Source organism: Virgisporangium ochraceum, from assembly GCF_016863655.1.
Lineage (GTDB): Bacteria > Actinomycetota > Actinomycetes > Mycobacteriales > Micromonosporaceae > Virgisporangium > Virgisporangium ochraceum.
This window is the reverse complement of the sequence record NZ_BOPH01000036.1, coordinates 1-57,671: the sequence shown is the minus strand read 5'-3', so window position 1 is coordinate 57,671 and position 57,671 is coordinate 1. Positions and strand designations below refer to the sequence as shown.

49 protein-coding genes and 1 pseudogene (1 of these 50 running past the window's edge) are annotated in these 57,671 nt (G+C 72.2%); 34 read left to right on the top strand and 16 right to left on the bottom strand.

The window, feature by feature from the left end:
• The 4 genes from Voc01_RS15125 to Voc01_RS15110 form a co-directional block, all read left to right on the top strand.
• A protein-coding gene (locus Voc01_RS15125) for a glycoside hydrolase family 3 N-terminal domain-containing protein (RefSeq protein ID WP_203928042.1) crosses the window boundary here: on the top strand, positions 1–1,125 show its end. The gene continues 1,230 nt to the left of window position 1, outside the view; only the last 1,125 of its 2,355 coding nucleotides appear in the window; its start codon lies off the left edge, out of view; its stop codon occupies positions 1,123–1,125.
• 117 nt (positions 1,126–1,242) lie between these two features.
• Positions 1,243–1,860, top strand: a complete 618-nt coding sequence (locus Voc01_RS15120) for a winged helix-turn-helix domain-containing protein (protein ID WP_203928041.1) — start codon at positions 1,243–1,245, stop codon at positions 1,858–1,860.
• Entirely contained in the window at positions 1,857–3,068 is a 1,212-nt protein-coding gene (locus Voc01_RS15115) for an MFS transporter (RefSeq protein ID WP_203928040.1), read from the top strand. The genes Voc01_RS15120 and Voc01_RS15115 overlap by 4 nt, the downstream gene beginning before the upstream one ends.
• A 54-nt stretch (positions 3,069–3,122) precedes the next feature.
• Positions 3,123–4,028 carry an alpha/beta hydrolase gene (locus Voc01_RS15110; protein WP_203928039.1) on the top strand — a complete coding sequence of 302 codons (906 nt, stop codon included), beginning with the start codon at positions 3,123–3,125 and terminating at the stop codon, positions 4,026–4,028.
• Here Voc01_RS15110 and soxR read toward each other — a convergent pair.
• Positions 4,000–4,455: a redox-sensitive transcriptional activator SoxR gene (soxR, locus tag Voc01_RS15105; RefSeq protein ID WP_275423720.1), complete on the bottom strand. Its 456-nt coding sequence runs from the start codon at positions 4,453–4,455 to the stop codon at positions 4,000–4,002. The two genes, Voc01_RS15110 and soxR, sit on opposite strands and share 29 nt — an antisense overlap.
• Before the next feature lie 52 nt (positions 4,456–4,507).
• On the opposite strand from soxR, the gene Voc01_RS15100 reads away from it, so the two are divergent.
• The 3 genes from Voc01_RS15100 to Voc01_RS15090 all read left to right on the top strand — a co-directional run bounded on the left by Voc01_RS15100 (position 4,508) and on the right by Voc01_RS15090 (position 6,973).
• On the top strand, positions 4,508–5,308 hold the full coding sequence (locus Voc01_RS15100) for an SDR family oxidoreductase (protein ID WP_203928037.1): 801 nt from the start codon (positions 4,508–4,510) through the stop codon (positions 5,306–5,308).
• A gap of 84 nt (positions 5,309–5,392) precedes the next feature.
• The gene (locus tag Voc01_RS15095) at positions 5,393–6,337 is read left to right on the top strand and encodes a GlxA family transcriptional regulator (RefSeq protein ID WP_239160207.1); all 945 of its coding nucleotides are present in this window, start codon (positions 5,393–5,395) and stop codon (positions 6,335–6,337) included.
• 9 nt (positions 6,338–6,346) lie between these two features.
• Positions 6,347–6,973, top strand: coding sequence for a DJ-1/PfpI family protein (locus Voc01_RS15090; protein WP_203928036.1), 627 nt, complete (start codon positions 6,347–6,349; stop codon positions 6,971–6,973).
• Positions 6,974–6,979: 6 nt separating this feature from the next.
• Here Voc01_RS15090 and Voc01_RS15085 read toward each other — a convergent pair whose 3' ends face one another.
• Together Voc01_RS15085 and Voc01_RS15080 are read right to left on the bottom strand one after the other, a co-directional pair.
• Positions 6,980–8,224 (bottom strand): hypothetical protein, encoded by a 1,245-nt coding sequence (locus Voc01_RS15085; protein ID WP_203928035.1) that lies wholly within the window; start codon positions 8,222–8,224, stop codon positions 6,980–6,982.
• The gene (locus Voc01_RS15080) at positions 8,221–8,727 is read right to left on the bottom strand and encodes a SigE family RNA polymerase sigma factor (protein ID WP_203928034.1); all 507 of its coding nucleotides are present in this window, start codon (positions 8,725–8,727) and stop codon (positions 8,221–8,223) included. Before Voc01_RS15080 ends, Voc01_RS15085 begins: the two co-directional genes overlap by 4 nt.
• 150 nt (positions 8,728–8,877) lie before the next feature.
• Here Voc01_RS15080 and Voc01_RS15075 point away from each other — a divergent pair, with 150 nt between their 5' ends.
• Both Voc01_RS15075 and Voc01_RS15070 read left to right on the top strand, forming a co-directional pair.
• On the top strand, positions 8,878–9,357 hold the full coding sequence (locus Voc01_RS15075) for a SigE family RNA polymerase sigma factor (protein WP_203928033.1): 480 nt from the start codon (positions 8,878–8,880) through the stop codon (positions 9,355–9,357).
• Complete coding sequence (locus tag Voc01_RS15070; RefSeq protein WP_203928032.1) at positions 9,354–10,517, top strand: hypothetical protein; 1,164 nt, start codon at positions 9,354–9,356, stop codon at positions 10,515–10,517. The genes Voc01_RS15075 and Voc01_RS15070 overlap by 4 nt, the downstream gene beginning before the upstream one ends.
• Here the strand turns inward: Voc01_RS15070 and helR are convergent.
• Positions 10,514–12,637 (bottom strand): RNA polymerase recycling motor ATPase HelR, encoded by a 2,124-nt coding sequence (gene helR / locus Voc01_RS15065; RefSeq protein WP_203928065.1) that lies wholly within the window; start codon positions 12,635–12,637, stop codon positions 10,514–10,516. The genes Voc01_RS15070 and helR overlap by 4 nt on opposite strands.
• A 160-nt stretch (positions 12,638–12,797) precedes the next feature.
• Positions 12,798–14,207, bottom strand: coding sequence for a MocR-like pyridoxine biosynthesis transcription factor PdxR (pdxR, locus tag Voc01_RS15060; RefSeq protein ID WP_203928031.1), 1,410 nt, complete (start codon positions 14,205–14,207; stop codon positions 12,798–12,800).
• Positions 14,208–15,044: 837 nt separating this feature from the next.
• Between pdxR and Voc01_RS15055 the strand changes: the two genes are divergently transcribed.
• The 7 genes from Voc01_RS15055 (at position 15,045) to Voc01_RS15025 (ending at position 21,606) form a co-directional block, all read left to right on the top strand.
• A complete protein-coding gene (locus tag Voc01_RS15055; protein ID WP_239160206.1) occupies positions 15,045–15,551 on the top strand; it encodes a sigma-70 family RNA polymerase sigma factor in 507 nt (168 codons plus the stop codon).
• Positions 15,535–16,602 (top strand): hypothetical protein, encoded by a 1,068-nt coding sequence (locus tag Voc01_RS15050; RefSeq protein ID WP_203928029.1) that lies wholly within the window; start codon positions 15,535–15,537, stop codon positions 16,600–16,602. The genes Voc01_RS15055 and Voc01_RS15050 overlap by 17 nt, the downstream gene beginning before the upstream one ends.
• The gene (locus Voc01_RS15045) at positions 16,599–17,555 is read left to right on the top strand and encodes an ABC transporter ATP-binding protein (RefSeq protein WP_203928028.1); all 957 of its coding nucleotides are present in this window, start codon (positions 16,599–16,601) and stop codon (positions 17,553–17,555) included. Before Voc01_RS15050 ends, Voc01_RS15045 begins: the two co-directional genes overlap by 4 nt.
• Positions 17,552–18,391: an ABC transporter permease subunit gene (locus tag Voc01_RS15040; protein WP_203928027.1), complete on the top strand. Its 840-nt coding sequence runs from the start codon at positions 17,552–17,554 to the stop codon at positions 18,389–18,391. The genes Voc01_RS15045 and Voc01_RS15040 overlap by 4 nt, the downstream gene beginning before the upstream one ends.
• Positions 18,392–18,511: 120 nt before the next feature.
• Entirely contained in the window at positions 18,512–20,473 is a 1,962-nt protein-coding gene (locus tag Voc01_RS15035; protein WP_203928026.1) for an elongation factor G, read from the top strand.
• Between the two features lie 58 nt (positions 20,474–20,531).
• Positions 20,532–21,257, top strand: a complete 726-nt coding sequence (locus Voc01_RS15030) for a hypothetical protein (RefSeq protein ID WP_203928025.1) — start codon at positions 20,532–20,534, stop codon at positions 21,255–21,257.
• Positions 21,258–21,267: 10 nt separating this feature from the next.
• Positions 21,268–21,606: a hypothetical protein gene (locus tag Voc01_RS15025; protein ID WP_203928024.1), complete on the top strand. Its 339-nt coding sequence runs from the start codon at positions 21,268–21,270 to the stop codon at positions 21,604–21,606.
• Here the strand turns inward: Voc01_RS15025 and Voc01_RS15020 are convergent.
• The 3 genes from Voc01_RS15020 to Voc01_RS15010 form a co-directional block, all read right to left on the bottom strand.
• Positions 21,588–23,528 (bottom strand): hypothetical protein, encoded by a 1,941-nt coding sequence (locus tag Voc01_RS15020; RefSeq protein WP_203928023.1) that lies wholly within the window; start codon positions 23,526–23,528, stop codon positions 21,588–21,590. The genes Voc01_RS15025 and Voc01_RS15020 overlap by 19 nt on opposite strands.
• Before the next feature lie 85 nt (positions 23,529–23,613).
• Positions 23,614–24,591, bottom strand: a complete 978-nt coding sequence (locus Voc01_RS15015; RefSeq protein ID WP_203928022.1) for a hypothetical protein — start codon at positions 24,589–24,591, stop codon at positions 23,614–23,616.
• Positions 24,592–24,626: 35 nt separating this feature from the next.
• Positions 24,627–25,019, bottom strand: coding sequence for an SRPBCC family protein (locus tag Voc01_RS15010; RefSeq protein ID WP_203928021.1), 393 nt, complete (start codon positions 25,017–25,019; stop codon positions 24,627–24,629).
• Positions 25,020–25,244: 225 nt separating this feature from the next.
• Here Voc01_RS15010 and Voc01_RS15005 point away from each other — a divergent pair, with 225 nt between their 5' ends.
• Positions 25,245–26,720 (top strand): methionine--tRNA ligase, encoded by a 1,476-nt coding sequence (locus Voc01_RS15005; RefSeq protein ID WP_203928020.1) that lies wholly within the window; start codon positions 25,245–25,247, stop codon positions 26,718–26,720.
• Here Voc01_RS15005 and Voc01_RS15000 read toward each other — a convergent pair.
• Together Voc01_RS15000 and Voc01_RS14995 are read right to left on the bottom strand one after the other, a co-directional pair.
• Entirely contained in the window at positions 26,692–27,075 is a 384-nt protein-coding gene (locus Voc01_RS15000; RefSeq protein WP_203928019.1) for a VOC family protein, read from the bottom strand. The two genes, Voc01_RS15005 and Voc01_RS15000, sit on opposite strands and share 29 nt — an antisense overlap.
• 22 nt (positions 27,076–27,097) lie before the next feature.
• On the bottom strand, positions 27,098–27,589 hold the full coding sequence (locus Voc01_RS14995; RefSeq protein WP_203928018.1) for a metallophosphoesterase family protein: 492 nt from the start codon (positions 27,587–27,589) through the stop codon (positions 27,098–27,100).
• Between the two features lie 531 nt (positions 27,590–28,120).
• On the opposite strand from Voc01_RS14995, the pseudogene Voc01_RS54640 reads away from it, so the two are divergent.
• Positions 28,121–28,252: pseudogene (locus tag Voc01_RS54640) on the top strand (LLM class flavin-dependent oxidoreductase); the annotation flags it as partial.
• A gap of 339 nt (positions 28,253–28,591) precedes the next feature.
• On the opposite strand, the gene Voc01_RS14985 reads toward Voc01_RS54640, so the two are convergent.
• The gene (locus Voc01_RS14985) at positions 28,592–29,062 is read right to left on the bottom strand and encodes an Lrp/AsnC family transcriptional regulator (RefSeq protein WP_203928017.1); all 471 of its coding nucleotides are present in this window, start codon (positions 29,060–29,062) and stop codon (positions 28,592–28,594) included.
• A 70-nt stretch (positions 29,063–29,132) separates the two neighbouring features.
• Here Voc01_RS14985 and Voc01_RS14980 point away from each other — a divergent pair, with 70 nt between their 5' ends.
• The 8 genes from Voc01_RS14980 to Voc01_RS14945 all read left to right on the top strand — a co-directional run bounded on the left by Voc01_RS14980 (position 29,133) and on the right by Voc01_RS14945 (position 37,163).
• Positions 29,133–30,089, top strand: coding sequence for a DMT family transporter (locus tag Voc01_RS14980; protein WP_203928016.1), 957 nt, complete (start codon positions 29,133–29,135; stop codon positions 30,087–30,089).
• A 24-nt stretch (positions 30,090–30,113) separates the two neighbouring features.
• Entirely contained in the window at positions 30,114–30,710 is a 597-nt protein-coding gene (locus Voc01_RS14975) for a uridine kinase family protein (protein ID WP_239160205.1), read from the top strand.
• A gap of 140 nt (positions 30,711–30,850) precedes the next feature.
• Entirely contained in the window at positions 30,851–31,765 is a 915-nt protein-coding gene (locus Voc01_RS14970) for a terpene synthase family protein (RefSeq protein ID WP_239160204.1), read from the top strand.
• Complete coding sequence (locus tag Voc01_RS14965) at positions 31,762–33,318, top strand: prenyltransferase/squalene oxidase repeat-containing protein (protein WP_203928015.1); 1,557 nt, start codon at positions 31,762–31,764, stop codon at positions 33,316–33,318. Before Voc01_RS14970 ends, Voc01_RS14965 begins: the two co-directional genes overlap by 4 nt.
• Positions 33,319–33,496: 178 nt before the next feature.
• Positions 33,497–35,767, top strand: coding sequence for a sensor histidine kinase (locus Voc01_RS14960; protein ID WP_203928014.1), 2,271 nt, complete (start codon positions 33,497–33,499; stop codon positions 35,765–35,767).
• A 23-nt stretch (positions 35,768–35,790) separates the two neighbouring features.
• Entirely contained in the window at positions 35,791–36,216 is a 426-nt protein-coding gene (locus Voc01_RS14955) for a roadblock/LC7 domain-containing protein (protein ID WP_203928013.1), read from the top strand.
• The gene (locus Voc01_RS14950) at positions 36,209–36,586 is read left to right on the top strand and encodes a DUF742 domain-containing protein (RefSeq protein ID WP_203928012.1); all 378 of its coding nucleotides are present in this window, start codon (positions 36,209–36,211) and stop codon (positions 36,584–36,586) included. The genes Voc01_RS14955 and Voc01_RS14950 overlap by 8 nt, the downstream gene beginning before the upstream one ends.
• Positions 36,567–37,163: a GTP-binding protein gene (locus Voc01_RS14945; protein WP_203928011.1), complete on the top strand. Its 597-nt coding sequence runs from the start codon at positions 36,567–36,569 to the stop codon at positions 37,161–37,163. The genes Voc01_RS14950 and Voc01_RS14945 overlap by 20 nt, the downstream gene beginning before the upstream one ends.
• A gap of 37 nt (positions 37,164–37,200) precedes the next feature.
• Here Voc01_RS14945 and Voc01_RS14940 read toward each other — a convergent pair whose 3' ends face one another.
• Both Voc01_RS14940 and Voc01_RS14935 read right to left on the bottom strand, forming a co-directional pair.
• Positions 37,201–38,091 (bottom strand): hypothetical protein, encoded by an 891-nt coding sequence (locus Voc01_RS14940; RefSeq protein ID WP_203928010.1) that lies wholly within the window; start codon positions 38,089–38,091, stop codon positions 37,201–37,203.
• The gene (locus Voc01_RS14935) at positions 38,091–38,606 is read right to left on the bottom strand and encodes a SigE family RNA polymerase sigma factor (RefSeq protein WP_239160203.1); all 516 of its coding nucleotides are present in this window, start codon (positions 38,604–38,606) and stop codon (positions 38,091–38,093) included. The genes Voc01_RS14940 and Voc01_RS14935 overlap by 1 nt, the downstream gene beginning before the upstream one ends.
• Before the next feature lie 94 nt (positions 38,607–38,700).
• Here Voc01_RS14935 and Voc01_RS14930 point away from each other — a divergent pair, with 94 nt between their 5' ends.
• Positions 38,701–39,804 (top strand): nucleoside/nucleotide kinase family protein, encoded by a 1,104-nt coding sequence (locus Voc01_RS14930; RefSeq protein WP_203928008.1) that lies wholly within the window; start codon positions 38,701–38,703, stop codon positions 39,802–39,804.
• Here Voc01_RS14930 and Voc01_RS14925 read toward each other — a convergent pair.
• Together Voc01_RS14925 and Voc01_RS14920 are read right to left on the bottom strand one after the other, a co-directional pair.
• Positions 39,786–40,466 (bottom strand): SDR family NAD(P)-dependent oxidoreductase, encoded by a 681-nt coding sequence (locus tag Voc01_RS14925; RefSeq protein ID WP_203928007.1) that lies wholly within the window; start codon positions 40,464–40,466, stop codon positions 39,786–39,788. The genes Voc01_RS14930 and Voc01_RS14925 overlap by 19 nt on opposite strands.
• Positions 40,467–40,517: 51 nt before the next feature.
• Entirely contained in the window at positions 40,518–41,147 is a 630-nt protein-coding gene (locus Voc01_RS14920) for an NAD(P)-dependent oxidoreductase (protein ID WP_203928006.1), read from the bottom strand.
• A 214-nt stretch (positions 41,148–41,361) separates the two neighbouring features.
• On the opposite strand from Voc01_RS14920, the gene Voc01_RS14915 reads away from it, so the two are divergent.
• The 7 genes from Voc01_RS14915 (at position 41,362) to brxL (ending at position 56,876) form a co-directional block, all read left to right on the top strand.
• Positions 41,362–43,929 carry a tetratricopeptide repeat protein gene (locus Voc01_RS14915; protein ID WP_203928005.1) on the top strand — a complete coding sequence of 856 codons (2,568 nt, stop codon included), beginning with the start codon at positions 41,362–41,364 and terminating at the stop codon, positions 43,927–43,929.
• 132 nt (positions 43,930–44,061) lie between these two features.
• The gene (locus tag Voc01_RS14910) at positions 44,062–44,688 is read left to right on the top strand and encodes a DUF1819 family protein (RefSeq protein WP_203928004.1); all 627 of its coding nucleotides are present in this window, start codon (positions 44,062–44,064) and stop codon (positions 44,686–44,688) included.
• A complete protein-coding gene (locus tag Voc01_RS14905; protein ID WP_239160202.1) occupies positions 44,685–45,281 on the top strand; it encodes a DUF1788 domain-containing protein in 597 nt (198 codons plus the stop codon). Before Voc01_RS14910 ends, Voc01_RS14905 begins: the two co-directional genes overlap by 4 nt.
• Positions 45,282–45,286: 5 nt before the next feature.
• On the top strand, positions 45,287–48,751 hold the full coding sequence (gene brxC / locus Voc01_RS14900; RefSeq protein WP_203928003.1) for a BREX system P-loop protein BrxC: 3,465 nt from the start codon (positions 45,287–45,289) through the stop codon (positions 48,749–48,751).
• The gene (gene pglX / locus Voc01_RS14895; protein ID WP_203928002.1) at positions 48,751–52,287 is read left to right on the top strand and encodes a BREX-1 system adenine-specific DNA-methyltransferase PglX; all 3,537 of its coding nucleotides are present in this window, start codon (positions 48,751–48,753) and stop codon (positions 52,285–52,287) included. The genes brxC and pglX overlap by 1 nt, the downstream gene beginning before the upstream one ends.
• Positions 52,280–54,778 (top strand): BREX-1 system phosphatase PglZ type A, encoded by a 2,499-nt coding sequence (gene pglZ, locus Voc01_RS14890; RefSeq protein ID WP_203928001.1) that lies wholly within the window; start codon positions 52,280–52,282, stop codon positions 54,776–54,778. The genes pglX and pglZ overlap by 8 nt, the downstream gene beginning before the upstream one ends.
• A gap of 16 nt (positions 54,779–54,794) precedes the next feature.
• Complete coding sequence (gene brxL / locus Voc01_RS14885; protein WP_203928000.1) at positions 54,795–56,876, top strand: BREX system Lon protease-like protein BrxL; 2,082 nt, start codon at positions 54,795–54,797, stop codon at positions 56,874–56,876.
• Between the two features lie 626 nt (positions 56,877–57,502).
• Here brxL and Voc01_RS14880 read toward each other — a convergent pair.
• Positions 57,503–57,658 carry a tetratricopeptide repeat protein gene (locus Voc01_RS14880; RefSeq protein WP_275423721.1) on the bottom strand — a complete coding sequence of 52 codons (156 nt, stop codon included), beginning with the start codon at positions 57,656–57,658 and terminating at the stop codon, positions 57,503–57,505.
• Positions 57,659–57,671 lie beyond the last annotated feature (13 nt).

Below are 57,671 nucleotides of genomic sequence, written 5' to 3'. Positions count from 1 at the left end.
AACGACGGAACGCTTCCGCTGCCGGCCGACGGCGCGAGGACGATCGCGGTGATCGGTCCGAACGCCGACGACGCGCAGACCCAGCTCGGCGACTGGGCCGGCTCGTCGGGACAGGCCGACTGGCTCACCGACGGCCAGCCGCGCGAGATGATCGAGACGGTGCTCGACGGGTTCCGCGCCCTCGTCCCTCCATCGTGGACCGTCCACCATGAACGCGGCGCCGACATCCTCACGGTGGGTACCGACCCGGAGGGGACGCATTTCCCCGACGGACAGCCGCGGCCCGAGGTCGTGATCCCGTCGCCGCCGTCCGCCGAGCTGATCGCCGCCGCGGTCGGTGCCGCGTCGGCGGCCGACTACGTGGTCGCCGTCGTCGGTGACCGGATCGAGCTGATCGGCGAGGGCCGCTCGACGGCGACGCTGGAGCTCGTCGGCGGCCAGATCGCGCTGCTCGACGCGCTCGCGGCGACGGGCACGCCGCTCGTCGTGGTGGTCATCGCGTCGAAGCCGTTGGTGCTGCCGCCGTCGGCCATGAACGCGGCCGCGATCGTCTACGCGTTCAACCCCGGTATGCGGGGCGGCCGCGCGGTCGCGGAACTGGCGCTGGGCCTCATCGAGCCGGCCGGCCGGTTGCCGATCTCGTTCGCGCGCCACGCCGGGCAGCTGCCGGTCTACTACAACCAGATTCCCGGCCAGCACGGCACCCGCTACGCCGACCTGACCCAGACCCCGGCGTTCGCCTTCGGCGACGGCCTGTCGTACACGACCGTCGGGTACAGCGACCTGCGGGTGACCACGCCGGTCGTCTCGCCCGACGGCACGGTGCGGGCGTCGGTGACCGTGGCGAACACCGGCGACCGGCCGGCCATCGAGACCGTGCAGGTCTACCTCCGCGACGTGGTGACGTCGGTGACGTGGGCCGAGAAGGAGCTGAAGGCCTACCGCCAGGTGACCGTCGACCCCGGCGCGACGGTGACCGTGCCGATCGAGCTCCCGGCCTCAGAGTGCACGCTCGTCGACGCCCAGGGTCGGCGGATCGTCGAGCCGGGCGACTTCGACCTCCTGGTCGGCCCGTCCTCCCGGGACGAGGTCCTGCTGACCGCCCGCTTCACGGTCACCACGTAGCCTTCCCCCGCGCCGATCGCGGCGAGATCGGCGGCGGTGCGGCTCGCGGGAGCGCGTTGTCGCGCCATTCTAAAGATGTCTTTCTAAAGGGTCCTTTAGGATGCTAGCTTCGCCTGCATGGCGGAGGACGCATCGAAGGTGAACGTTGTCAGTGAGCCGGAGCGGGTGCGGGCGCTCGCCCATCCCATCCGGTTAGCCCTGCTCGACGTCCTCGAACGGGGCGGGGAGCGCACGGCCACGCAGTGCGCCGAGGCGATCGGCGAGAGCGTGGCCAGCTGCTCGTTCCACCTGCGGATCCTGGCCAAGTACGGGTTCATCGAGGCCGGCGAGCGGCGCGGCCGCGAGAAACCGTGGCGGTCGGTCGGCCGCAGCCGCACGGCCTCCCCGGACTACGACGACCCCGCCTCGGTGCGCGCGGTCGGCGCCCTCGCCGAGCTGACCCTGCTGCGCGAGACCGAGCGGATCAGCGCCTTCCTGGCGAACCTCCACCGGCTGCCACCGGAGTACCGGGACGTGGTCGGCCTGGTCAAGTCGACGTTCTGGGCGACGCCCGCCGAGCTGGCGGAGCTCGCCCACGACCTGCAGACCCTGATCGGCCGGTTCAGCGACCGGTGGGAGCGGCCCGACCTGCGTCCCGACGGAGCCCGCCTCGCGACCCTGTTCGCCGCGCTCAACCCCGAGATCCAGGACGCGCTCAACCCCGAGATCCAGGACCCCGGGATGGAGGAGTCGTGAGGGCGGCCCTGCGGGCGCCCGGCTTCGGGGGGCTCGTCCTCGTCTGGACCATCATCAACCTCGCCGACAGCATGCTGTTCCTCACGCTGGCGATCTGGGTCAAGGACCTCACCGGGTCCGACGGCGCGGCCGGCGCCACGCTCGCGGCACTCGCCGTTCCGGCGCTGTTCGCCCCGCTCATCGGTCACCTCGTCGACCGCTTCCCGCGCCGCCGGCTGGTCTCCATCGCCGCGCTGGCCGCGGCCGCGAGCGTCCTCGTTCTGACCACCACCGACGAGCTGTGGGTGATCTACGCGGTGACCATGGTCTACGCGGCGGTCGGGTACCTGCTCTCCGCGGCGCAGGCCGGGCTGGTCCGCGACCTGCTCCCCGACGAGCACCTCGCCCCGGCCAACGGCCTGCTGACCACGGTCGACCAGGGGCTCCGGCTGATCACGCCGATGGCCGGCGCCGGCCTGTACGTCACGGTCGGCATGGACGCGGTGATCGCTACGACGGCGGCGTTGTTCGTGGTCGCGGCCGTCGGGATGACGGCCGTCCGGGTGACCGAGACAGCGCCGGCCACCGAGCGGGAGCCGTTCCTCCGCGAGGTGACCGCGGGCTTCCGCCACCTGTTCGGCACGCCCGTCCTCGGCGGGATGACGGTGGCGCTGGCCGTGGCGATCGGCGTCACCGGCCTCACCAACACGACGAACTTCGCCGCGATCGAGGTGGGCCTCGGCAGCGGGCCGGCCATGCTCGCCGTGCTGGCCAGCGTGCAGGGCGCCGGAGCCGTCGTGGGCGGGCTCACCGCGGGCCCGCTGGTCGCGCGATGGGACGAGCGGCGCACGGCCACGGTCGGGCTGGTGCTGCTCGGGCTGGGCATCGCCCCGACGATGGGCACGAGCCTCGCCCTCATCGTCGTCGGGCTGCTCGGGTGCGGGATCGGCGTGTCCTTGACGGTCGTCTCGTTCGTCACGCTGCGGCAGCGCCGCACGCCGCCGACCCTGCAGGGCCGGGCGGCCGCGGCGTCGAACATGGCCTTCAACGTGCCGCAGCTGTCCGCGGCCCTGGCGGCGACGGGCCTGATCCTCGTCGTCGACTACCGGGTGCTGATCGGGGTCACCGTCGCGGTGATCCTGGTCGCGGCCGCCGGGATCGGCCTGCTCCGGACCCGGCAACCGGAGGACGGGGCCGCACCGGCGCCGGCCGGTACGGTCGGCGGATGATCGGCGTCCCTGTGCCCGACCCGAAAGGTCGACCACCGCTGTCATGCTGACCCCATGCCAACGCGGGTGATCACCGACGTCGCCTACGCCGAGCCGGTCGGCCGGGCCCACCTGCTCGACCTGTACCTCCCCGACGGCGGGGACGACCCCGACGGCCCCCACGACCCCGACGACCTCCGTCCGCTGGTGATCTGGACCGGCGGCTCGGCCTGGCTGGCCGGCAACGGGAAGGACAGCGCCGGTCCGATCGCCGCGGTCTTCAACCCCCTCGGGTACGTCGTGGCCGGCGTCAGCATCCGGTCGAGCACCCAGGCGGTGTTCCCGGCCCAGCTCGACGACATCAGGACCGCGATCGCGTGGCTGCACGGGCACGCCCACGACCACGGGATCGACCCGGGACGCATCGCCGTCATGGGTGACTCGTCGGGCGGCTGGACCACCGTGATGGCGGCGCTGACCGACGACCACGTGCGGGCGGCCGTGGCGTTCTACCCGCCGACCGACTTCCGGCGCATGGACGAGCAGATGCTGCCCGGCGCCAGCGCCGCGTTCAACGAGCGGATGGGGCTGACCGACTGCCACAACGACCCGCTGTCGCCGGAGTCGCGGCTGATCGGATGCGCGGTCCAGTCATGTCCCGAGCGGGCCGACGCGGCCAGCCCGCTGACCTACGTCGGTCGGCGGGAGGCGCCGATCATGCTGCTGCACGGTGGCAGCGACGCGCTCGTCCCGCACGGGCAGAGCGTGCTGCTGTACGAGGCGCTGAAGGCCAACGGTTCCACCGCGACGTTCTACTCCGTACCGGGAGCCGGCCACGACTGGCGTGCCGTGCTCGATCCGTCCACACAGGACGGTACGACGGTGCGCGACACCGCGCACGGCCGCGAGCGCGTCGGGCACACCCCGCCGACGTGGGCCGCGATCGAACGGTTCATCCGCGCGGCGCTGGACGGGCGGTAGCGTCGAGCAGGTGCGCGCCCGGGCCCCGGCGCGCCAGGGTGTCGGCGGGATTGACGAGCTGACATTCGTCGAACGACAGGCAGCCGCACCCGATGCACGACGTGAAGCGGTCACGCATGCGTTCGAGCTTGGCGATCCGGGCGTCGATCTCCTCCGACCAGCACCGTGACGCCCGCTGCCAGAACTCCTTCGTCGGCGGCGCACCCTCCGGCAGGAACCCGAGCACGTCGCGGATGAGGGCCAGCGGGATGCCGACGCTCTGCGACGCCCGCACGAACGCGATGCGCCGCAACGTGGTCCGGTCGTAGCGGCGCTGGTTGCCGCCCGTACGCCGGCTGTGGATCAGCCCTTCGCGTTCGTAGAAGCGCAGAGCGGACGCGGGAACGCCGCTGCGCGCGCTCAGCTCCCCGATGGTGAGGTCGGCCACGCGTCCCACCGTAGCTTGACTTCAACCCTTGTTGAAGTTTGACGGTGGAGCCATGACACACACCGTTCTCGTCACGGGAGCCACCGGAAACATCGGCCGCCACGTCGTCACCGGCCTGCGGGAGCAGGGCGTCACGGTCCGCGCGATGACGCGTCACCCGACCGCCGACGGCGAGATCGCCGGCGACCTCACCGATCCCGGGTCGGTCGAGCGGGCCGCCGACGGCGCCGACGCCGTCTTCCTGCTCTGGCCGTTCCTCTCCCCCGACGGCGCCGATGCGGTCGCGAGCGCGATCGGACGCTCGCACGTGGTCTACGTGTCGGCGATGAGCGCCCCGCTGGGCGGCGTGTGGGGCGCGGTCGAGGAATCCGTGCGGCGCGCCGGCGACACGTGGACGTTCCTGCGCCCCGGCGGCTTCGCCACCAACACGCTCGAGTGGGCGCCCGCGATCCGGGCCGGCGGGCCGGTGCCGATGCCGTACCCGCTGGCGTCGAGGTCCCTGATCCACGAACGCGACATCGCCGAGGTGGCCGTGCGCGCCCTGACCGACGCCGACCACGCCGGGCGGACCTACGTACTGACCGGCCCGTCGGCCCTGACCATGGCCGAGCAGGTGACGATCATCGGTGATGCGGTGGGCCGCCGCCCGTACGCCGTCGAACAACCCGTCGACGAGTACCGCGAAGCGATGGCCGCGGTCACGGGTGACGCCTTCGCCGCCGGCGCGCTGCGGTACTGGGCCGGCCTGGTCGACGAGCCCGAACCGGTCACCGACACGGTCGCGGAGGTCCTGGGCCGGCCCGCCCGCACGTTCGCGCGGTGGGCGGAGGACCACGCCGACGACTTCCGCTGACCACCCACCGGCGGCGGCGCGATGGCAGAAAACGCAATACCCGTGGCATTGCTGCCGCGCCGGCGCCCGACCACGATGGGTGCCATGCGCCGGGTCGTGTTCGTCGTCCACGAGGGGTTCCAGCTGCTCGATCTCGCCGGTCCCGCCGATGTCCTCGCCACTGCCACGCTGCTGGCCCCGCCGGGCGACGGGTACCGGATCGAGGTCGCGGCGGCGGGCGCCGGCACGGTCACGGCGAACACCGGGATCGGCGTCGAGGCGTCGGTGCCCCTGGCCGGGGTCACCGGCGACATCGACACGCTGGTGGTCGTCGGTGGGCTGGAGGTGGAACGGCATCTCGGGCTGGCCGGGCAGATCGGCCGGTTGTCGACTCTGGCGCGGCGGACGGCCTCGGTGTGCAGCGGCGCGCTGCTGCTCGCCGAGGCCGGGCTGCTCACCGGTCGCCGCGCCACCACGCACTGGCTGTCGGCCGGGGCGCTGGCCGCCTACCCGGGCGTCACCGTCGACGCCGACCGGATCTACCAGCGCGACGGCGTGGTGTGGACCTCGGCCGGGGTCACCGCCGGCATCGACCTGGCTCTGGCGCTGGTCGCCGACGACCACGGTGCCCGCACCGCGCGCGACGTGGCCCGCGGCCTCGTGGTGTACCTGCACCGGCCGGGCGGGCAGAGCCAGTTCAGCCCCGCGCTGCGGGCGCCCGCGCCCGACGAGGCGCTGCGTGACCTGCTGGCCCACATCGACGCCCATCCGGGCGCCGACCTGAGCGTGCCGGCGCTGGCCCGGCGGGTCGGGCTCAGCGAACGGCACTTCGCCCGCGTGTTCACCGGACGCACCGGCATGTCGCCCGGCCGGTACGTGGAGCGCAGCCGCGCCGAGGCCGCCCGGCGGCTGCTGGAGACCACCGACCACCCGTTGGACCGCATCGCCCGCGACACCGGCATCGGCGCGCCCGAGACGCTGTTCCGCGTGTTCCGCCGCCTCTGGCGGATCGCGCCCGGCGAGTACCGCCGCAGATTCGCGACCAGATAAGGAGATCCGATGCACGTAGCGATCCCGCTCTATCCAAAGTTCACCGCGCTCGACGCCGTCGGCCCGTACACCGTCTTCGCGTTCGCGCCCGGTTGGCGGGTCACGTTCGTCGCCGCCGAGCCGGGTCCGGTCACCGACGACGTCGGCACGCTGACCCTGCGGGCCACCGCCGCGTACAGGGAGCTGCCGGGTCCCGACATCGTCCTCGTGCCCGGCGGCGCCGGCACGGTCGAGGCCATCGGCGACCGCGCGCTGCTCGACTGGATCGCCGCCGCCCACCCGCACGCCCGGTGGACCACCTCGGTGTGCAGCGGCTCGTTCCTGCTCGGCGCGGCCGGTCTGCTGCGGGGCAGGCGCGCCACCACCCACTGGGGCTGGCTCGACCAGCTCGCCGGCGTCGGCGCCGTACCGGTCAGCGAGCGCATCGTGCGCGACGGCGACATCGTCACCGCGGCCGGCGTGTCGGCGGGCATCGACATGGCACTCACCCTGCTCGGCGACACCGTCGACGAACGCACCGCGCAGGCGGTGCAGCTGGCGATCGAGTACGACCCGCAGCCGCCCTACGACACCGGTTCTCCGCACAAGGCGCCGCCCGGACTCATCGAGACCTCGCGCGGGCTGATCCCCGTCTAGGCCCGCTCACCCCGGGCACCGCCACGTGACGGCGGCGCCCTCGTAGTCACCCACCAGCGTCGAGCCGTCGGCGCTGATCCAGTCGATCCTGGCGAGCTCCGGCAGCCGGTGCGTCGTCCCGTCCGGAGCCACCGCCAGGTCGGCGACCATCGCCGGTTCCTTCTTGGCGGTGAACCAGCCGCCGGAGCCGGCGACCCGCGACCCCCGTTCGACGAACAGGTCGTCGAACACCTCCACGAGCCCGGTGCGCAGGTTCCACAGCACCGGCCGGCTGGCGGGGTAGCCGGTCGGCTCGCCCGCGTCGGACCCGAACTCGACCCTCTGGTCGGTCGCCAGGGTGGTGAACAGCAGGTCGCCGTGGACCGAGCCGTACTCCAGCGAGCCGGGGAGGGTGAACCCCGGCGGGGCGTCGATCCGCAGCCGGGTGCCGTCGGGGCGGTGGACGACGACGGCGTCGCCGCGGTCGACCGGGGACCGGCGCTCACCGGTCCGCAGCGCGATCACGGTGCCGTCGTCGCGGATCGCCACGGGTGTCAGGCCGGCCTCGGCGATGACCCGGGGCCGGTCGGGACGGCCGGCCGGCCAGACCACCAGCGCCGTGCGGTCGTCGGGTGAGCCGAGGGTGCCGAGGGCGTCGCCGCGTTCGTTCACGTCGACGACCAGCGCCTGCCGGTAGCCGTCGGGCTTCGCGAGCGTGTGCACGGCACCGTCGCGGTAGAGGTAGCTGACAGCCGTGCCACCCGGGTCTCCCGGGTCTCCCGGGTCGTAGCCGACGACGGTGCCGCTCGTGGTGACCCCCACCGCCCTCGCCCGCTGGGCGCGCAGGTCCGGCCAGCTGAACAGCGTCGGCTCGCCGCGGGTCCACAGGGTCAACGGCTGGAAGCTGTAGTTGACGGCGGCGACCCGCTCACCCCTGTCGTCGACGGCCTGCACCGAGTAGGAGCCCGCCATCGGTGCGGGTAGCGGCGTCATGGCGCACTCCCGCGTGCTGCCGGCGACGGTCGTCCGGTGGACCACCCGCGTCGCGGTCGCGATGTCGCCGGCGGTCGGCTCCGGCGCGGTCCACCGGTTCGCGACCACGGCGGCCGGGACCGCGACCGCGACCACCGCGAGCACGGCGGCGGCCGCACGCCCGGTGCGGCGCCGGCGGAACGACCGCCGGCTGTCGGCCATGAGACCGCCGACGTCGAGCCGGGTCGCCGGGATGTCGCAGTCGCGCAGCAGCGTGCGGACGTCGTTGTCGTCACTCATCGGTCAGCCTCCTCTACGGCCACCCCGGTACCGAGGATCTCGCGCAGCGCGGCCAGTCCACGGCTGCTGTGGCTCTTCACGTTCCCCTCCGAACAACGCAGGATGTGGGCCACCTCCGCGACCGGCAGGTCGCAGAAGTACCGCAGCACGAGCACCGTGCGCTGGGCGGTGGTCAGCCGGGCCAGCGCGTCGCGCAGCGCCTGCCGGTCCTCGACGCCGCTGTCGGGCCGGGCGGCGGCGCGGTCGGGTAGCCGGTCGGTGAGCAGGACCCGGGCCCACCGCAGCCGCCGCTCCTGGCTGAACCGGCGCACCAGGCTGCGGTGCACGTACGCGTCGACGTTGTCGGCCGCGCGTACCCGGTGCCAGTGCCGGTACAGCTCCATCACCGTGCCCGCGACGATGTCGTCGGCCCGGTGGGCGTCGCCGCACAGCAGGTACGCGGCGCGGTGCAGCGCCGGCAGCCGTGCCGACACGTACTCGGCGCACTCGCGGTCCCGGTCCATCCCCCACCTTTCGTCTTCCTGATCCTCCGATGCTCACGCCCGCCGCCCGGGTTGCGGTACGGACAGAATGGGACAGATCAGAATCGGCGGTGACCGGCTGACAACCTTTCCGGTGCCCGGGCCCGACGGACAGGCAGAGGGGGGAAGCGCATGGAGTTCGTCGACTACGTGTCGGCACGCACCCGGGCCGTCCACCGGTCGGCGTACCTGCTGTGCGGCGACGCCCACCGGGCCGACGACCTGGTGCAGGCGACGTTCGTCTCGTTGTTCCAGCACTGGCGGCGGGCGCGGCGGGCCGACAACCTCGACGCCTACGTGCACCGCATCCTCGTGCGCCGGTACCTCGACGAGAAGCGGCTGAGCTGGAGCCGGGTCCGCCTGATGTGGGCGACCCCGGAGCCGCGCGCGGCCGAACCCGAGGTCGCCGACGACCGCCACCTCATCGTGGCCGCGCTGCGGCAGCTGCCGAAGGGCCAGCGGACGGTGCTGGTGCTGCGGTACTTCGACGACCTGTCGGTGGAGGAGACGGCGGAGGCGATGGGGTGCACGACCGGCACCGTGAAGAGCCAGACGGCGCGGGCGCTGGCGGCGATCCGACGGCTGCTCCCCGAGGAGACGAGGAAGCGATGACGGTGGACGAGGCCGAGCGGGTGCGTGCCCTGCTCCACGACGTGGGCTTCCCCGAGCCGCGGCACGACATCGGCGAGACGGTCCGGATCGGGCGGCGCCGCCGGGCGACCCGGTGGACGACCGTGGTCGCCGCGGGCGCGGCGGCGCTCGTCGGTGCGGCGGTCGCCGTCCAGGGCGGACCGGCGGCGCCCCCGCCCCGGCGCGACGACGAGGTGGCGCGCCCGGCAACCGACTGCGACCTGGAGAACCTGCCGCTGCCCGACGGCGTCACGTCGGCGACGGTGACCGGCATCGACCCCACCGGCCGGTTCGTCGTCGGCTCCTCCGACCGCGACGCCGGCATCCTGTGGACCGACGGCCAGCCGCGCCTGCTCCCCGCGGGCTCCGGCGGCGCCGCGGCCGTCAACGCGTCCGGGGTGGTCGTCGGTACCGCCGGGACGGGCGACGCCAGCCCCGCGTGGGTCTACCGCGACGGCCGGGTCGAGCGGCTGCCGGTCCCGCCGGACGGGGGCGCCAGCGCGGTGAGCATCAACGCCGCAGGCGACATCGCCGGAACCATCGCCGGGTCGGCGGGCACTCCGGCCCCGATCGTGTGGCCGGCCGGCGAGCCGCGCACCTACCGGCTCTACACCACGCCGGGGCCGCCGGTGGTCCGGGCGATCACCGACACCGGCGTCGTGGTCGGTGGTATCGAGGGCCGCGGTCCGTACCGGTGGAACGCGTACGGCGACGGTCAGGCGTTGCCCATCATGCCCGCGGCGGCCGGCGGCGTCGCGGTCGACGCCACCGGCACCTGGGCGACCGGCCTGCTCCACTGGTCGTTGGACCGGCCCGACCCGAGGGTGAACAGCTACTTTCCGGGCGGACGCACGGCGGTCCGCTGGAACCTCGCCACGGGGGAGGTCACCGCGACCGGTATCGACACCATGCCGGTCGCCGTCGACCCGACCGGGCGGGTGCTCCTGCCGCAGGACCCGCCCCGGCTGGTCGGGCCGGACAACGTCCAGCGGCCGCTGCCGGTCGACCGGCGGTCGCACGTCACCGTCGCGGTCGGCATGAGCGACAACGGGGTCGTGGTCGGCTACGGGTCGGCCCGCGACAAGGATCCGGCCACCGGCCTGCTCGCCAGCCGACCGCTGCGGTGGGTCTGCGTGGGCTAGCGGAGGACCACGAGCCGCTCGGTCGCCCGCGTCATCGCGACGTAGCGGTCCACCGCACCTTCGATCCCCGCGCCGAACCGCTCCGGGTCGACGAGCACGACGAGGTCGAACTCGAGTCCCTTCGCGGTCCCGGGTGTCAACGAGCGCACCCGTTCGCGCGGGCGGAAGGCGGGATCGCCGATGACACAGGCGATCCCGTCGTCGTGGGTGGCGAGCCACGTGTCGAGCACCGCCGGAAGGTCCACAGTGGACCCGTACGTCACCGGGATGCCGCTGGCGCGGATCGACGTCGGCACGTTGGCGTCGGGCAGCGCGGCCCGGATGACCGGTTCCGCCTCGGCCATGACCTCCCGCGGCGTGCGGTAGTTGACGCCCAGCGCGGCCAACCGGATACCGTCGCCCGATCCACCGCTCCCACCGATGCCGACGCGTTCGAGCCGCTCCCGCCACGACTCGGTGAACCCGTGCCGCGCCTGCGCGCGGTCACCGACGATCGTGAAGCTGCGCGACGGGCAGCGCAGCAGCAGCATCTGCCACTCGGCGTCGGTCAGCTCCTGCGCCTCGTCGACGACGACGTGCGCGAACGGGCCGGCGCGCCGGTCGTGATCGCGCTCGACGGGTGCGGTGCCCTCGAAGAGGTCCTCGCGCAGCGACTCCTGGCGCAGCATGGGCATCACGCCCTCGGGGTCGTCGTCGGCCTCGATGAGGTCCTCGATGACGCGGGTCATGTGCCCGCGGTTCGCGGCCACGGCGGCGGCGCGCTCGCGCTCGCGGCGCGCGATCTCCGGGTCGCCGAGGCGCTGCCGGGCCGCGTCGAGGAACGGCAGGTCGGCTGTGGTCCAGGCCGTCGGGTCCTTGCGCTGCAACGCATGGACCGCGTGAGCGTCGAGCCATGGCGCGCACCTTCTCAGATACGCGGGGACCGTCCACAGGTCGCCGACGAGGTCGGGCGCGTCGAGGATCGGCCACGCGCGGTTGAACGCGGCCGCCAGTTGCCGGTTGCGGGCCAGGTCCTCGCCGTCGTTGCGGTCGGCCAGGATCTCCAGTAGTTCCGCCCAGATCCGCTCGCGGGCCTCGTTGTGCGGCGTACCGGGGTCGGGTGCGTCGAAGGCCCGCGCCCAGTCGTCCGGGCCGACCCAGAGCTCGGACCCCGGGGTGCTGACCCACATGCCTTTCGCGGGCGGCTCCTCGTAGAACCGGACGGCCGCCTCGACCGCTGTCACGAGGCGGGCGGACGCCTTGAGCCGGCCCACCTCCGGGTCGGCCTCGGCCACCGCGGCGGCCCCTTCGGGCACGAGGTCGCGCAGGGTGCACGTCTGCACGTCCTCCTCGCCGAGGCTGGGCAGCACGTCGGACACGTAGGCCAGGTACGGCTGATGCGGTCCGATGAAAAGCACCCCGCCGCGACGGTGGCCGAGCCGCGGATCCGAGTAGAGCAGGTACGCGGTGCGGTGCAGCGCGACGACGGTCTTGCCCGTACCCGGGCCACCGTCGACGACGAGCGCACCGCGGGAACCCGCGCGGATGATGGCGTCCTGGTCGGCCTGGATGGTGCCGAGCACGTCGCGCATCCGGGGCGACCGGCTGCCGCCGAGGCTGGCGATGAACGCCGACTGGTCGTCGAGCGCGGCGTGCCCGTCGAGGCCGTCGGCGGTGAAGACCTCGTCCCAGTAGTCGGTGATCCGGCCGCGGGTCCAGCGGTACCGGCGGCGGCTGGTGAGGCCCATGGGGTTGGCGTGGGTCGCGCCGAAGAACGGCTCCGCCGCCGGCGACCGCCAGTCGAGCAGCAGGCGGACTCCGGAGTCGTCGGTGAGGCCACGCCGTCCGATGTAGACGGTCTCGCCGTCGCGCACCATGTGGCCGAGGCACAGGTCGAGGTCGTAGCGGCGCAGCAGGCGCAGCCGTGCGGTGAGCCGCCGCACCTCCTGGTCGCGGTCGACCGCCTGCCGGCCCTTGCGCGCCGGCGCCCTACGCGCGGCGTCGAGGCGCTGCGACAGGTCGGCGACCGTCCGTTCGAGGCTCTCCGCGATCGCCGCGAAGTGCCGCTCGTCGCGGGCGATGAGGGCGGGATCGGCCTTGCCGCGCAGCCGTTCGGGAAGGTCGAAGGCGCGGGTGGTCACGGAGTTCACGCCAAGGACTGTGCGCCATCACCCGGGTCTTGCCGCAAGCCCCGGGGTGCGGTATACGTTATGAATGGGAGGAGTTGTGTCCTCCCATTTTTCGTGCCCTCGGCGCGACTATCGCGCGCCCACCGGCCCGACTACCGCGCCCACCGGCCCTTTACGACGCCGCGCGCAGGCAGCGGCGCAGCCGCCGCAGCCCTTCGTCGACGCGGTCGGTGGGGATCGCGCCGAACCCGAACATGAGACCCGGCCCGCCCGGCCCGGTGAACCCCCACATCGCCAGTCCCGCCCGCGCGAGCGGCTCCTCGAGGTCGACCGGTTCCCGCAGGTACGCGCTCAGGTGCAGACCGGCGACCGACGGGATCACCGACAGCCACGGCGACAGCGGGCCGGCGAGGGCGGCGGTGATCCGCTCGCGGCGTTCGCGGTAGGCGCGGCCGGCCCGGCGCAGGTGCCGCGACAGGGCGCCGTCGTCGAGGAACGTGGCCAGGGCCGCCTGCGTGGGCACGCTGGTGTGCCAGTCGGCGACGAACTTCGCGGCGCGTACGGCGTCGCGCAGGTCGGGGGGCAGCACGACGAAACCGACCCGCAGCGTGGGCAGCATGACCTTCGAGAACGTGCCGACGTACAGCACCCGGCCGTCGCGGTCGAGGCTGTGCAACGACTCCAGCGGCTGGCTGGTGTACCGGAAGTCGCTGTCGTAGTCGTCCTCGACGATCGCCGCCCCGTGCCGGCTGGCCCAGGCGAGCAGGTCCATCCGGCGCCGCAACGACATCGCCACGCCCGTCGGGAACTGGTGCGACGGGGTCACGTACACCAGCCGGGCGTCCGACGGCAGCGCGTCCACGACAAGGCCTTCACCGTCGACGGGCACCGGCACCACCCGCGCGCCCACCGACCGCCACGCGTTCGCCGGCGCCCAGTACCCGGGCTCCTCGACGGCGGCGCACGCGCCCGGTTCCAGGAGCACGCGCCCGATCAGGTCGATCGCCTGCTGGGTCCCGGACGTCACCACGATGTCACCGGCTCCGGCCGTCACCCCGCGCGAGAGCCACAGCCGGCGGCCGATCGCCGCGCGCAGCCCGTCGTGCCCGGCCGGGTCGCCGGGCATCGCGACGCCCATGGCGCTGGCCCGCAACTGGTCGGCGACCAGCCGCCGCCAGGTGGTGTGCGGGAACAGCCGCACGTCGGGCACGCCGACGCGGAAGTCGAACGCGGGGGTGTCGTTCAGGTCGCCGGGCACCGCCATGCCGGTCCACACCGCGCGTGGCCGCAGCGGGCCGGCCGGCCGCCCGGAGCCGGTGTCGGCCGCCGCGCCGTCCGGCAACGCCAGGCTGTTGACGAACGTGCCGGCACCGGTGCGTGTGACGAGGTACCCCTCGGCCACGAGCCGGTCGTACGCCGACGTGACCGTGTTGCGGCTGACGCCCAACCGGACCGCCAGCTGCCGGCTGGCCGGCATCGCGTCGCCGGCCCGCAGCCGCATCCCGAGGATGCCGGCGCGGATCTGCCGGTAGATCTGCTCGCCCAGATTCGCGTCGCGGTCGATCTGGAAATGCAGCTCCATCGTCGGGAGATTCTAGGTGGACCCATCAAAGTGGCGGTGAATTGGCCCTGTGCGCGGGTCCGCCGGCCGCCCTACGGTGGTCCGTCGGGGGAACCCGCGTGGCACTCCGTTCACAACGGGGGACGCGGAGTGCCGCAGACGACGGATCGCCGGCGGGGGGCGCCGGCGATCCGTCCACCCCACCTCCGCGCGCATTCCGTTCCGCGCATTCCGTTCCGCGCACTGCCGTGCCTCCAACCGCCGCACCACCGGCCCCGCACCACCGGCCCCGCACCACCGGCCTCGCACCGCCGCACCACCGGCCTCGCACCGCCGCACCACCGGCGTCGCACCGCCGGGCCTCGAACCGCCGTGCCCCGCAGCGCGCACCGCCGCGCCCGCCGCGCCCGCCGCGCCACGCCACGCACTCCGCACACCCCGCGCACCGCCATGCACCCCGCATCGCGCACCGCCACGCCTCCCACAACCCGCCCGCCGAACACACCCGTCACGCCTCGTCACGCCTCGTCGCGCCATGCCCGCCACGCCGCGCCATGCCCACCCGCCGCGTCACGCCCGTCCTGGGCCTCGCCACCGCGCGCCGATCTTGCAGTTGTGGCCCCCGATAAAGGCGGACATACACAGAAATAAGGGCGGCCACAAGTGCAAGATCGGCGAGGGAAGAGGCGCGGGAAGAGGCGCGGGAACGGCGGCGGGCGGCGGCGGGACGGCGGGAACCGCGGCGGGTTGTCACATCCCGGGGGTCGGCGGTGCTCTACCAATGTGAGGAAAGGCGTCAGTGCGTCGGCCGCGGCCCTGCCGGTCGGTCCGGTACGGGTGAGACAGGGGCGGGTGGCGGTGGCACACCGAGAGGTCGTCCGGGCGGACCTGGAGCAGGTGTTCCGTTCGGCCTACCCGCGGGTGGTCGCGGTCGCCGCGCGGGTGCTCGGCTCGCGGGACGAAGCGGAGGACGTGGCACAGGAGGTGTTCCTGAGCTTCGCCCGCACCACGGTCACCGCGAACGAGGCACCCGGGTGGCTCTCGGTCGCCGCGGCACACACGGCGCTCAACCTGCTGCGGTCGGGCCGGCGCCGCGCGTCCCGGGAAGAACGCGCTTCGCAGCAGGAGGTTCAAGCCGACATCGCCGACGCGGTGGTGACCAACGACGAACGCCGCCGCGTGCGGGCGGCGCTGGCCCGGCTGCCCCGCCGGCAGGCGGTGGCGCTGGTGCTCAAGCACAGCGGCCTGAGCTACGCCGAGGTCGCAGCCGCCCTTGATCTTTCGCCCGGAAGCGTCGGCACCACCGTGCGACGCGCCGAGGCCGCCCTTCGGGAGGAGTTGAACCGTCATGCGGCATCCGGCTGACGGCACGATCCGCCGGCTCCTGGACGAGCCGGCCGGGGTCGCCGACGCAGACCGCGAGCACGTCCGGGACTGCCCGGTGTGCCTGTCCACGCTGGCCACGATGAAGGAGGACGCGGAGATGACCGCGCGAGTGCTGGAGCAGAGCCAACCCGCCGACGTCGACGCCGCCTGGCTACGGCTGTCGAACAGCCTCGACGCCACCCCGGGAAGGGTGCCGACCCAGCGCAAGTGGCGCGCCGCGCTGCGCAGCCCGCTCGTCGCCGTGGTCGGGGTGGCCGTGATCGTCAGCGGGGCGAGCACCGCCGCCGCCACGGACTGGTTGCAGATCTTCCGGGCCGAGCGGGTGGCACCGGTCACCGCGCCCCGCGCCGACCTGGTGAGCCTGCCCGACCTCGACGAGGTCGGCACGCTCGAGGTCACCTCGAAGGTCGACGTCCGGCCCGTGGCCGACGCGGCGGCGGCCGAGAAGGTCAGCAACCTGGCCGTCCCGCGGGTCGAGCGGCTGCCGCGGGGGGTCACCGGGCAGCCGCGGTACTTCGCCGGCCCGCAGGCGAGCGCGAACTTCACGTTCTCGGTGGCCAAGACCGCGCAGACGCTCGGCGCCACCCCGCCGCCGCCACCGCCGGGCCTCGACGGCAGCCGGTTCCGGTTCACCGCCGGCCCGGGTGTGGTGTCGGTGTGGGGGCTCGACCGCGGCGTCCCGGCCATGATCGTGGGACGCGCGGTGGCGCCGGCCGTGTACTCGACGGACGTCCCGTTCGCGACCGCCCGGGACTACGTCCTGGCGCTGCCCAACGTGCCGGAGAGCGTGAAGTCGCAGCTACGCGGGTTCTCCGCTGACGGCAGCACGCTGCCGCTGTTCGTGCAGGCGGAGAAGATGACCACCAGCACCGCCGACGTCGGTGGCGTCAAAGCCACCGTGCTGGCCTCGCGCGACGGTCTCATGGCGGGCGTGGTGTGGGTCGAGGACGGCATCGTCACCGCGGTGGCGGGCCCGCTCAGCGTCGACGAGGTGCTGTCGGTCGCGCGCGGCCTGAAGGCGGGTCGATGACCGCCTCGATCGACGCCGCCCAGCAGCTCGTCGCCGACCTGCCCGCCACCGCGGCGGTGTGGTGCTCCGGGCTGCGCAAGCGGTACCGCCGGCAGACCGCGGTCGACGGCGTGTCGTTCACCGTCGGCCGCGGCGAGGTGCTGGGCCTGCTCGGCCCGAACGGCGCCGGCAAGACGACCGTCATCAAGATGCTGCTCGGTCTGGTGCGGCCCGACGCCGGTGAGGTGCTGCTGCTCGGACGGCCGGGAGCCGACCCCCGGGCCCGCGCCCGCGTCGGGTACCTGCCGGAGCTCTTCCGGTACCAGCCGTGGCTGACCGCCACCGAGGTGCTCATGCTGCACACCAGGCTCGCCCGCATCACCGTGCCGGCCGAGGAGCAACGCCAGTGCCTGGCCATGGTCGGCCTCGCCGACCGCGCCGGCGACCGGGTCGGCAGCTTCTCCAAGGGCATGCAGCAGCGGGTCGGGCTGGCCGTGGCGCTGGTCGCCCGTCCCGAGCTGGTGATCCTCGACGAGCCGACCAGCGCCCTCGACCCGCTCGGCCGGGCCGACGTGCGCGACCTGCTCCTGGAGTTGAAGGAGCGCCAGGTCGCCGTGATCCTCAACTCGCACCTCATCGGCGAGGTCGAGCGGGTCTGCGACCGGGTGGTGATCCTCGACAAGGGCCGGGTGGCCGCCGACGGCACGCTCGCCGAGCTGCTCGGCCAGCGCGAGCTGCGGATGCGCCTCGACGGGGTCACACCCGAGGCGCGGGAGCGGCTGGCCGCCGCCGGTCGGCTCACGAACCAGGGCGACGCGTACACGGTCACCCTGCCGCCGGACCACGACGACGCGCACGTTCCCGATCTCGTGGCCGACCTGGCCGGCCTGGGCGTGCGCATCCACTCCGTTGAACCGGGCCGGATCAGCCTGGAAGAGCGGCTGCTGGGCATTCTCCGAGGGGACCAGGCATGATCATTCTGACCGTCGCCGCCCTGACCCTGCAGGAGGCGGCCCGCCGCAAGGTGCTGCGCTCGCTCGCGGTGCTGACGGTGCTGCTGCTCAGCCTCAGCGCCTGGGGTTTCTGGCGCATCAACGCCGAGTTCGACGGGCTCACCACCGGCGAGTCGACCATCGCCACCGCGGCGGTACTCAACCTGGTGATGTTCGGGTTGAGCCTGATCGCCGCGCTCGGGACGGCGTTCCTGGCCGGTCCCACGCTGGCCGGCGACATCGAGAGCGGAACAGCGCTGTCGATGCTGGCGCGGCCGGTGCACCGCGCGTCGGTCCTGGCCGGCAAGTGGCTGGGCCTGGTGACCTTCGGCGGCGGCTTCGTGCTGCTCGCCGGCCTCACCCAGCTGCTCATCGTGCGGACCACCACCGGCTACTGGCCCCCGCGTCCGGCGACCGGCCTGGCGCTGCTCGCCGCACAGACGATCGTGCTGCTGACCCTCGGCCTGCTGCTGTCGACCGCGATCTCGCCAATGGCGTCGGGGATCGTGGCCGTGGGGCTGTTCGGCGCCACCTGGGTCGCCGGCGTGGTCGGCGGCGTCGGGCGGGCGCTGAACAACGGAAGCGTCGAGCAGGTCGGCACGGTGTCGCGGATGCTGCTACCGACCGACGGCCTGTGGCGCGGCGCGATGAACGCGTTCCAGGACCCGTCGCTGCTGTTCCAGTTCAGCGAGGCGTTCCGCGGCCACCCGTTCCTCAGCGACACGCCGCTGAGCGCCGGCTACATCGCGTGGACGGTGGTGTGGACCGCCCTGGTCCTGGGGCTGGCGACGCTGGCCTTCCACCGCCGCGACCTGTAAATCGGGTGCGGCGGCCGCCGCCCATCGTCGACAATGCGGGTCTGCCGAGGAAGGGAGAGGTCATGCGAGGCCTGGTCATGTCCACGTGTGGAGGATTCATGACCGTGAAGGGCTTCCCGCTTGCCTCGCCGCACCCTCAACCTCGGAGTACTCGCCCATGTCGACGCCGGTAAGACGTCACTGACCGAACGCCTCCTTTACGAGGCGGGCGTCGTCGACCGGATCGGCAGCGTCGACGCGGGCACCACGTCGACCGACTCGCTGGAGCTCGAACGCCAGCGTGGCATCACGATCCGGTCGGCGGTCGCGTCGTTCGCCGCGCACGGCACGCTCGTCAACCTCATCGACACGCCCGGCCATCCCGACTTCATCGCCGAGGTCGACCGGGTGCTCGAGGTGCTCGACGGCGCCGTGCTCGTCGTGTCGGCCGTCGAGGGCGTGCAGCCGCAGACGCGGGTCCTGATGCGGGCGCTGCGCCGGCTGCGGGTCCCGACGCTGGTGTTCGTCAACAAGATCGACCGACCGGGCGCGAGCGACGCGCGGACCCTCGACGCGATCACCCGGCGCCTCACCCCGGCGGCCGTCGCGATGGGCCGCGCCACCGGGCTCGGCAGGCCGGACGCGCGGTTCCTGCCGTGGCGGCCCGCCGAGGCCCGCCGCCGGCTCGTCGACACCCTGAGCGCACGCGACGACGCCCTCCTCGCCGAGTTCCTCGCCGGCGAGCCGACCGTTGAGCGCCTCCACGCCGCGCTCGCCGGGCAGGTGGAGGCGATGATCGCGCATCCGGTGTTCTTCGGGTCGGCGATCACCGGCGCCGGGATCGAGCCGCTGGTCAGGGCGCTGGTCACGCTGCTGCCGGCGGCGACCAGCGACGCGGGCGCGCCGTTCGTCGGGCGCGTGTTCAAGATCGAGAAGGGCCCGGTCGCGTACGTCCGCGTCGACACGGGCACCCTGCGCGTGCGCGACCGGGTCAGCGCCCGCGGCGGCCGGGTCGGCCGCGTCACCGCGCTCGGCGTCTTCACCGACCGCGGCGAGGTCGCCGGCGGCGAGGTCGGGCCCGGCGGCATCGCCGCCGTCCGGGGGTTGGCGTCCGTACAGGTCGGCGATGTCGTGACGGTCGGTGCCGTCTCCACCATCAGAGGTGACGCACGGACCGCACGCCATTTCGCCCCACCCACCCTGTCGACCGTGGTCGTGCCCGACCACCCGGAGCAACGGGCCGGGCTGCGCCAGGCGCTCGCGTTCCTCGCCGCGCAGGATCCGCTGATCGACGTCCGGCAGGACGACGTCCGGCACGAGATCTCGCTGTCCCTGTACGGCGAGGTGCAGAAGGAGGTCGTCGCCGCGACGCTGGCCGCGGAGTACGGCGTCGCGGTGACGTTCCGCGACACGACCCCGATCTGTGTCGAACGCCCGGCCGGAACGGGCTCGTCGGCCGAGGTCCTCTTCGCGCCGGGCAACCCGTTCACCGCGACGCTCGGGCTGCGGGTGGAGCCGGCGCCACCCGGGTCGGGCGTCACCGTGCGCACCGAGGTCGACCTCGCCTCGATCCCGATGTACGTGTACAAGCGGCAGGACGCGTTCGCCGCGATGATGGCCGGCTACATCAGGGCGGCGCTGGCCGAGGGCCTGTGCGGCTGGGAGGTCACCGACTGCGTGGTGACCGTGGTCCGCAGCGGCTACCAGGCGCCCAGCACCACGGCCGCCGACTTCCGCCGGCTCACGCCGGTGGTGCTGATGCGGGCGCTCGCCGAGGCCGGCACGCGGGTCTGCGAACCGCTGGCCCGGGCGCGGGTGGAGGTGCCGGCGGAGACGGTCGGGCCGCTGCTCGCGGTGCTCGGGCGCGCGTCGGCGGTCGTGACCGCGCAGACCCGCGACGGCGACCTCGTCACCGTCGAGGCGCTGCTCCCGGCGACCGCGGTGCCCGCGGTGCAGCGCCAGCTGCCGGGAACCACGGGCGGCGAGGGCTCGATCGAAACCGACTTCGGCGGCTACCGGCCGGTGACGGGCAGCCCACCCGTCCGCGGGCGCACCACCCCCGACCCGCGCAACCTCGACGAGTACCTGCGCGTCCAGCGGTGACCCTGTCCGACAGGTACCGGACAGCGCCGGCCCGCCGTCGGGAGGACCGTGGATGTCCATGACGTACCCGCCGCTGACCGTGCGGCTGGCGACAATCGTGCACCGCCTCGGGCTGGCCAAGGCCGACGACGACGCGCTGCGGACGGCCGTCGACCGCGCGGTCACCCGGACCTTCGACGACCGGCCCTGGGTCGGCCCGCTCCTCGACGCCGTGCTCGCCGGCCGCGCCACCGACGAGCCGGTGCCCTGCCCCGGCGGGCCGGACGGGCTCGTCGCGGTCCTCCTGGAGGTGACGACCCGCGACGGCGGGTCGCTGTGGATGGACCGCGACGGCGACCGCTGGCGCTGGGTGATGCCCCGGCTGAACCTGGTGCTGAGCCTGGGCCCGACGGACTACACGCTTACCACCTGGGTCACCGCGTTCCCGCGGCTGACGACCGGCCTCGCGACGATCCTGTACGGGCTCGGCGTCGCCGGTGACGACGACGCGGCGCTCCGCGCCGACGTGCACGAGGCCGTGTGGGTGCGCTTCGGCGACCGCGAGCCGCCGGCCTGGATGGGCGCCGTCGTCGACGGGATCATCTACGGGCGCTTCGACCTCCGGCCGGTGCCGATCCTGGCCGGCGGCGACGTGCTGCTCAACATCCTCACCGAGCTCCAGCAGCGGTTCGCGGTGTCGTTGCACGTCGAGGACGGGTGGTGGTCGTGGTCGCTGCCGGCGTTCGGCGCCTGCCTGTTCGTCGGCGGCGGCCGCTACACCATCACCCCGCTCGATCCGGGTTAGGGTCCGACACGTGCCGCCACCCGACCCCGACCCCGGCTCGCCGGCGGTTCTGGTGCTCGCCGCCGCGATCGTCGGCGCGCCGTCGGCGTCGCGGTGGGCATTCGTCCGCCTGTTCCTCACGGCGCTCGTCGGGGTGGTCGCCGACGTGTCGGGGCCGCCGCCGCGGTCACCGGTGCTCGGTGACCTGGAGGTCACCCGGCGCGACACCGGCGCGACGGTGCTGCGGGTCGACGGCGCCACCGCCGACCTGCTGGACCACGTGCGTCAGCAGCTCGACGAGCTGACCGTGGCCGAGTTCCTCGACCGGTGGAGCGTCGACCCCGACGCGCTTCACTCCACCGGGACGTAGACGACGTCGACCACGAGGTCGGGGCGCTGCGCCCGCACCTGGTCGGCCGTCTCCCGGGCCTTGGGCGTCGTCGGGACCAGGAGCACCGGCGTGCGCACCCGGTCGATCGTCTGCACGAAGTGCACCACGGGACCTTCCGGGCTCTCCGGCAGGAACTGGGTGAAGTACGGCTGCACCCGCCCGGAGGTCCGCTGGAGCATCGCCAGGTACAGGCTGCACATCAGCGTCGCGTACGAGCCCTCGGTGACGACGATCGTCGCCGCGCCCGCCCGCGCCGGCACCTGGTCGTCGACCGTCGTGACCCAGTTGGCGACCACGTTGTTGCGGGCCGGCTTCCCGGCGTGCCACTGGCGGGCGGTCTGCTCCACCTTCGTCGGCTCGTAGGGGCGGGTGTCGACCACCAGCCCGCCGGCGACCGCGACGGCGACCGCCAGCAGCGCCGCCGACGCCACCTCGGCGGGGCGGCCGAGGAGACCGGCCGGCCGCTTCGGGCGGGGCATGAACAGGGTGACCGCGCCGAGCCCGACGAGCAGCGTCACGAGCATGCCGTGCAGGGACTTCTCGAGGTAGTACACGCCCTCGGCGTCGGTCAGCTTCTGGTGGGCCAGGAACGCGGCCGGCAGCGCGGCGACGGCGAGCGCTGTCGCCCCGTACGCCCGCCAGACCCGCAGCCGGCGCCCGGCCGGCGACAGCACCGCCGCCGCGACGACGAGCGCGAGCGTGACCAGCAGGCCACGCGGGATCGGGAAGACGCCGCCGGCGTCGCCGAACTTGTCGTCCTGGTTCGCGTAGGCGACCCCGACGACCGAGACCACCGACGCCAGCGCACCGGCGACGACCGCGACCGGGACGACGAACAGCAGGTGGCGGAGGACGTCGGACCGGCGCCGCCACAGCCAGACCACGATCGCCAGGCCCGCCGCGGGGAGGTAGAGGTGGTAGCTGAACCCGATTCCGACGAGCATCGCCGCGGCGAGCACCGCCGTCTGCCGGAACGACGCGGGCGGCCGCGCCAGGATCGCGACCAGCACGGCGAGGAACGCGAGGCCGAGCATCTGGCCCGGGAACCCGAAGATCGGGAAGATCGACAGGTCGCCGTAGATCAGCACGATGGTCAGCACGGCCAGCAGCGGCATCCGCCGCGGCCAGGTCAGCAGCGGCCCGGCGATCCACGTGGCGGCCCACATGATCGCGAGGGCCAGCAGCACGTACGTCGCGACCATGAACATCACGTAGTGGTCGACGAACTCCGGCATCGCACCCGGTCCGGTACCGGAACGGACGAAGTTGTCGAGGAGGCCGGCGCTCAGGTGCCAGCCCGACGGGTAGTACCGCAGGATGTCGTACAGGTCGGGGACGTCCGCCGCGCGCTCCGGGAACGCGTAGCCGCCGAGGCGGCGGATCACGTCGACCATCGTCACGTGGCGGGCCTGGTCCTCACCGCCCGTGATCAGCCCGAGCCGGCCGATGGTGCCCGTCCGCAGGTACGGCCAGGCCACGTACCAGGCCACCACCGCGACCGCACCGAGCGTGACGACGTCGCCGACGGTGGGCCGGGGCAGCCGCCACTCCCGACCGGTGACGTGGAGGGTGGCGAGCACCAGGAACGCGAGCGTCGCGACCGGCCACGGGTGCATCCCGAACGGCCAGGCGGTGAACAGCAGCCCGGCGGCGCAGGTCGCGCCGGCCAGCAGCATGGTCGTCAGCAGGAGCCGGTCGAGCAGCGTGCGGCCCGCGCCGAACAGCCCGGCGGTGGCGACGAGGAGAGCGGGTGGCAGCAGCCAGTCGGCCCCGACCAGGTGGGTCAGGGCGGGGACGGCCAACGCCAGCGTGAACAGGATGCCGGCGCGGAGCCACGGCCGTGCTGGCCGGGACGGTGGGTGGGCATGGTTCACCGGACGTGTCTGAACAGCGGCGGACACCCCGCACACGATAGGGCTCGATTCGCCGAACGCGAAACCCACTATCCGTAATGCCGCAAAGTGACTCTCGGTCACCGGGCCGCGCTCACGAGAACAGCGCGACCAGAGTGGCGTGTGCCCTGCCGAGCCGGCCGGCGTCGGTGCCCGTCTCGACCACCACGCGCTGGCAGCCGTCGAGTTCGACGTACAGCGTGCCGGCGGTGTCGTCCGCCGGGCGGACCAGGGCGAACAGGCTGGCCGGGGTGGTGCAGGCCGGTGCGGCGGTGGTCTGCTTCAACGCCGCCGCGAGCGCCGGTCGCCGCTGCGCCGGCAGCTCGGACCCGCGCTCGAACGTGCCGGTCGGCTTCCCGCCTCCCCGCTCGGCCGGCGGGACCCGGTACACGCAGACGCGCAGCGCGGCGGCCGACGGGAACGGGTCCTCCCCGGTGGGAGGTGACGCGTCCGTCCGGTGCTGGCCGGTGACCCACACGACGTCGGCCCAGTTCTGGGTGCAGCCGGTCGCCGCGGCCCCCGACGACTCGAGCTCGCGCACCGGGCGCGCCGAGACGCGCACCAGCGTGAGGTTCTCGACCGCCCGCCGAACCTCGATGCGGATCTTCCCGCACGCGTCGGCCGGGGTGCCCGGCCGCACCCACCGGCCGTCGGCGTCGACGAGGGCGAACCACGGGACGCCCGGCAGGTCGGCCGTGCAGGCGCCGGTGGTGCGGCGCTCGTCGGGCAGCCGGACGGCGTCGAGCACGGCGGCCACGTCGTCGGGTCCGTCGGCGCGGCTCTCGGCGGCGACGAGGTCCGTTGCGCCGTCGGCCCGCTTGTCGGGCTCCAGCCGGCACACGACCACGGCCGTCGGCTCGAAGTCGGCGCCGAGCCGGGGCAGCTGGAGCGACTCGGCCGGGTTCAGGTCCGGCAGGGGCACCGGCGCGCCGACCGCGGAGCAGGAGGTCCACGAGGGCTGCGGCTCGGCCGGCGCCCCGGGCGGGCCACCGGCCGAGCCGGCCGATCCGGCCGAGCCGCCGCAGCCGGCCACGAGAACCATCACGAGCCCGGCGAGAAGGGGAGTCCGCATGCCTGTCCGACGCGGCCGGCCGGCACGCGGTTCCGCTACGCGCCCTCGACCCTGCGCTTCAGCGCGACGAGGTCGGCGAGGACCGCGTTCGCGTCGCGGTCGAACTCCCCGTCGGTCATGCCGGGCTGGCGGCGGACGCTGAACACCACCTCGCAGCCGGTGCCGTCGGCGGTGACCCGCATCGGGTTGTAGAACGTCTCCCCCGACTCCACCGTGACGTGGTGGTCGAGCACGCCGAACTCGTTGGGTGGCGCCCAGTCGAGCACGATGCGCCCCATGGGCGACTCGGCGACCCACCGGCCGTCGACCCGGTCGACGGAGCTGCACAGCCCCGGGGCCCACTCCGGCAGGTTCGCGGGGTCCGACGCGTAGTCGTAGACCTCCTTCAGGGGCCGGTCGATGTACGTGCTGACGTGTCGCGAGGTCATGGCGTCACGGTAGAAGACCGCCGGCCGGACCGTATTGAACGGAACGGACACTCTGTTACCGTTGTCCACATGCGACCGTCCGTCTTCGTGATGATGCCCCGCCAGCGGGGCTAGCTGACGCTGCACGGACGACGATCCGAGGCCCCGTTCACGGGGCCTCGACGTGTTTCTGAACCGCGTTTCTGAACCGCGTTTCGGGGCCCCGGTGGATTCCAGGAGGTTCCGATGTACTACGTCACCACGACCATCCCCTACGTCAACGCCCGCCCGCACCTCGGGTTCGCGCTCGAACTGGTGCAGGCCGACGTGCTCGCCCGACATCGCCGCCAGCGCGGCGAGCCGGTGCGGTTCCTGTCGGGCACCGACGACAACTCGCTGAAGAACGTGCTCGCCGCCGAGGCCGAGGGCGTGCCGACGCAGGACCTGGTCGACCGCAACGCCGCCGCGTTCGAGGCCCTGCGCGACCCGCTGGTGCTGTCGTTCGACGACTTCATCCGCACCAGCCGCGACCCGCGCCACCGGCCGGGAGTGGAACGGCTGTGGCGCGCCTGCGCCGCGTCGGGCGACCTGTACCGCCGGCACTACCGGGGGCTGTACTGCGTCGGGTGCGAGCAGTTCTACACCGACGCCGAGCTCCGCGCCGGCCGGTGTCCCGAACACGGCACCCCGCCGCAGCCGGTGGTCGAGGAGAACTGGTTCTTCCGCCTGTCGCGGTACCGGGACCGGCTCGCCGAGATCATCCACAGTGGACAGTTGCGGATCGAGCCGGCCGCCCGCCGCAACGAGGTGCTGAGCTTCATCGCGCAGGGGCTCGAGGACTTCTCCATCTCCCGGTCGCACACGCGGGCCCGCGGCTGGGGCATCCCGGTGCCCGACGACCCCGACCAGACCATCTACGTCTGGTGGGACGCTCTCGGCAACTACCTCACCGCGCTGGGCTACGCCGACGACGCCACCGACTACCGCCGCTGGTGGGCCGGCGACGGCCGGCGCGTGCACCTGCTCGGCAAGGGCGTGCTGCGCTTCCACGCGGTCTACTGGCCGGCGATGCTCCTGTCGGCCGGCGCGCCCCTGCCCACCGACCTGCTCGTGCACGACTACCTCACCGTCGACGGCGAGAAGATCAGCAAGTCTACGGGCGCGGCCGTGGACCCGGTCGACCTGGTGACCCGGTTCGGCACCGACCCGGTGCGCTGGTGGCTGCTGCGCGAGGTCCCGCGGGTGGGAGACGTCGACTTCACCGTCGAGCGGCTCGTGGCCCGGGCCAACGGCGATCTCGCCGGCGGACTGGGCAACCTCGTGCACCGCGTCGTCACGATGGTCCACAAATACAACGACGGACGCCCGCCGGTGGGCACCGGACCGGAGCACCGGCTGACCGCGCAGGTCGCGCAGCGGGTCGACGCGGCGCTGGAGGCCTTCGACCTCCGCGCCGCCACCGCCGCCGTGTGGACCATCGTCGAGGAGGCCAACCGCTACATCGAACGCACCCGGCCCTGGCATCTGTCCACAGTGGACCGTGACGACGCGCTCGACGTGCTCCTGCGCGCCTGCCGAGCGCTCGGTGAGCACCTGGCCCCGTTCCTGCCCGACACCGCGGCCCGGATCGCCGCCCGGTGCACGCCGGTCGACGGCCGGCTGCCCGAGCCGCGGCCGCTGTTCCCGCGGATCCTCACGGCCACTCCCGCGACAGCCGGGTGAACGTCGCGGGGTCGCTGTGCAGCGGGATGACGCACAGCAGGTGACCGCCGGGTGCCCGCAGGATGCGGCACTCCAGCCACCGGTTCACCTCGACCGCGCCGAGGGCGACCAGCCGCGCCGTCTCCGCGTCGACGTCGTCGGTCTCGATGTCGACGTGGTAGCGCGGCTGGTCGTCGACGGCCTGCACCGCGAGCACCAGGTCGGGCAGCGCGTCGCGGAGCCCGGTGAACTGCGGCTCGTCGGGCGGCGACTGCGTCGGCGCGCCCAACGCCTGCGACCAGAACGTGGCGGCGGCGGGCGCCTCGGCGGCCGGCGTGTCGATGAGGATCGTGGAGAGCCTGCTGCGATGCGTCATGTCCCGATCCTCACAGACGGCCCTACAGGCGGTGGAGCGCCACGTCGGTGAGCCGGCCGTCGGCCGCGGTCGCGGTGAGGTAGGTGTGGTGCGGCTGGCGCCGCCGGTCGGTGGGCGAGCCGGGGTTCAACAGCCGCGGCCCGCCGGGCGCCGTCGTGTCCCACGGGATGTGCGAGTGGCCGAAGACCAGCACGTCGACGTCGGGAAACCGGTCGGCGCAGCGCTTCTCGCGTCCCGTCGCCGGTCCCGTCTCATGGACCACGGCGAACCGCACGCCGCCGAACTCCGCGCGCGCGACCTCGGGCAGGCGCCCGCGCAGCGCGGCGCCGTCGTTGTTGCCGTAACAGGCGAGGAGACGGGCGGAGCGCGCCTCCAACGCGTCGAGCAGCGCCACCTCCACCCAGTCACCGGCGTGCACGACGACGTCGGCCGCGTCGACCGCGGCCCACAACGGCGCGGGCAGGTCGCGGGCGCGCCGGGGAACGTGGGTGTCGGACATCAGGACCAGTCGCACGCCCCGAGCCTATGGCCCCACCGAGACACGGCGCCGGCGCGGTCCGCGACGGCGTTCCCTCCGGCGGCGGCATGCCAGCCAGTGCGGCCGGGTCGTCGGTGCGCAGGTCGAGCACGCCGCCGAGGACCGTCACCCACCGCGGTGTCGGCTCGACACGCCCCACCGTGAGCCCGTACAGGAGGGTCTCGGGCCAGCCGACGAGCCGGCAGACGGTGCCGCGGTCGAGGTTCCGCACGGCCAGCAGCCGCCACAGCACGAGGCCGAACGTCATCGACGCGACCGGTGGCACCCCCGGCCCGCGCGGCGCGGCCGCCGGCAGCGACCGGGCGAACCCTCGCACCGACGCGATCCGCTCCGGCGGCAGCCAACAGGCCCGCTCGAGCACCCGACGCACGTGGCGCCTCGCGTCGAGGGTCGGCCGGCATCATCGCGGGCGGCACCGCGTCGTCCACGACGGGCAGGGTACCGGGGTCGGCGGGCGGTTGAGCTCAACCAGGGTCGAGGTCCAAGGATGGTGGCGTCGCCACCCCGCAGCACGTGTCGGGCGACCGGCTGATCCTCGGCGTGGGCTCCGGCGGCGGTGCCGCGCAGTGGGCGGCGGCGGGCGTCCCGTACGCCGAGCGCGGGCCCCGCACCGAGACGGCGCTGCGCCTGCTTCCGCGGCTGCTGGGCGAGGGCTGGTTCCCCTCGCTGCTGACGCCCGCCGACCTCCGGATCGGCGCGGCCGACCTCGTCGAGGCCGCCCACCTCGCCGCCGCACGGCCCGCCCCGGCCACGCAGCCGGCGAACCGGCCGCCGCACCGCGACTCGCGGTTTTCGGACACGCCGACCCACCGCCACCCCCCGCCACCCGCCGACGACCGGCCGCCAAGCCGACCTTGGACGATCGTGCACCCTCTGGGCATGCACAGACGTCCAAGATCGGTCGCGACGTACCCGACCGCAGTCCGAAAAGACCGCTGTGAACTGTATTGCGCGTCGCACAAGCACGAACAGGCCGCCTCACGGCGTCGGCTGCACCGGGAGCGGCGACGTCGGCTTGATCTCCTGCAGCCGCAGCAGGGTGTTCAGGCGCTGGGCGCCGCGCGTCGACAGGCGCACCAGGACCTGCTGGAGCTCGGCCACGTCGCGCGCCACCACCAGGAGCATCGCGTCGATCTCGCCGGCCACCCAGTCGGCCGCGATGATCTGGGGCATGGCCCGCACCGCGTCCTCGAAGCCGCGGTTGGCGCGCGGATCGTGCCGGGCCAGCGTCACCGACACGTACACCTGCAGCGGAAAGCCCGCCTCGGCCGGATCGAGCCGCGCGGCGATGAGCCGCACCACGCCGGTCTCCTTCAGGCGGCGCACGCGGTTGAGCGTGCCGGCCGGCGACAGCCCCGCGATCCGGGCCAGCTCCACGTTGGTGCGGTCGGCGTCCTCCTGAAGCTCGCGCAGTAGCAGGATGTCAATTTCGTCAAGTCGAACGGCCATTCTGCTGAATATAGTTCAGCCGAGGCGCCGATCGGGTCGATATACAGCAGCGACCGTGGACCATCGGATCATGCGCACCAGGACCCTGCTCGCCCTGACCTCGTCCGGACTCCTCTGGGGCACCACCGTTCCCCTGTCGAAGGTGGCCCTGGCCGACTGGGGACCGGCCTGGCTCACCGTCGCCCGCTTCACGCTGGCCGCGCTGCCGCTGGCGTGGATCGGCCGGCGGCACCTGCGACGGGCCCTCACTCCCGGCGTCGCCGGGTGGGGCGTCGCCGGCTACGGCGTGGTGATCGTGCTGCAGAACGCCGGCATCGAACGCACCAGCGTGTCGCACGCCGCCCTGCTGATCGGCGCGATGCCGGTGCTGGTCGCGCTGCTCACGGTCGGGCTCGGCCGGGGCCGCGTCGGGCCGGTCGCGTGGCTGGGGTTCGCGGTCGCGCTCGGCGGTATCGCGGTCATCAGTGTCGACGGCGTGGGCGCGGCCTCGCTGGCCGGTGACGCCCTCGTGCTCGTGTCGCTGCTGTTCGCGGCCGCGTTCATGGTGGCCCAACCGCGGCTGCTCGCGGGCCGTGACCCGGTCGCGGTGACCGCCGTGCAGCTCGCCGCCGCCGCCCTGGGCACCCTGCCGGTGGCGGTGGCCGTCGACGGTGTGCCCACCGCGGCGCCCGGCGCGGCGCCGATGGCGGCCATGGTCGGCCTGGCGGTCGGCGGCACGCTCGTGCCGTTCACGCTGTTCGCCTGGGCCCAGGCACGGATCTCGCCGGAGGTCGCCGGCGCGTTCCTGAACCTGGAGCCGCTGGTCGGCGTCGTGCTCGGCGTGGCCGCGTTCGGCGACCCGCTCGGCGTTCCGCAGGTCGTCGGTGGAGCGGCGATCCTCGCGGGCATCGGTCTCAACGCCGTTCCCCTCGGCGGGCGGCGGACCGGCCCGGCGGCGGCCGGGCCGGCGGTCACCAACCCGGCGGCCGGATCCACGGCCGGATCCACAGCGGGGCCGCGGGAGCTGACCGGCGCCGGCGTGGGATAGCCGGGGCGTGGGTACGGTCCACCCGTGCTGATCTCCGAGTTCGCCGACCTCGTCCTCGGCCACGTCGGATCGCCGGCCGGGCGGCCGTCCGTCCTCGCCGTCGACGGGCGCAGCGCCAGCGGCAAGACCACGCTCGCCGCCCGGCTGGCCGACGCCGTTCCCGGCACGACCGTGGTGCACACCGACGACATCGCCTGGTGGCACTCGGTCTTCGACTGGGTCGACCTGATCGTCGACGGGGTCCTGGAGCCGGTGCGGCGCGGCGCGGCGGTGTCGTACCGGCCGCCGAAGTGGGACGAGCGTGGCCGGGCCGGCGCCGTGGTGGTTCCGGCCGGCCAGCGGTTGCTGATCGTCGAGGGGGTCGGTGCCGGCCGGCGCGAGCTCACCGACCACCTCGACGGCGTCGTGTGGGTCGAGACCCCGCGGGCGGCCCGCGACCGCCGCGACGAGGCGCGCATGGCGGCCGGAGAGGTCAGCCGCGAGACCTACGAGTCGTGGATGGCCGAGGAGGAGCCGTTCGTCGCTGAGCAGCGCGCGTGGGAGCGCGCGTTCGCCGTCGTCGACGGAACCTCGTCCACCACAGTCGGACTTTTGTCGGAAGCCCACGTGAATGACACGTGACATGAATGAACGATGACCATCACTGCCTGCCTAGCGCTCGCTTGATCACAGGTGCGATGATCTACCCCTGCCTGGCACCCGTCCGACCACAAAGGACGGTCCGCGGCAAAGGGGGTTCCTCCATTGTCTGACGTACTGCCTTGACCGCCGTCGCGGACCCGGCTCCCGTCGCCGCGACCCTGACGGAGGCGTTGTCGCAGGCGACCGAGAGCGGCCGGGTCGGCGCACTCGCCGCCCGCGGCCAGCGCGACCTCACCGACCGCGCCGTCGCGTATCCCGAGCTGTTCCCGCCGAAACCCTTCGACGGGACGCTGTTCGGCTCGGTCGCGCTCGCGAACGCCAACGCGGCACCCTGGTGCACGGGTGACCAGCTCACGGTCGCCAACCGCACGGCGTTGTGGATGTGCGCCGCCGACTGGCGCATCGACTACCGGGCGAAGACGGCCGGCGAGGCCGACGCCGTCGTCGCGCGCTGCCTGGCCGTCGCCGGCGGTCGCGAGCCCGCCGACGACGACGCGCTCGGCCGGTTCCTCGCCGAGATCCGGGCCTCGCTGGGCCCGGGTACCCGCACGCTGCGCCGGGCCTGGAGCACGGAGCTGCGGCTGGTGCTCGGCGCGATGGCCCGCGAACGGCGGTGGACGCTCGACCACGCCGCCGGCGGGCCGCTGCCGACGCTCGCCCGGTACCTCGCCAACTCCGACAGCTTCGCGTCGTCGTTCGTCAACGTCTCGCACTGGATCGCGCTGGGCGAGGCGGCGACGCTCGCGCACCTGCCCGACCTCACCGCGGCGGGCCGGGTCGTGCAGCGGATCCTGCGGCTGGTCAACGACCTCGCGACGTACGAGCGCGACGTCGCGTGGGGCGACGTGAACGTCCTGATGCTCGGCGTCGACCGGGCCGAGGCGACCGCGATGGTCGCCGGGCTCGTCGAGGAGTGCCTCGGCATGCTGGAGCCGCTGACGGAGCACTGTCCGCGGGAAGCGGTGTATCTGGCCCGGCAGATCGGGTTCAGCTCCGGCTTCTACCGGGTCGGCGACTTCTGGGGACGTCTGTGACGCTCCACGTCACCGGCGTGGCGGGTGCGGTGCGCGGCCTGTTCGACGGCATGGCGCGCGAGCCGTGGGGGCAGACGTCCCCGTCGGTGTACGAGACCGGTCGGCTGGTGACGCTGGCGCCGTGGCTCACCGGCCACGCCGAGCGGGTGCGGTGGCTCGTCGACACCCAACACCCCGACGGGACGTGGGGCGCACCCGACGGGTACGCGCTGGTCCCCACGTTGAGCGCGGTCGGGGCGCTGCTGTCGACGGACGCCTCCGCGGCCGCCGACCGGGGGCTGCGCGCGCTGGCCGCGCTCATCCCCCGCCTCGCGACGGTGCCGGACACGCCCGCCGCCGACCTGCTGGTGCCGGCCCTGGTCGGCCAGGTCAACGACCACCTCCACCGCGCCGGTGGCCGACCGCCGCTGCCGCTGCCGGCGGGCATGACCGGCGGTCGGCTCGCGGCCGTACGCCGGCTGCTGCTCTCGGGCGCACCGGTGCCGGACAAGCTCCTGCACGCCGCCGAGTCCGTGGCCGACCTCGTGCGGGCCGCGCCGGCGGTGCATCCCGTGCCGCCGCCGGGCGCGGGGTGGTCGTCGGGCATCGTCGGCGCGTCGCCGGCGGCGACGGCCGCCTGGCTGGCATCGCGGCCGGACGCCGCCGGGCCGGCGCTGGCGTCGCTGGAGTATCTGGAGACCGTGGTGCGCCGGCACGGTGGACCGGTGCCGTGCGCGCTGCCGATCCCCGTGTTCGAACGGTCGTGGGTGCTCAGCACGCTCGCGCGGACGGGCGTCCCCTTCACGGCGCCGACCGCGATGGCGCGTGACCTGGCCGCGGCGCTCGGCCCGGACGGCACCGCCGCCGGGCCGGGCCTGCCGGCGGACGCCGACACGACGTCGGTGGCGCTGTTCGCACTCGCGTCGCTCGGCGTGCCGGCGGACCCCGGATGCCTGCTGCGGTACCGGGTCGACGGGCATTTCTGCACCTGGCCCGGCGAGAACGGCGTATCGGTGACCACCAACGCCCACGTCCTCGACGCCCTCGGAATGCACGTCGCGACCGGGGGTGTGTCCATCTCGGACAGTCTGGTGCCCACTGTGGACCGGCTGGCGGGGTGGCTGTGCGACCACCAGACAAGCGACGGTCCGTGGATCGACCGATGGCACGCGTCTTTGTACTATGCGACATCGTGCTGTGTCCTCGCGTTGGACCGGTTCGGCCGGTGGGGGCCGGCGGCCCGGGCGGTCACGCCCGCGGTCGACCGGGCCGTGGCGTGGGTGCTCGACACCCAACGACCCGACGGTTCCTGGGGTCGATGGACCGGAACCACCGAGGAGACCGCGTACGCGATGCACGTCCTGCTGGGTACCAGACGGACACCCGACGGCCGCACCGAGCGGGCCGTCGCACGTGGTCGCGCGTACCTTCTGGAAACGATCGACGCACCGGGACCCGCGCTGTGGCACGACAAGGACCTCTACCGACCCGGTGCCATCGTGCGCGCATTCACAATCGCCGCGCTGCACCTGGCCAGCGACCGCGGACCTCGGCCATCGGTCGATATAGTCTGACGATTCGCGCAGGGAAGATCACCGCTTCGTAACGTTTGTATTGGAATGCGAAGCGTGTACTGATAGCGTGCCCCGGGTGCTACGCGGTGAGCGACGGGCCACAAACCCGGCGTGAACGGTGGCCGATCCGAACCGAGAGGGTGCGGGTTCCGGCAAATCCCAGGCTGTGGATGGTGTGATGGGCTCCCGTGGGTCGCGCCTGCGTACCAAGATCGTTGCTCTCCTGCTCTCCCTGACGGCGCTCTGGGCGTTCGCGGCGTGGGTGACGCTGCGGGACGGCCTGAACCTGCTCGGGGTGCAGACACTCAACACCGCCGTCTACGAACCCTCCGAACCGCTGCTGCTCGATCTGCAGGTGGAGCGGCGGATGTCGATCGGGTTCCTCGGCACCGCGAGCGGCCCGAAGCCGGCCGAGCTCGACGCCCACCGGCAGAAGATCGACGGGCTGGTCACGACGTTCAAGGACTCCCTCGACGGCCGGCTGGCGGGCATCGCCACCGACGACGACCTGCGGGAGCGGCTCGACCAGCTCGTCGAGCGGCTCGACGGGCTGCCCGTGCTGCGCTCCGACATCGACAACCGTGCCATCGACCGGGTCGCCGCCGCCGAGGCGTACAACGTCGTCGTCGACTCGATCTTCCAGGTCTACTCCGCCCTCGGGCAGCTCGACGACCCCGGCATCGCACAGGACACCACCACGTTCATCGAGCTGAACCAGGCCCGCGAGCTGATGTCGCGCGAGGACGCGCTGGTCACCGGCGCGCTCGCCGCTGGTCGCATGAACGACGCCGAGTACGTCCGCTTCACCCAGTTCGTCGGCAACCACCGGATGATCGCCGCCGCCGCGGCCGACCGGCTTCCCGACGCCGACCGCGGCCGGTACGAGGCGATGGTCGCCGGTCCCGCGGCCACCGCGTTGCGCGCGGCCGAAGACAAGATCATCGCGGACGCGCGACCGGCGCTGCGGCTGCAGATCACCGCCGACGCCTGGCGCAAGACCGCCGACGACGCCCAGCAGGCCCTCCTCGACGTCGTCCTCACCGGTGGCGAGGCGCTGGTCGAACGCGCCACCCCGGTCGCCATCTGGGTGGTCATCCGGGTGCTGCTCGCGGCCGGCCTCGGGCTCCTGACCGTCATCGCGTCGGTCATCGTGGCGATCACGACGGCGCGGGCCCTGCTGCGGCAGCTGGAACGCCTGCGTGAGGCGGCCCGGCACCTGGCCAACGAGCGGCTGCCCGACGTCGTCGACCGGCTCAGCCGCGGAGAGACCGTCGACGTCGCCACCGAGGCGCCGCCGTTGGAGTTCGGCAGCGACGAGATCGGCCAGGTCGGCCAGACGTTCAACGCCGTGCAGGAGACCGCCGTGCGGGTCGCGGTCGAACAGGCCGAGCTGCGGCGCGGGGTCCGCGACATCTTCCTCAACCTGGCCCGGCGCACGCAGGCCCTGGTGCACCGGCAGCTGACGCTGCTCGACGAGATGGAACGCCGGCACGACAACGCCGCCCAGCTCGACGACCTGTTCCGGCTCGACCACCTGGCAACCCGCATGCGGCGCAACGCCGAGAACCTCATCGTGCTCTCGGGCGCGACACCGGGCCGGGCCTGGCGGCGCACCGTCCCGATCGTCGACGTGATCCGCGGCGCGGTCGCCGAGGTCGAGGACTACACGCGGGTCACCGTGCTGCCGACCGGTGAGTACGGGCTCGCCGGCCGGGCCGTCAGCGACGTCATCCACCTGCTGGCCGAGCTCGTCGAGAACGCGTTGTCGTTCTCGCCGCCGCACACCGAGGTCCAGGTCAAGAGCCAGCTCGTGGCGAACGGCTACGTCGTGGAGATCGAGGACCGCGGGCTCGGCATGACCGAGCAGGAGCTGGCCGACGCGAACCGGCTCATCGCCCGCCCGCCGGAGTTCAACCTCAGCGCGGTGCGGCTCGGGCTGTTCGTCGTGAGCCGGCTCGCCGAGCGGCACCGGATGCGGGTGCAGCTGCGCGAGTCGCCGTACGGGGGCACGACCGCGATCGTCCTCATCCCCCGCGAGCTGATCAGCGAGCTGGCCGACGAGCCGGTCCCGGTGCCCGCCGTCGTCGGTGCGCCGGCCGAACGCGCCGCGAAGCCCACGCCGGTCGCGGGTTCCGGAGAAACGGCGGGCTCCACGCGGTCAGCCCACACCGTGACGACGGCCGCGACCGCACCGACCACCGCGCCCCGCGACGAGCCGGTGGTGCAGCGCCAGACCTCCACCGGTCTCCCGGTGCGCAACCGCCAGGCGAACCTTCCCACGCCGCTCCAGGACGACGCGCCGCCGCCGGCCGCCGAACCCGAGGACCGCCCCCGTCCGCCGGAACGGGTCCGCAGCATGATCGCGTCGTACCAGGCGGGCACCCGACGGGCGCGGGCCGAGCTGCCACCGCGCGACCCCAGCCACCCACCGGACACGGGCGACCGGTAGACCGAGAACGACGAGAGGCACAGATGGCGACACCGAATGTCGACCTGACCTGGTTACTCGATGACCTCGTCGGTCGGGTCAAGCAAGCCGAGCACGCCGTCGTGCTCTCCGTCGACGGCCTGCTGAAGGCCTCGTCCCACGGCCTGAGCAAGGACGACGGCGAGCACCTGGCCGCGATCGCCTCCGGGATCCAGAGCCTGGCCCGCGGCGCGGGCAACCGGTTCAAGGGCGGGCCGGTGCAGCAGGTCATCGTCGAGATGGCGTCGTCGTTCCTGCTCATCACGGCCGCCGGGCACGGCGCGTGCCTGGCCGTGCTGGCCTCGGAGGACGCCGACCTCGGGCTGATCGCCTACGAGATGGCCATGCTCGTCACCCGAGCCGACCGGTTCCTGACCTCGCCCCAGCGAACCACCGAACCGCCGTCCTCCGGCGAGGTTCCGGATGAGTGAGACCCCCGACGAGCTCTGGGTCGACGACCACGCCGGCCCGGTGGTGCGCCCGTACGCGATCACCCGCGGACGCACCCGCCACGCCCACGGCGACTTCGACATCATCTCGCTCGTGACGACGCTGCGCCCCGCGACGCCGCACGACATCGGCATCGGGCCGGAGCACGCGTCGATCCTGCGGCTCGGCACCCGCCCGCAGTCGGTCGCCGAGCTGGCCGCGTACCTGCAGCTGCCGCTCGGCACCATCCGCGTGATGCTCGGTGACCTGCTGGAACGTGGACTGGTGCACATCCAGGAACCCCAAGCGCCGGACGGGTTCACCGACACGCACATCATCGAGGCGGCGATCAATGGACTCCGTGCTCTCTGACCCCGTGCCTGCCGTACTGCCGACCACCATCAAGATCATCGTCGCCGGCGGGTTCGGCGCCGGGAAGACCACCATGGTCGGCGCGGTCAGCGAGACCGGGCCACTGCGTACCGAAGAGGTGCTCACCGAAGAGGGCATCGGCATCGACAACCTGTCGGGCATCGAGGAGAAGGCGACCACGACCGTCGCCATGGACTTCGGCCGGATCACCCTCTCGCCCGAGCTGATCCTGTACCTGTTCGGCACCCCGGGGCAGAGCCGCTTCTGGTTCGTCTGGGACGAACTCGCGATCGGCGCGATCGGCGCGGTGGTGCTCGCCGACACGCGGCGCCTCGCCGACTGCTTCCCGTCGGTGGACTACTTCGAGCGGCGCGGCACGCCGTTCGTCGTCGCGGTGAACTGCTTCGAGGGCGCCAAACAGTACGAACTCGAAGACGTCCAACTCGCCCTCAACCTCGACGACGGCGTACCGGTCCTGCTGTGCGACGCGCGCGAGCGGGAGTCGAGCAAGAACGTGCTCATCACGCTGCTGCAGCACGCCAACGAGATCGGCCGGCGCAAGCGCGTCGACGCGTGACGCCGCGGAGGGCCGCTCGGGCCCTCCGCGGTTCCCTTCATGTGACCGGCTGCACCTTCGCCGGGCGTTCGACGGTGACCGGCAGGCCCCAGTCGGAGAACGTGGTCGTCATCATGACCTCGCCCTTGTCCAGGCGCTTCTTGATGGTCGTCTCCCAGGTGGCCACGACGACCATCGACGCGATGCGGCCGGTGCCGTCGAGGGTCACGTCACCCTTGAACGTCTGCGAGCCGTGATCGGCCGTGGTGGCATAGGAGAAGGTCAGGGTGCCGTCGGGCTTCTCGGTGACCGTGGCGTCCGCCTCGCGCAGCGCCTTCAGCAGACCCGCCGGGTCGGGCGCGGCGGCGTTGAGGACCGGCATCTCCGCGGCGCCGTACGTCAGCCGGTCGTGGGTGCCGGGGTACTGCCCGTAGAGGCTGTACTGCTCGTGCTCGCCGGGCGGCAGCTTGCCGTCGGCGCGGGGCTCCGTGCCGACGTAGCGGGTCCCCTTGATGAGGAGCTCGGTGGTGACCCCCCACTCGAAGGACGACTTCGCGTACCCGGTCGCCGTGTTCGGGTCGAACGCGCCCTCCCACACCACGGGCGGGCCTTCCGGCTGCTGGACGCCGTCGCTGCTCGCCCGGGCCTTCGTCTCGAACCGGATCCGGTAGCTGGTGCTGTTGCTCGCCGTGGCGGCGTTCGCGAGCCGGAGCGCCGGTGACTGCTGTGCCACCGTCTCGTCGCTCGTCTGCTCCGGCGCGGTGACGAACAGCCCGGCGGCGAGCGCGCCGGCGACGGCGACCACACCGAGGCCGTAACCGAGCCGGGTCACCGCGGCACGCTGGCGGTAGCCGCGCCGGGCGCGGCCCAGGACGTCGTCGGTGAGCGCGATGCCGCGCGTCTCCTGGCGCATGCCGGCGGCCAGGTGCTCTTCCAGGTCGGTGGTCATCACATCGCTCCGTTCGGGATCGGGAAGGTGTCCCAGCTCGCGGTCAGCTCGCGGAGACGGGACAGGCCCCGCGAGGAGGTCGACTTGACGCTGCCGACGGAGCAGCCGAGGATCTCGGCGGTCTCGGCCTCGGTGCGCTGCTCCCAGTACCGCAGGACGAGCACGGCCCGCTGGCGGGGCGGCAGCTGCGCCAGTGCCACGACGAGCGCCTGCCGCAGGGCGACGACGTCGGAGAGGTCCGTCGGGCCCACCGGCTCGGCGGTGACGAAGACCTCGGGACGGCGCCTGCGCCGGCGCCACTGGTCGACCGCCAGGTTGTACATGATGCGGCGCAGGTAGCCCTCCCGGTCCTCACGGACCTTGCCCCACGACCGCATCAGCCGCTCCAGGGCCGACTGCAGCAGGTCCTCCCCCGCCGCGCGGCTGCCGGTGAGCAGTACCGCGGTGGCCAGCAACGCGTTGCCGCGTTCGGCGACCAGTGCCTCGAGCCCTTCGAAGCTCCGCTTCCATAGCACGGGTTCTCCTCTCGTCGCGGTCATGACGACGCCACCGCGGGAAAGGTTGAGCGGCCCGGCGAAAATATCCTGCCGGACGCGGTGAGATGGACGGGTGGACGCTCTGCCGGTGCTGTGGCTGTACGGTCCGCCGGGGGTCGGCAAGACCACGGTGGGTTGGGAGGTGTTCACCCGGCTCGACTTTCCGGCCGGTTACGTCGACATCGACCAGCTCGGGATGTGTCACGGCCCGCCAACGGCCGGTGACCGCACGCCCGAACCGCCCGACGATCCCGGCCGGTACCGGATGAAGGCGCGCAACCTCGACGCGGTGGTGGTCAACCAGCGGGCCGCGGGGGCGCGGTTGCTCGTGGTCTCCGGGGTGGTCGACGCCCGCCGCGGGGTCGACCGCGACCTGCTGCCGCACGCCGCGGTGCGCACGCTGCGGCTGCGGGCCGATCCGGGCGAACTGCGCCGGCGGTTGGCTGGCCGGGCGCGACCGGGTGAGGACATCTCGCGCGAGCTGGCGTACGCCGCGGAGCTGGAGGTGAATCACGCCGACGACGAGTGCGTCGACACCACCGGGTTGGGGGTCGCCGAGGTCGTCGACCGGGTGCGGCTCGACGCGTCGTACCCGTCTGTCCACAATGGACCTTCGCTGGCCTGCGCCGCTCCCGGCGAGGTGCTGCTGGTGTGCGGCGTGACGGGCGTGGGCAAGTCGACGGTCGGATGGCAGGTGTACGACCGGATCCGCACGTCGGGCACCCATGCCGCGTTCGTCGACCTCGAACAGATCGGCTTCCACCGTCCGGCTCCCGCCGACCACCGGCTCAAGGCCGCCAACCTGGCCGCGCTGTGGTCGACCTACCACCGCGCGGGCGCCCGCCGGATGGTGGTGGGCGGCGAGGTCGAGACCGCGCAGGCGCTGCGCACGTACGCCGCGGCGCTCCCGGCCGCGAGGCTGACCGTGTACCGGCTCGACGCCGGCGCCGACACGCTGCGCGAGCGGATCCTGAGGCGCGGCCGGGGAGTCGGTGCCATCGACCTCGCCGGCGACCCGCTCATCGGGCGGCCGGAGCCGGCGCTACGCGAGGTCGCCGACCGGGCGGCGGCACAGGCCCGGGAGCGCGCGGGGGTCTGCGACGTTCTCCTCGACACCGACGGCCGGGAGGTGTCCGATCTCGTGGACGAGATCGTGCGTTACCAGGGCAGGGGGTGACCGTCGCGGAAGAAGCCGCCGGTCGGGCCGTCGTCGGGAAGACCCGCCGCCCATACGATGCCGCGCGCGCCCTCCCCGACCGGACGCCCGCCGGCGCCGCCCATGTCGGTGGCGACCCAGCCGGGGCACACGGCGTTGACGAGGATGCCGTCGCCGCGCAGGTCGGCGGCGAGCATGCGGGTCAACGCGTTCAGCCCGACCTTCGACGCGGTGTACGCCGGCGTGGCGCCACCCATGGAGGCGAACGACGCCGCCTCGCTGCTCACGTTGACGACCCGCGGATGCGCGCTGGCCCGCAGGGCCGGCAGCAGCGCCTGCACCAGCCGCCAGGGCCCGTACAGGTTGGTCTCGGCGGCCTGCCGCACCTGGTCGAGGTCGGCGTCGGGCGCGTGCTGCCACGTGTCGTAGAGGATCGCGGCGTTGTTCACCAGCGCGTCGACGTACCCGTACCGCTCGATGACGGTTCCGGCCACCCGCACGACGTCCGCTTCGACGGTCACGTCGAGGCAGAGCGGATGGACCTCGCCCGGGATCGCGGCCGCCGCGTCGGTTGCCGCCGCCGTCGAGCGGGCGGTGAGCACGACGGTGTCGCCACGCGCCGCGAACTGGCGGCACACCTCGTGCCCGATACCCCGGTTGCCGCCCGTCACCAGTACGATCACGCTCCGTCGGTCCCTTTCCCGCTTTCCGGCTCACCGCCGGTGACTCCGTCGTCATCCCATGACGACGACGCAGGCGTGCGGGTGCCGCGCGTGCACCGCCTCGTCGACCACGGCGATCGCGTAGTCCTCCATGGAGACCAGCGTCGAGCTCACCTCGCGGTCGCCGATCGTGTCGCGCGCGAGCTGGAACGTGCCGGTGCGCTCGCCGGGCGCGATGCCGCCGGGTGGCGGGCTCACATAGGTCCAGTAAAGGTCTTCGACGTCGCGGTAGTAGGTCAGTGCGTCGCGTTGGCCGACGATCTCCGGCGCGGCCTGTACGGGCAGGCCGGGCCGGTCGGCGTACTGCCCGCCGGCGGGGTCGCGCAGGCTGCCGAAGCCACCGACGACGATGAGCCGCGGTGGCGGGTCGAGCGTCCGCAGCGCGGCCACGACCGACCGGGCCGCCCGGACGTAGAACCCCGCGTCGTCGAGCTGGGCGGCGTGCCCGGCCGCGTTCACCACGACGTCGGCTCCGGCCACCGCGGCCGCGACCGCGGACGGATCGAACACGTCCGCCACGACGACGTGGTCGGCATCGCCGCCCGTCCGGACCACGGAGGTCACCTCGTGGCCGCGGCCACGGGCCTCCGTGACGATCCGGCTGCCGATCCGGCCAGCGGCGCCGATCACTGCCAGCCGCATGGACGCGACGCTAACACGGGCCCTGTGCACCGTGGGTCACACTGCTGCCCGAGCGCACGCATCGGCCGGACGGTCAGCGGAACGCGTCCGGGTGCTCACCCGCCGGTGGTCGTCCGGGGTCCTGAAACAGACATTCATCGCACTGCGGCGGTGACCGTCGGTTGCGAGAATCGAGCGTCGGCGTCGGGTAGCACCTCGAAGGGCGTTCGGATCGGTGACCACAACGCGTTCTCCCGACCCGGACGACGCATCGTCGATCGACGCGCGCGCGGCGCAGGGCCCCCAGTTCGGCAGGGGCAACGTCCAGCGGAACTACTTCGGCGGCCGGGCGCCCGTCACCTGGCCCTGCATGGCCGGGGTGCTGCCGCCGCTGGCCGACTCACGGCAGAACCGACCGGCCGACCGGAAGCTCGCCGACGCCACCGGTACGCCCGGAACTGTGGTGGTCTGCCAGGTGATCGCCGGCATGGGCGGTGTCGGCAAGACGCAGCTCGCCGCCGCCCTGGCCCATCGCCGTTGGGCCGGCAAGGACGTCGACCTTCTCGTGTGGGTGACGGCGACGTCGCGGACCAGCATCGTCAGCGCGTACTCCGAGGCGGCCCGGAAGGTGACCGGGCTCGACGACCCCGACCAGGAGAGCTCGGCCGGGCGCTTCCTCGCGTGGGCGGCGGAGCGGCACGGCAGGCGCTGGTTGATCGTCCTCGACGACCTGGCCGACCCCAACGACCTGGCCGGCCTCTGGCCGCCGGACGCGCCGACCGGACGGACGGTGGTGACCACCCGCCGCCGCGACCCCGTCATGCTCGACGGCCGGGAGCTGGTCGACGTCGACGTGTTCACTCCGACCGAGTCCCTCGGGTACCTGCGTGACAAGCTCGGCGACCAACCGGACCGGCTCGACCGGGCCGCCGAGCTGGCCGACGATCTCGGACACCTTCCCCTCGCGCTGGCACAGGCCGCGGCCTACATCCGCAGCCAGCGTGCCCGCATGACGTGTGCCCGGTACCGGGACAAACTCGCCGACCAACGGCGCCTGCTCGCTGATCTCGCACCGGCCGCGCTCCCCGATCAGCACCAGGAGACGGTCGCCGCCACCTGGCGACTCTCCATCGACCGCGCCAACAGCCTGCGCCCGGTCGGCGTCGCCCGGCCGCTGCTCGAGGTCGCCGCCCTGCTCGACCCGAACGGGATTCCGGCCGGACTGTTCGCCACGGCCGCGCTCACCGACCACGTCGGCGGCCGCCTCGGCCGCGAGGTCGACGCCGACGACGTCGACGAAGGGCTGCAGCTCCTACACCAGTTCAACCTGGTCGACATCGAAGACGACGCGGACAGCGTCCGCGTCCACGCGCTCGTACAGCGCGCGGTCCGGGAAGCGTGCGACGTCGACCGCAGGGCTACGGTGTCGCGCGCCACCGCCGACGCGCTCGTCCAGACGTGGCCCCGCATCGAACGCGACGCCGGTCACGCGCAGGCACTCCGGTCCAACACCGCGTACCTGCGTCGCGTCGCCGGCCGCCTGCTGTGGACCGACTCCGATGGAGGGCACGTCGCCCTGTTCCGGGCGGGGAACAGTCTCGGGGAGACAGGCCAGGTCGGCGCGGCCATCGATTACTTCGCCGACCTTCACGGGACAGCCGTCGACCACCTCGGTCCCGACCACCCCGACATCCTGACCACGCGCAACAACATCGCGTCCTGGCGCGGGCACGCCGGCGACCCGGCTGGCGCCGCCACCGCATTCCAGGACCTGCTCACCGATCAGCTGAGGGTTCTGGGCCCGGACCATCCCGACACGCTCACGACCCGCAGCAACCTCGCGTCCTGGCGCGGGCACGCCGGCGACCCGGTCGGAGCCGCCACCGCCTTCCAGAACCTGCTCGCCGACCGGCTGCACGTCCTCGGCCCCGACCACCCCGACACCTTCACCACGCGCGCCAACCTCGCCTACTGGCGCGGAGAGGCGGGCGACCCGGCGGGAGCCGCCACCGCGTTCCAGGACCTGCTCGACGACCGGCTCCGCGTCCTCGGCCCCGACCACCCCGACACCCTCACGACCCGCAACAACCTGGCCTACTGGCGCGGGCACGCCGGCGACCCGGCGGGGGCCGCGGCCGCGTTCCAGGACCTGCTCGACGACCGGCTCCGCGTCCTCGGCCCCGACCACCCCGACACCCTCACCACGCGCAACAACATCGCGTCCTGGCGCGGACACGCCGGCAACCCGGCGAGCGCCGCCGAAGCTTTCCAGGACCTGCTGACCGACCGGCTCCGCGTCCTCGGCCCCGATCATCCCGGTACCCTCACGACCCGCAACAACATCGCCTCCTGGCGTGGGCACGCCGGCGACCCGGCGGGAGCCGCGGCCGCGTTCCAGGACCTGCTCACCGACCGGCTGCGCGTCCTCGGCCCCGACCACCCCGACACCCTCACCACCCGCAACAACATCGCCCACTGGCACGGAAAGGCCGGCGACCCGGCCAGGGCCGCCACCGCCCTCGAAGACCTGCTGGCCGACCAGCTGCGTGTCCTCGGACATGACCACCCCGACACCCTCACCACCCGCAACAACATCGCTTACTGGCAGGGAAAGGCCGGCGACCCGGCCGGCGCCGCCGCCTCGTTCCAGGACCTGCTGGCCGACCAGCTGCGGGTCCTCGGGCCCGATCACCCGGACGCCCTCATCACCCGCAACAACATCGCCCACTGGCGGGAGGCAGCTGGCGGCGTTCAACCCGGAGAGACCACGCGAAACCCGGTCAGCCCCGGCTTCGCTCGGTAGTATCCACCGTCGACCGCGACGATCCCGTTCCGCCCGCTGGAGGCTGTCCCCGTGTCCGACCCCTGGCTGTCCGCCGACGGGTCGGCTGTGGAAGTTCCAAGCGAGCGAGGTCGACGAGTGGGTCCGGAGCGGATGGACGACGCACTGGCGGCGGTGCCCCGGCGCTATGCGCTGTCGTTCACGACGGGCGCTCTCCTCGCGCGTGAGGCGGCGCTGCTCGCGCCCGTGTTCGTGGAGCGGCGCGACTGGGAGCGGGTCCGGGACGAGGCCGTCGCGCGAAATCTTCTGCAGGCGCGGACCAGCAGCACGGGGGTCCGCCTGGTCCGCGAGACCGTGAAGCGCCTGTCGGCCCTGGCCGACGACGAGATCGGGCTGCTCGTGGAGGCGACCGCGTCTGAGCGGGCCCACCTCATGTGGGCCGCCGCCTGTCGCCGGTACGAGCTCATCGGAGAGTTCGCCGAGGAGGTCCTGCGGGAGCGGTTCCTGCTCCTCGCCTCGACGCTGCGGCACGAGGACTTCGACACCTTCGTCCGGGCGAAGGCGTTGTGGCACGAGGAACTGGCCCAGGTCACGGAGTCGACGCTGCGGAAGCTGCGGTCGAACGTCTTCAGGATGCTGCAGGAGGCCGAACTTTTGTCAGAGGCAGGGCTCATCATGCCTGTCGTGCTGTCCGATCCCGTCGCCGCGGTACTGACCGCCCGCACGCCGAGCGACCTGCGGTACTTCCCGACCCGGCTGACCGAGGGGCCCGTACGGTGATCCCGAAGACCCTGCACGAACAGGAGGAGCATCTGTTCACGGTGCTCAGCGGCAGGCGTTTCCTGCGGATGGAGGGCCTCGGCAACGAGGTTCCGTTCTTCATCTACCCGTATGCGCCGGAGCACGCCCTCGCCGTGGCCGCGGCCAAGAAGCGGATCAAGAACCGGCTGTCGAACGCGGGCGTCACCGTCTTCGAGATCAACCTCTACGACCTGTCGGTCGAGATGCTGAGGGAGCGGGGGGTCTGGGACCGGGTGCTGGCCGCCGAGCCGGAGATGGACCGGACCGACTTCCGCGAGATGCTCCAGGGAATGCTCGACCCGCAGCTGCACATCGCCCCGGCGATCCGCGACCGGCTCGGTGGCGACTTCGACATCTTCTTCCTCACCGGGATCGGTGAGGTGTTCCCGTACATCCGCTCGCACAACGTGCTGAACAACCTGCAGTCGGTGGTGAAGGACAGGCCGATGCTCCTGTTCTTCCCCGGCCGCTACGAGCAGTCCGACACGTTGGGCTCGTCGCTGGTGTTGTTCGGTCGGCTCAAGGACGACCAGTACTACCGGGCCAAGAACATCCTGGAACAGGAGGCGTGAGCGGGATGCGGCTCAGCGAGATCTTCGCCAAGGACATCCAGCGTCCGATCGAGGGCGTCATCAAGGCCGACGACGCCTCGCACCTCGGCACCGAGGTCGACGAGTACGTCCTGACGAACGAGGCCGCCAAAGGGCTGGAGCTCCTCCTCGAGGAGTACACGTCCTACACCAACGCCAACGGCGTGTGGATCTCCGGCTTCTTCGGCTCCGGCAAGTCGCACATGCTCAAGATGCTCGCCCACCTGCTGGGCGACGTCGAGGGCCAGGCCCACCCGCGCCGCGACGTCTCCGACAGCTTCCGGGCCAAGACGCCGGACGCGTTCCTGCCCGGCCTGCTCGACAAGGCCGACCGCATCCCGGCCCGCAGCCTGCTGTTCAACATCGACCAGAAGGCCACCCTGATCAGCAAGGACCAGACCGACGCCCTGCTGAGGGTGTTCGTCAAGGTCTTCGACGAGAGCCGCGGTTACTACGGCAACCAGGGACACGTCGCCCGCTTCGAGCGCGACCTGGACAACCGCGGCCAGTACCGGGCGTTCAGGGAGGCGTTCGAGCGCATCGCCGGCATTCCGTGGTCGCAGGGACGCGAACAGAGCGCTCTGGAAGGCCCGAGCATCGACAGCGCCTTCGCCGAGGTGAACGGCGCGCCGGCCGACGGCATCATCAGGCAGTACAGCGCCTCGTACTCCGTCTCGATCGAGGACTTCGCCGACGAGGTCAGGACCTGGCTCGACAAGCAGGACGACCCGAACGTCCGCCTGAACTTCTTCGTCGACGAGGTCGGCCAGTTCATCGGCTCGGACACCAGGCTCATGCTCAACCTGCAGACGATCGCGGAGTCGCTCAACACCCGGTGCGGCGGCCGCTCGTGGGTGTTCGTCACCTCCCAGGAGGACATGGAGAGGGTCATCGGCGACCGGACCCGGCAGCAGGGCAACGACTTCTCGAAGATCCAGGCCCGGTTCAAGACCCGCGTGAAGCTCACCAGCGCCGACGTCGAGGAGGTCATCCGCAAGCGCCTGCTGGAGAAGAACGAGGCGGGGGTGGCCGTGCTGAACACGATTCACGCGGAGCAGAGCGCCAACTTCAAGACGCTGTTCGACTTCGTCGACGGAGCCAAGACCTACCGCAACTACACCGACGGGGCGCACTTCGTCGGGACCTACCCGTTCGTCAGCTACCAGTTCCCGCTCTTCCAGGCCGCGATCGAGGGGATCTCCGACCACAACGTCTTCGAGGGCCGCAACAGCTCGGTCGGTGAGCGCTCCATGCTCGGCGTCGTGCAGCAGGTCGCCAAGGACCTCGGCGACGTCGAGGTCGGCCGGCTCGCGACCTTCGACAGCATGTTCGCCGGCATCCGCGCCTCGCTGAAGTCCGCCGCCCAGCGTTCGATCGACGTCGCCGAGCGCAACCTCGACAACCCGCTGGCGGTCCGGCTCCTCAAGGCGCTCTTCCTCGTCAAGTACATCGAGGGCTTCCAGGCGACCCCGCGCAACCTGACGGTGCTCGTCTACGACCGCTTCGGCCTCGACCTCCCCGCGCTGTCCGACCGGGTGAAGGAGGCGCTGACGCTGCTGGAGTCGCAGACCTACGTCCAGCGCAACGGCAACGCGTACGAGTACCTGACCAATGAGGAACAGGTCATCGAGGAGGAGATCAAGAACGTCGAGATCGACGACGACTCCGAGGTCAGCACCCGCCTGTTCAAGATCCTGTCCGGCGACGTCATCAGAACCAACAAGATCCGCTACGCCAGGAACGGGCAGGACCTCGCGTTCGGCTTCAAGCTCGACGACCAGGCCCACGGCACCCAGCGTGAGCTGGCGATCCACTTCATCTCGCCGGAGTACCCGTACTCGCCGGACGAGATCCGCATGCACAGCGCGGGCAAGGACGAGCTGCGCGTCATCCTCGACCCGGACGCCCGGGTGCTGTCGGACCTGCGGCTGCTGATCAAGACCGAGAAGTACATCAAGCGCAAGCAGAGCAGCTCGATCTCCGCGATCGAGGATCAGATCCTGCGCTCCAAGGGCGCGCAGAACATCGACCGGGAGAAGGAGCTCATCCAGCGGGTGCGCGCCTCGGTCGGCAGGGCCAGCCTGGTCATCAACGCCGCGGACATCACCTCCAGCTCCCAGGACGCCCTGGCCCGGGTGACCGACGGCTTCCAGACGCTCGTCAGCCGCACCTACACCCAGCTCAAGCTGCTCGGCGGCGTCACCTTCAGCGAGCAGCAGATCGCCTCCGCCGCGAACCCCGACGGCGGCCTGTTCGACGCCGGCGCCCTGACCACCCTTCCCGCCGAGGAGGTCCTGTCCTTCGTCATCCGCAAGGAGGGGTTCGGGGAGCAGGTCACGGTCCGGACCATCGTCGACGGCTTCCAGGCCAAGCCCTACGGCTGGGACCTCGCCTCGATCGAGGTCCTGATCGCCTTCCTGGTCGGGACGTCGAAGGTGACGCTGACGGTCGACGGCAACGTGCTCAAGCGCTCCGAGGTCCCGGCCGCGCTGCGCAACACCCAGAAGCACGCGCACACGGTCGTGGCCCCGCAGAAGACGTTCGACGAGCGCAGGGTCGCCGCCTTCCGCGCGTTCTGCACCGACTTCTTCGACGAGTCCCACGCCCCGACGGATCCGCTGGAGCTCGCGCGGCACGGTGCCGAGAAGCTCGCGAGCAAGCGCGACGAGCTGAGAGCCACCGTCGCGGGCACCAGGTACGCCTTCGTCTCCCAGCTCTCCGACCCGATCGGGCTGCTCGACCGGGTGGTCGGCAGGCCCGACGACTGGTACCTGACCGCCTTCGACCTCGGCGACGCGCTGCTCGACGCCAAGGAGAACGTCATCGACCCGATCCAGGCGTTCCTGAGCGGCGGGCAGCGCGTCATCTACGACGAGGCCGCCGACCTGCTGACCCGTCACAGCGGCAACCTCGGCTACCTGCCGCCCGGCGACGACGCGGCCGTCCGGAGCGCGCTGGAGGACCCGAACGCGTTCCGGGGCAACCGGATGGCCCAGCTCAAGCAGGCATCCACCCGGCTGCGCGCCCGGATCGAGGAGCTGGTGGCCTCGAACCGGGCCGACGCCGTCACCGCGATCGAGGGCCGCAAGGGTGAGCTCCAGGCGAGCGCCTTCTACGCCGACGCGACCGACGCGGCCCGGAACAGCGTGATCGGCACGGTCGACCGGGCGACGGCACGCGTCAGCGCCGAGACCCAGATCGCCCTCATCCGCGAGCTGAGGGCGGGCTTCGAGGAGACCGTCTACCCCGGCCTGCTCGACGAGCTCGCCGCCTCGCGGCAGGGCGGTGCCGACGACGCGCCGGCGCCGAAGCAGACCGTGTCGATCAGGACCATCTCGCCGTCCGGTGTCAGCGGGGTCATCGAGACCGAGGACGACATCCCGCCGTACCTGGCCGCCCTGCGCAGCGCGCTCGTCCGGGCCCTCGAGGACGGAAAGCGGATCTCACTCTGATGGACACCGCACCACTGAAGTACTTCGCCACGTGGGCCCGCGCCTCGCTCATCCGCGAGGTGAGCGCCCGCGTCGCCGTCGTGCTGGCTCCCGCCTCGCCCGAGCGGGTCGAGCGGCCCGTCGCCGTCGAGGCGCTGGAGAAGGCGGTACACGCGGCGGGCGGTGGAGACCAGGGCAGGTCGGTGGTCGCGGACCGGGTGGCGTACACCTGGTTCAACCGCATCATCGCCCTGAGGTTCATGGACGCCAACGGCTACACCGGCACCGGCGTCGTCTCCCCGCGGGCCGGCGTCGCCGCCGGTCAGCCCGAGATCCTCGCCGAGGCCAAACGCGGCTACATCGACGCCGCCGTCGTCGGCACGAGGACCCGCGAGACGGTCACCGCTCTGCTCAACGGCACCCGGCGCAGCGAAGACCCCCAGGGCGAGGCCTACGCGCTGCTGCTCGCGGAGCACTGCCGCCACTGGAACCGCGCCATGCCGTTCATGTTCGAGCGCGAGGGCGACTTCACCGAGCTGCTCATCCCGGCCGACCTGCTGGCGGACGACTCGATCCTCAACCGCGCCGTCCGGGTCCTCACCGCCGACGTGTGCCGGGACGCCGAGGTCATCGGCTGGCTGTACCAGTTCTACATCTCGGAGCGCAAGGACGAGGTCTTCGCCGGCTTCAAGCGGAACAGAAAGGCCGGCGCCGACGAGATCCCCGCGGCCACCCAGCTCTTCACCCCGCACTGGATCGTCCGCTATCTCGTCGAGAACTCGCTCGGTCGTCTGTGGATGCTCAACCGTCCCGCGTCGCGCCTGGTCGACCGGATGGAGCTCTACATCGCCCCGGTCCACGACGAGGCGGACTTCCTCAAGATCAGCACTCCCGAGGAGCTGCGGGTCATCGACCCGGCATGCGGGTCGGGCCACATGCTCACGTACGCCTTCGACCTGCTGTACGCCATCTACGAGGAGGAGGGCTACGCGCCGGCCGAAATCCCCGGGCTCATCCTGACCCACAACCTCTTCGGCGTGGAGATCGACCCTCGCGCCGGTGCGCTCGCGGGCTTCGCCCTCACGATGAAGGCGCGGGCGCGGCAGCGGACCTTCTTCGGCAAGCGGATCGAGCCGAACGTGTGCGTGCTCGAACCGGTCCGCTTCGCCCCGTCCGCGATCGACCTCCTGCTGACCCGTGACGGCGACCGGGCCGCGGAGACGGCGTTCTGGAACCGGTTCGAGCACGCCGACCTCCTGGGGTCGCTGATCCGGCCCGACGCCGCCCTGGCGGCCGACCTCGGGCGGCACCTGGCACAGCTCGACGGCGACCCGGACCGCGACGGCGGCCCTGACCTCGTGACGGCCGACGTCGTCGAGCGGGCGCGGCGGGTCGTGCATCAGGCGACCGTCCTGTCCGGCGAGTACGCCGTGGTGATCGCCAACCCCCCGTACATGGGCGCCGGAAACATGGGCACCCTGATGACCGGGTTCGCGAGGGACCACTACCCGGCGGGCAGGACGGACCTGTTCGCCATGTTCATCGAGGTCTGTATCCGGCTGGCCGGCGGCTCGGGGCGGGTCGCGATGGTCACCATGCAGTCGTGGATGTTCCTCGCGTCCTTCGAGAAGCTGCGCACGCTCGTCCTCCGGCACTCGCCGCCCGCGGCGATGGCCCATCTCGGCGAGCGCGCGTTCGACTCGATCGGCGGGGCCGTGGTGTCCACGACCGCGTTCGTCCTGCAGGTCGGCAGGTCGCCGGGCGAGGAGGGCACCTACCTGCGGCTGGTCGACGGCCGGACCGAGGCCGAGAAGTCGCGGGCGATGCTCGCCGCCGCGGCGGCCGCGACGACCGGGGACGCGCCGAACCTGTACCGGCGACCCGGTGACAGCTTCTCGCTGATCCCGGGCACGCCCATCGTCTACTGGCTCTCGGAGGACATGCGGCGGGCCTTCGCCCTCGGACGTCCCCTCGGCGAGCTGGCCGAACTGCGCGAGGGACTGTCCAGTTCGGACGCCGACCGGTTCACCCGGCTGTGGTGGGAGGTGGCCCGACGGTCGTGCGACCTGAGCGCGCCCACCCCCGCCGCGGCCAGAGCCGGCGGCGCCAGATGGTTCCCGTTCAACAAGGGCGGCGAGTACCGCAAGTGGTACGGCAACCACGAGTACCTGATCAACTGGCAGAACGGGGGCCAGGAGATCCTCGCGGAGCGCCCCAGGTCGACGGTGCGCAGTCCCCAGTTCTACTTCCGTTCCTCGATCTCGTGGTCGAAGATCTCGTCCGGCGCGCCCGCGTTCCGCGGCTATCCGGAGGGCTTCGTCATCGGCTCGGCCGCCAAGGCCGTCTTCGTCGACTCCGAACGGCAGGCCGCGCTCATCATGAGCATCTGCAACTCGTCGCTGATGCAGGCGCTCCTCCAGGCCAAGTCGCCGACCATGTCGTTCGTGGCCGAAGACGTCGGCAGCCTGCCGATCGTCGACGCCACGGCGCCGGAGGACGTGCTCGCCTCGGTGGCCGAGCTGCGGGCCACCTCGAAGCTCGACTGGGACCAGTCCGAGACGTCGTGGAACTTCGCGTCGCCGTCGTTCCTGAGCGGCGGCGGGCGGGTCGCCGATGCCGTCGACGGGTACTGCCGTCGCTGGGACGGCCTGTCGCTGCGGCAGCAGTCGCTCGAAGAGGCGAACAACCGCGCGGTCGCGGAGCTCTACGGGCTCGCGCACGAGGTGCGGTGCGAGGTTCCGCTCGACCGGGTCTCGCTGACCCGCAACACGGCCTTCAGGTACGCCGGCAGGCCCGAGGCGGAGCGTGCGGCGCTGTTCCGGCAGGACGTCGTGAAGGACCTGGTGTCCTACGCCGTCGGCTGCGTCTTCGGGCGCTACAGTCTGGACGAGCCGGGGCTGATCCTGGCCGATCAGGGCGCCACGCTGCGCGACTACCTCGCCCGGGTGCCCGCTCCGACCTTCGCACCCGACGAGGACAACGTCATTCCCGTCGTCGACGGCGACTGGTTCGAGGACGACATCGTCGCGCGCTTCCGCCAGTTCCTCCGGGTCACCTTCGGCGACCGGCATGTCGAGGAGAACCTCCGCTTCGTGGCGGAGTCGCTCGGGGTGAGGAACATCCGCGACTACTTCGTGAAGTCGTTCTACAAGGACCACGTCCAGCGGTACCGGAAGCGCCCGATCTACTGGCTCTTCTCCAGTAGCAGGGGCTCGTTCAACGCGCTCGTCTACCTGCACCGCTACACGCCGTCCACGGTCTCGACGGTGCTCAACGAGTACCTGCGCGAGTTCAGGGCCAAGCTGGAGTCCAGCCTGCGGCAACAGGAGCGCCTCGCCGCCGGCGACGGGACGCCGCGTCAGCAGGCGGCCGCCCAGAAGGAGGCCGACCGGCTCCGCAAGGTGCTGCTGGAACTCGAGGAGTACGAGCACGACGTCCTGTATCCGCTGGCGTCCCGGCAGCTTCCGATCGATCTGGACGACGGGGTGAAGGTGAACTACGCCAGGTTCGGCGCCGCGCTCAAGAGGATCCCCGGCCTGGAGGCGGGCGATGGGTGACGCCGCCACGGTCCGCCCGCACCTGGAGCGGTGGTTCGAGAGCGCCCGGGTCGTCTTCTGGCACGACCCCGACGGTCAGTACGCCGCAGACCTGGACGACCTCGCGCTGCCGGGTGTGCAGACGATCCGCGTCGCCAACAACGAGTTCGGCATCAGGAACCGGCTCCTGCACGAGGAGCCGGCGGGCCGGTTCCTCGTCTACCGCTCCGGTGAGGTGCCGACGGGCATCGGGAACTGGCTGCTCGACCTTGAGCTGGCCTACGGGGTCTTCACGGCCGACCGCACTGTCCTCATCGCGCGGGATCTCGGCCTCGCCGGCGCCAGCATCGACGAGGTCGTCCGGGCCCACGAGAAGTTCTTCAACGCCACCAGACGCGTCCAGAGCCTCAAGGACCGGCTGAGCCCCGACGACGACTCCGTCAAGCTGCGCGCCAAGATGTCGGCGGTGCTGATCGGCCTCAAGGAGTCGCACAGCCTGTTGGAGATCACTCGGACGCTGCTGATGGAGAACGCCCGGGGTCTCCGGGCGAAGTTCGACGCGCTCGCGGACCACGGCCTCGACGAGTTCTACTGGCGCGGCGTCGCCAGCATCTACGGCTACGCGTCGGCGTCGCCGAGCATCGACGATCTCGTGCTGTGGATCTTCCGCCGGGCGATCGACGGTTTCACCTCCGACCGGGCCGGTGGCCTGCAGAACATCCAGCTCGACTTCGCGAGCCTGCGCAACGACCGCCGCAGCCAGGAGGCGCTCGCCACGCTGGCCAGGCGGGCGGCGCGCGACCTCGGCTACGCGTCGACGATCGAGGACGCGAGCTTCCGCGATCTGGTCAGGGTCGACCTGTTCGAGGAGGCCGACCAGAAGATCATCAGTGACCTCGCGCGCGCGGTGGCCGAGCAGACCGTCCCCCCGCGCGAGGTCGCAGACGTGGTGCGCGCGCGGCAGAGCAGTGTGTGGATCGACGGCTACCGGCAGCTCTACACGGCCATCGCCAGCGCCTCCGAACTGCTGGGCGAGCTCGCCTCGCTCGACCTCGCGATGCAGTCGTTCGACGACGGGATCGAGCGCTACCGCCGCGAGTGGTTCCGCATCGACCAGCTCTACCGGCAGTTCGTCTACGCGGCCCGCACGGCCGAGTACCCGAAGCCGCTGGAGGCGCTGCGGGAGCAGATCGAGAAGCGGTACACCACCAGGTTCGTGTACGGGCTGGGAAACGCCTGGCAGCAGCAGGTAGACCGGGTCGACCGGTGGCGCTCGGACACCTTCCGCCCGCAGACCGGCTTCTACGCCGGCTACGTACACCCCCTCGTGCGCGACGGCGACAGGAAGGCCGTCGTCATCATCTCCGACGCGCTGCGCTACGAGGTGGCCGACGAGCTCGGGTCACGCATCCGGAAGGAGGACCGCTTCGACGCGACGCTCGACGCCGTCCTCGGGATGGTGCCGAGCTACACGCAGCTGGGAATGGCGGCGCTCCTGCCGCACTCGACGCTCACGCACTCCCCCGACGCGAAGACCGTGCTGGCCGACGACCAGCCGACGAACAACACCGCCCTGCGCGGCAAGGTGCTCGAGAGCGTCGGCGGGGTGGCGATCCAGGCCGAGGACTTCAAGGCCCTCAACGCCGACGAGCGGCGCGAGCTCTACAGGGCCAACCGGGTCATGTACGTCTACCACAACCGGATCGACGCCACCGGCGACAAGCCCGGCACCGAACGGCAGGTGTTCGAGGCCGTCGAAGACACGCTGCGCGACATCGTCGACCTCGTCAAGAAGCTGGCCAGCGCCAACGCCACGAACATCTTCGTCACAGCCGACCACGGCTTCCTCTTCCAGGACGACGCCCTGGGCGACACGTTCTTCCTGTCCACCCATCCGCAGGGCGACGACATCAGGGTCGTCAACCGGCGTTACGTGCTGGGCCGGGGCCTCAAGGCCGACAACGCCTTCGCGCGGTTCGAGGCCGCCCAGCTCGGGCTCCGGGGCGACCTCGAGGTGCAGATCCCCAAGTCGATCCACCGGCTGCGCCTGGCCGGCGGCGGATCGCGGTTCGTGCACGGAGGGGCGACGCTCCAGGAGGTCGTCGTCCCCGTGCTGGTCGTCAACAAGAAGCGCAGGAGCGACACCAGACCGGTCAACGTCGAGGTGTGGCCCGAGTCCGACAAGATCACCACGGGGCAGGTCGTCGTCCGGCTGTTCCAGTCCGAGCCGGTCACCGACAAGGTGCAGCCGCGCACGGTCCGGGCCGGGCTCTACGTCGATGGGACCCTGATCTCCAACCTCGTCCACCTGACCTTCGACCAGACCTCGGCCGACAAGCGCGACCGGTACCGGAGCGCGCAGATGCTCCTCAGCCAGGACGCCAACGAGTTCAACAACCGCGCGGTCGAGTTCCGCCTGGAGGAGCGCATCCCCAACACCAACCAGTGGCGTGTCTACGCGAAGGCGATCTACACGCTGAAGCGTTCGTTCGCCTCGGACTTCGACTTCTGAACGCACGGGGAATCAGATGAGCGCACCCGACACCGACGACCTCGACTCCCGGATCAACCGCCTGTTTCCCGGGGTCGTCGTCCGCAAGGACCTCGTCAAGGCCGTCAAGGGCAACGCGATCGTGCCGTCGTACGTCCTCGAGTACCTGCTCGGGCAGTACGCGGCCTCGGACGACCACGCCACCATCGAGGCCGGCATCGAGACCGTCCGCAGGATCCTCGCCGAGCACTACGTGCACCGCGGCGAGTCGGAGCTGGTCAAGTCGACAATCAAGGAGCGCGGCCGGCACCGGATCATCGACAAGGTCACCGTGACCCTCAACGACAGGGCCGACGTCTACGAGGCGGAGTTCGCCAACCTCGGCGTCAAGGGCGTGGTCGTCGGGTCGCCCACCGTCAAGGCCCATCCCAAGCTCCTGGTCGGTGGCGTCTGGTGCATCTGCGACCTGGAGTACTTCCACGGTGACGACCAGCGCACTGTGCCCTGGAACCTCGGCTCGATCAAGCCCATCCAGCTGTCGACGTTCGACCTGGAGCAGTACCTCGACGCGCGCCGCGGCTTCACCACCGACGAGTGGATCGACCTGCTCCTGCAGTCCATTGGCTTCGATCCCGCACTGTTCAGCAGGCGTGCGAAGTTCTTTCAGCTCGTGCGGCTCATCCCGTTCGTCGAGCGCAACTACAACCTGATCGAGCTCGGGCCCAAGGGGACCGGCAAGTCACACATCTACTCGGAGTTCTCGCCGCACGGGATGCTGATCTCGGGCGGCGAGGTCACCGTTCCGAAGCTCTTCGTCAACAACTCCAACGGACGCATCGGCCTGGTGGGCTACTGGGACGTGGTCGCGTTCGACGAGTTCGCGGGCAGGAAGAAGCGCACCGACAGGGCGCTCGTCGACATCATGAAGAACTACATGGCGAACCGGTCGTTCTCGCGTGGTGTCGAGACGCTCGGCGCCGAGGCCTCGATGGTGTTCGTCGGCAACACCTCGCACACCGTGCCGTACATGCTGAAGAACTCCGACCTGTTCGACGAGCTGCCGGAGGCCTACCACGACCCGGCCTACCTCGACCGCCTGCACCACTACATCCCGGGCTGGGAGGTCGACATCATCCGCGGCGAGATGTTCTCCAACGGCTACGGTTTCGTCGTCGACTACATCGCCGAGGTGCTGAGGTCGATGCGACCGGAGGACCACTCCGACCGCTACCGGCAGCACTTCACGCTGTCGTCGGACATCTCCACGCGCGACCGGGACGGCGTCCACAAGACCTTCTCGGGCCTGATGAAGATCCTCCACCCCGGCGGCGGCGCCACCCGCGAGGAGATCGAGGAGATCCTGCGGTTCGCGATCGAAGGCCGCAAACGCGTGAAGGACCAGATCCTGCGCATCGACTCCACGATGGCCGAGGTCCGGTTCGGCTACCTCGACACGGACGGCACCTGGCACGGCGTCACCACTCGCGAGGAGGACGAGTATCCCGCCCACTACCACCGCACGGATCCCCGTGCCGCGCCCTCCGCGGACGGCGCGGTTCCCCGTGCCGCGCCCTCCGCGGACGGCGCGGATCCCGGTACCGCGCCTTCCGCGGAACCTGTGCTGTTCGAGGGTCACCGGGAGTACCAGGAGGGCCAGCGCGGCGTCTCGTTCGACGCGCTGCTCGTCCCCTACCTGCGGGGCGCCTCGCAGATCACACTCGTCGACCCGTACGTGCGCATGTTCCACCAGGCGAGGAACCTGATGGAGCTGGTCGAGGGGATCGCGAGCGGAAAGGACCCGGCCGACGAGGTCGTGCTGAAGCTGGTGACCGTCGAGAACCAGGATGGGCCGGAGCGGCTGCAGAAGCAGTACGAGTACCTCCTGCAGATCAAGAAGAGCGCCGCCGTACTCGGAATCGTCGTCGACGTCGAGTTCGCGGCGCCGCAGTCCGTGCACGACCGCTCCATCACGACCGACACGGGGTGGAGGATTGTGCTCGGTCGTGGGCTGGACATCTTCCAGCGGACGTCGGACAGCCCGTTCGACCTGGCGACGAAGTACCAGCGGTACCGGGAGGTGAAGGGCTTCGGCGTCACCTACCTCCGCGAGGACCGGTAGCGCCGGGCTCTTTCCGACTGGTCGCATCATCGGCCGGTCCGCACCCGACCGCCGCGGCGCATCGAACACCCACTGGCTGCGGCCAATGGGTTCTATCACATTGAGTCGTTGTGCAACTACCCTTAACATTCGGCGGTCGGAGGGCCGGTCCGACATCCCCCGTCGGCAGGCAGTCGGCGCCTGTCGTTCTGCGCGACCCATGAGAGCCCGGCCGCACCGTCCCGGCGGGCAGTCAGTCCGTGCCACAAGGGACGAGGACCGACGAGGGATCAAGCAGGTCGAGGTACGGCCCGCTTCGAGTCCGGCATGGCACGACATCAGGCTCGTCTTCACACGGGAGGAAAGCTTCGACCGGACTTCGTCAGCTACCGCTTCGAATAGCTCGTCGACCGCCACGAGGCAAAGGACATCGCCGTTGTCAGCGGCGCTATCGGCCGCCAGGCCACCGCAGGTCAACTGCCGTGGGGCGGGCGGGGTTCGAACCCGCGACCGAGGGATCATGAGCGACGGCCACTACGCCGACATGGCCCTCTACCTGCGCCGACGGCATTACGAACGCCCGCTTCATGCGACAGTGGCCGCACCAGCCGACGACAGTTCGCACCACGAGTTGCCCCACGCCGTGATCACGGGCCGGACTGACGCGCGGCGTTTAGGTTCGCTCGGATGGCGCTTGTGAGGGAATGCTTGTCCCCTAGCACCCGCTGGCACACTGCTAGCGCTGTCTCGTACAGGTCGATCGCCTCCTCCAGCCGCCCCACCGCCTGGTACGCGTAGGCCAGATTGTTCCGCGAC

Coding starts and splice junctions, on each gene's coding strand:
- Voc01_RS15010 (WP_203928021.1), bottom strand. CDS start 25,019: ATGACCTCGCGACACGTCAGCACGTACATCGACCGGCCCCTGAAGGAG.
- Voc01_RS14940 (WP_203928010.1), bottom strand. CDS start 38,091: ATGACCACCGACCTGGAAGAGCACCTGGCCGCCGGCATGCGCCAGGAG.
- Voc01_RS15120 (WP_203928041.1), top strand. CDS start 1,243: ATGGCGGAGGACGCATCGAAGGTGAACGTTGTCAGTGAGCCGGAGCGG.
- Voc01_RS15075 (WP_203928033.1), top strand. CDS start 8,878: ATGGAGTTCGTCGACTACGTGTCGGCACGCACCCGGGCCGTCCACCGG.
- Voc01_RS15090 (WP_203928036.1), top strand. CDS start 6,347: ATGCACGTAGCGATCCCGCTCTATCCAAAGTTCACCGCGCTCGACGCC.
- Voc01_RS15110 (WP_203928039.1), top strand. CDS start 3,123: ATGCCAACGCGGGTGATCACCGACGTCGCCTACGCCGAGCCGGTCGGC.
- Voc01_RS15040 (WP_203928027.1), top strand. CDS start 17,552: ATGATCATTCTGACCGTCGCCGCCCTGACCCTGCAGGAGGCGGCCCGC.
- Voc01_RS15015 (WP_203928022.1), bottom strand. CDS start 24,591: ATGCGGACTCCCCTTCTCGCCGGGCTCGTGATGGTTCTCGTGGCCGGC.
- pdxR (WP_203928031.1), bottom strand. CDS start 14,207: ATGGAGCTGCATTTCCAGATCGACCGCGACGCGAATCTGGGCGAGCAG.
- pglZ (WP_203928001.1), top strand. CDS start 52,280: ATGGGTGACGCCGCCACGGTCCGCCCGCACCTGGAGCGGTGGTTCGAG.
- brxL (WP_203928000.1), top strand. CDS start 54,795: ATGAGCGCACCCGACACCGACGACCTCGACTCCCGGATCAACCGCCTG.
- Voc01_RS14985 (WP_203928017.1), bottom strand. CDS start 29,062: ATGGCCGTTCGACTTGACGAAATTGACATCCTGCTACTGCGCGAGCTT.
- Voc01_RS14955 (WP_203928013.1), top strand. CDS start 35,791: ATGGCGACACCGAATGTCGACCTGACCTGGTTACTCGATGACCTCGTC.
- Voc01_RS15005 (WP_203928020.1), top strand. CDS start 25,245: ATGTACTACGTCACCACGACCATCCCCTACGTCAACGCCCGCCCGCAC.
- Voc01_RS14980 (WP_203928016.1), top strand. CDS start 29,133: ATGCGCACCAGGACCCTGCTCGCCCTGACCTCGTCCGGACTCCTCTGG.
- Voc01_RS15000 (WP_203928019.1), bottom strand. CDS start 27,075: ATGACGCATCGCAGCAGGCTCTCCACGATCCTCATCGACACGCCGGCC.
- Voc01_RS14920 (WP_203928006.1), bottom strand. CDS start 41,147: ATGCGGCTGGCAGTGATCGGCGCCGCTGGCCGGATCGGCAGCCGGATC.
- brxC (WP_203928003.1), top strand. CDS start 45,287: ATGCGGCTCAGCGAGATCTTCGCCAAGGACATCCAGCGTCCGATCGAG.
- Voc01_RS15085 (WP_203928035.1), bottom strand. CDS start 8,224: ATGAGTGACGACAACGACGTCCGCACGCTGCTGCGCGACTGCGACATC.
- Voc01_RS15095 (WP_239160207.1), top strand. CDS start 5,393: ATGCGCCGGGTCGTGTTCGTCGTCCACGAGGGGTTCCAGCTGCTCGAT.
- Voc01_RS15070 (WP_203928032.1), top strand. CDS start 9,354: ATGACGGTGGACGAGGCCGAGCGGGTGCGTGCCCTGCTCCACGACGTG.
- Voc01_RS15030 (WP_203928025.1), top strand. CDS start 20,532: ATGACGTACCCGCCGCTGACCGTGCGGCTGGCGACAATCGTGCACCGC.
- Voc01_RS14960 (WP_203928014.1), top strand. CDS start 33,497: ATGGGCTCCCGTGGGTCGCGCCTGCGTACCAAGATCGTTGCTCTCCTG.
- Voc01_RS15050 (WP_203928029.1), top strand. CDS start 15,535: ATGCGGCATCCGGCTGACGGCACGATCCGCCGGCTCCTGGACGAGCCG.
- Voc01_RS15100 (WP_203928037.1), top strand. CDS start 4,508: ATGACACACACCGTTCTCGTCACGGGAGCCACCGGAAACATCGGCCGC.
- Voc01_RS14910 (WP_203928004.1), top strand. CDS start 44,062: ATGGACGACGCACTGGCGGCGGTGCCCCGGCGCTATGCGCTGTCGTTC.
- Voc01_RS15080 (WP_203928034.1), bottom strand. CDS start 8,727: ATGGACCGGGACCGCGAGTGCGCCGAGTACGTGTCGGCACGGCTGCCG.
- Voc01_RS14945 (WP_203928011.1), top strand. CDS start 36,567: ATGGACTCCGTGCTCTCTGACCCCGTGCCTGCCGTACTGCCGACCACC.
- pglX (WP_203928002.1), top strand. CDS start 48,751: ATGGACACCGCACCACTGAAGTACTTCGCCACGTGGGCCCGCGCCTCG.
- Voc01_RS15045 (WP_203928028.1), top strand. CDS start 16,599: ATGACCGCCTCGATCGACGCCGCCCAGCAGCTCGTCGCCGACCTGCCC.
- Voc01_RS14950 (WP_203928012.1), top strand. CDS start 36,209: ATGAGTGAGACCCCCGACGAGCTCTGGGTCGACGACCACGCCGGCCCG.